48 protein-coding genes and 3 pseudogenes are annotated in these 42,723 nt (G+C 44.0%); 38 read left to right on the top strand and 13 right to left on the bottom strand.

What is annotated here, in order from left to right:
• Positions 1–189 precede the first annotated feature (189 nt).
• Positions 190–996, top strand: a complete 807-nt coding sequence (locus tag HED67_RS07235; protein WP_221717881.1) for a helix-turn-helix domain-containing protein — start codon at positions 190–192, stop codon at positions 994–996.
• 94 nt (positions 997–1,090) lie between these two features.
• Here HED67_RS07235 and HED67_RS07230 read toward each other — a convergent pair whose 3' ends face one another.
• The 9 genes from HED67_RS07230 to HED67_RS07190 all read right to left on the bottom strand — a co-directional run bounded on the left by HED67_RS07230 (position 1,091) and on the right by HED67_RS07190 (position 6,785).
• Positions 1,091–1,591: a hypothetical protein gene (locus HED67_RS07230; RefSeq protein WP_004798083.1), complete on the bottom strand. Its 501-nt coding sequence runs from the start codon at positions 1,589–1,591 to the stop codon at positions 1,091–1,093.
• Positions 1,592–1,721: 130 nt separating this feature from the next.
• Positions 1,722–2,099, bottom strand: a complete 378-nt coding sequence (locus tag HED67_RS07225; protein ID WP_221717880.1) for a TnpV protein — start codon at positions 2,097–2,099, stop codon at positions 1,722–1,724.
• Positions 2,059–2,331: a helix-turn-helix domain-containing protein gene (locus HED67_RS07220; protein ID WP_040341765.1), complete on the bottom strand. Its 273-nt coding sequence runs from the start codon at positions 2,329–2,331 to the stop codon at positions 2,059–2,061. The genes HED67_RS07225 and HED67_RS07220 overlap by 41 nt, the downstream gene beginning before the upstream one ends.
• 154 nt (positions 2,332–2,485) lie before the next feature.
• A complete protein-coding gene (locus HED67_RS07215; protein ID WP_118760961.1) occupies positions 2,486–2,644 on the bottom strand; it encodes a Maff2 family mobile element protein in 159 nt (52 codons plus the stop codon).
• A gap of 36 nt (positions 2,645–2,680) precedes the next feature.
• Positions 2,681–4,438 carry a VirD4-like conjugal transfer protein, CD1115 family gene (locus tag HED67_RS07210; protein ID WP_221717879.1) on the bottom strand — a complete coding sequence of 586 codons (1,758 nt, stop codon included), beginning with the start codon at positions 4,436–4,438 and terminating at the stop codon, positions 2,681–2,683.
• Positions 4,435–4,926: a PcfB family protein gene (locus tag HED67_RS07205; RefSeq protein ID WP_221717878.1), complete on the bottom strand. Its 492-nt coding sequence runs from the start codon at positions 4,924–4,926 to the stop codon at positions 4,435–4,437. The genes HED67_RS07210 and HED67_RS07205 overlap by 4 nt, the downstream gene beginning before the upstream one ends.
• A complete protein-coding gene (locus HED67_RS07200) occupies positions 4,927–5,823 on the bottom strand; it encodes a DUF6017 domain-containing protein (protein WP_221717877.1) in 897 nt (298 codons plus the stop codon). It abuts the gene before it with no gap.
• 170 nt (positions 5,824–5,993) lie between these two features.
• Positions 5,994–6,515: a DUF5720 family protein gene (locus tag HED67_RS17530; RefSeq protein WP_221717876.1), complete on the bottom strand. Its 522-nt coding sequence runs from the start codon at positions 6,513–6,515 to the stop codon at positions 5,994–5,996.
• 72 nt (positions 6,516–6,587) lie between these two features.
• Positions 6,588–6,785: a helix-turn-helix domain-containing protein gene (locus tag HED67_RS07190; protein ID WP_202030884.1), complete on the bottom strand. Its 198-nt coding sequence runs from the start codon at positions 6,783–6,785 to the stop codon at positions 6,588–6,590.
• Between the two features lie 1,002 nt (positions 6,786–7,787).
• Between HED67_RS07190 and HED67_RS07185 the strand changes: the two genes are divergently transcribed.
• The 6 genes and pseudogenes from HED67_RS07185 to HED67_RS07160 form a co-directional block, all read left to right on the top strand.
• Positions 7,788–9,041, top strand: a complete 1,254-nt coding sequence (locus HED67_RS07185; protein WP_221717875.1) for an ATP-binding protein — start codon at positions 7,788–7,790, stop codon at positions 9,039–9,041.
• Between the two features lie 490 nt (positions 9,042–9,531).
• On the top strand, positions 9,532–10,002 hold the full coding sequence (locus HED67_RS07180) for an LURP-one-related/scramblase family protein (RefSeq protein ID WP_221717874.1): 471 nt from the start codon (positions 9,532–9,534) through the stop codon (positions 10,000–10,002).
• A gap of 40 nt (positions 10,003–10,042) precedes the next feature.
• Positions 10,043–10,261, top strand: a complete 219-nt coding sequence (locus HED67_RS07175; protein WP_221717873.1) for an aspartate dehydrogenase — start codon at positions 10,043–10,045, stop codon at positions 10,259–10,261.
• A 78-nt stretch (positions 10,262–10,339) separates the two neighbouring features.
• Complete coding sequence (locus HED67_RS07170; RefSeq protein ID WP_015514814.1) at positions 10,340–11,026, top strand: MBL fold metallo-hydrolase; 687 nt, start codon at positions 10,340–10,342, stop codon at positions 11,024–11,026.
• The gene (locus tag HED67_RS07165) at positions 11,023–11,379 is read left to right on the top strand and encodes a VOC family protein (protein WP_117541663.1); all 357 of its coding nucleotides are present in this window, start codon (positions 11,023–11,025) and stop codon (positions 11,377–11,379) included. Before HED67_RS07170 ends, HED67_RS07165 begins: the two co-directional genes overlap by 4 nt.
• A 17-nt stretch (positions 11,380–11,396) precedes the next feature.
• Positions 11,397–11,762: pseudogene (locus tag HED67_RS07160) on the top strand (DapH/DapD/GlmU-related protein); the annotation flags it as partial.
• Positions 11,763–12,050: 288 nt separating this feature from the next.
• Here HED67_RS07160 and HED67_RS07155 read toward each other — a convergent pair.
• Positions 12,051–12,488, bottom strand: coding sequence for an Rrf2 family transcriptional regulator (locus HED67_RS07155; protein WP_215689963.1), 438 nt, complete (start codon positions 12,486–12,488; stop codon positions 12,051–12,053).
• A 172-nt stretch (positions 12,489–12,660) separates the two neighbouring features.
• Between HED67_RS07155 and HED67_RS17030 the strand changes: the two genes are divergently transcribed.
• The 12 genes and pseudogenes from HED67_RS17030 to HED67_RS07100 all read left to right on the top strand — a co-directional run bounded on the left by HED67_RS17030 (position 12,661) and on the right by HED67_RS07100 (position 21,835).
• Entirely contained in the window at positions 12,661–12,996 is a 336-nt protein-coding gene (locus HED67_RS17030) for a hypothetical protein (protein WP_246612144.1), read from the top strand.
• The gene (locus HED67_RS07145) at positions 12,996–13,838 is read left to right on the top strand and encodes an SIR2 family NAD-dependent protein deacylase (RefSeq protein ID WP_221717871.1); all 843 of its coding nucleotides are present in this window, start codon (positions 12,996–12,998) and stop codon (positions 13,836–13,838) included. The genes HED67_RS17030 and HED67_RS07145 overlap by 1 nt, the downstream gene beginning before the upstream one ends.
• 5 nt (positions 13,839–13,843) lie before the next feature.
• Positions 13,844–14,239, top strand: coding sequence for a C-GCAxxG-C-C family protein (locus HED67_RS07140; protein ID WP_118071950.1), 396 nt, complete (start codon positions 13,844–13,846; stop codon positions 14,237–14,239).
• A 53-nt stretch (positions 14,240–14,292) separates the two neighbouring features.
• The gene (locus HED67_RS07135) at positions 14,293–15,270 is read left to right on the top strand and encodes an SIR2 family NAD-dependent protein deacylase (RefSeq protein ID WP_246612143.1); all 978 of its coding nucleotides are present in this window, start codon (positions 14,293–14,295) and stop codon (positions 15,268–15,270) included.
• A gap of 366 nt (positions 15,271–15,636) precedes the next feature.
• A complete protein-coding gene (locus HED67_RS07130) occupies positions 15,637–16,167 on the top strand; it encodes a 5'-nucleotidase C-terminal domain-containing protein (RefSeq protein ID WP_331467091.1) in 531 nt (176 codons plus the stop codon).
• A gap of 208 nt (positions 16,168–16,375) precedes the next feature.
• Positions 16,376–16,627, top strand: a complete 252-nt coding sequence (locus HED67_RS07125; RefSeq protein WP_330656611.1) for a histidine kinase dimerization/phospho-acceptor domain-containing protein — start codon at positions 16,376–16,378, stop codon at positions 16,625–16,627.
• Positions 16,627–16,698 (top strand): annotated as a pseudogene (locus tag HED67_RS17525) (GNAT family N-acetyltransferase); the annotation flags it as partial. The gene HED67_RS07125 and the pseudogene HED67_RS17525, both read left to right, overlap by 1 nt.
• A 107-nt stretch (positions 16,699–16,805) precedes the next feature.
• Positions 16,806–18,146, top strand: a complete 1,341-nt coding sequence (locus HED67_RS07120) for a TrkH family potassium uptake protein (RefSeq protein ID WP_215633382.1) — start codon at positions 16,806–16,808, stop codon at positions 18,144–18,146.
• Between the two features lie 13 nt (positions 18,147–18,159).
• Positions 18,160–18,807 (top strand): potassium channel family protein, encoded by a 648-nt coding sequence (locus HED67_RS07115; protein ID WP_221717869.1) that lies wholly within the window; start codon positions 18,160–18,162, stop codon positions 18,805–18,807.
• 17 nt (positions 18,808–18,824) lie between these two features.
• On the top strand, positions 18,825–19,106 hold the full coding sequence (locus HED67_RS07110) for a hypothetical protein (RefSeq protein WP_221717868.1): 282 nt from the start codon (positions 18,825–18,827) through the stop codon (positions 19,104–19,106).
• Between the two features lie 52 nt (positions 19,107–19,158).
• Entirely contained in the window at positions 19,159–21,141 is a 1,983-nt protein-coding gene (locus HED67_RS07105) for a DUF4118 domain-containing protein (RefSeq protein WP_260702758.1), read from the top strand.
• Positions 21,134–21,835 (top strand): response regulator, encoded by a 702-nt coding sequence (locus HED67_RS07100; RefSeq protein ID WP_215633380.1) that lies wholly within the window; start codon positions 21,134–21,136, stop codon positions 21,833–21,835. Before HED67_RS07105 ends, HED67_RS07100 begins: the two co-directional genes overlap by 8 nt.
• A 79-nt stretch (positions 21,836–21,914) precedes the next feature.
• On the opposite strand, the gene HED67_RS07095 is transcribed toward HED67_RS07100, so the two are convergent.
• The 3 genes and pseudogenes from HED67_RS07095 to HED67_RS07085 all read right to left on the bottom strand — a co-directional run.
• On the bottom strand, positions 21,915–22,052 hold the full coding sequence (locus HED67_RS07095) for a hypothetical protein (RefSeq protein WP_221717867.1): 138 nt from the start codon (positions 22,050–22,052) through the stop codon (positions 21,915–21,917).
• 27 nt (positions 22,053–22,079) lie between these two features.
• Positions 22,080–23,840, bottom strand: a complete 1,761-nt coding sequence (locus tag HED67_RS07090) for a diguanylate cyclase domain-containing protein (RefSeq protein ID WP_260702759.1) — start codon at positions 23,838–23,840, stop codon at positions 22,080–22,082.
• A gap of 440 nt (positions 23,841–24,280) precedes the next feature.
• Positions 24,281–24,466: pseudogene (locus tag HED67_RS07085) on the bottom strand (helix-turn-helix domain-containing protein); the annotation flags it as partial.
• A gap of 203 nt (positions 24,467–24,669) precedes the next feature.
• Between HED67_RS07085 and HED67_RS07080 the strand changes: the two are divergent.
• The 19 genes from HED67_RS07080 to HED67_RS06990 all read left to right on the top strand — a co-directional run.
• Entirely contained in the window at positions 24,670–24,876 is a 207-nt protein-coding gene (locus tag HED67_RS07080) for a hypothetical protein (RefSeq protein ID WP_015514828.1), read from the top strand.
• 49 nt (positions 24,877–24,925) lie between these two features.
• Entirely contained in the window at positions 24,926–25,348 is a 423-nt protein-coding gene (locus HED67_RS07075; protein WP_221717865.1) for a DUF1284 domain-containing protein, read from the top strand.
• Positions 25,349–25,633: 285 nt separating this feature from the next.
• Positions 25,634–26,410: a nitrogenase iron protein NifH gene (locus tag HED67_RS07070; RefSeq protein ID WP_221717864.1), complete on the top strand. Its 777-nt coding sequence runs from the start codon at positions 25,634–25,636 to the stop codon at positions 26,408–26,410.
• Positions 26,411–26,431: 21 nt separating this feature from the next.
• Positions 26,432–27,736: a nitrogenase component 1 gene (locus HED67_RS07065; protein ID WP_221717863.1), complete on the top strand. Its 1,305-nt coding sequence runs from the start codon at positions 26,432–26,434 to the stop codon at positions 27,734–27,736.
• A complete protein-coding gene (locus tag HED67_RS07060; protein WP_221717862.1) occupies positions 27,733–28,776 on the top strand; it encodes a nitrogenase component 1 in 1,044 nt (347 codons plus the stop codon). The genes HED67_RS07065 and HED67_RS07060 overlap by 4 nt, the downstream gene beginning before the upstream one ends.
• Entirely contained in the window at positions 28,776–31,157 is a 2,382-nt protein-coding gene (gene hypF / locus HED67_RS07055; protein ID WP_221717861.1) for a carbamoyltransferase HypF, read from the top strand. Before HED67_RS07060 ends, hypF begins: the two co-directional genes overlap by 1 nt.
• 475 nt (positions 31,158–31,632) lie before the next feature.
• Entirely contained in the window at positions 31,633–31,842 is a 210-nt protein-coding gene (locus HED67_RS07050) for a HypC/HybG/HupF family hydrogenase formation chaperone (protein WP_117541686.1), read from the top strand.
• Positions 31,842–32,885, top strand: a complete 1,044-nt coding sequence (hypD, locus tag HED67_RS07045; protein WP_221717860.1) for a hydrogenase formation protein HypD — start codon at positions 31,842–31,844, stop codon at positions 32,883–32,885. Before HED67_RS07050 ends, hypD begins: the two co-directional genes overlap by 1 nt.
• 204 nt (positions 32,886–33,089) lie before the next feature.
• The gene (gene hypE / locus HED67_RS07040) at positions 33,090–34,097 is read left to right on the top strand and encodes a hydrogenase expression/formation protein HypE (protein ID WP_015514835.1); all 1,008 of its coding nucleotides are present in this window, start codon (positions 33,090–33,092) and stop codon (positions 34,095–34,097) included.
• 95 nt (positions 34,098–34,192) lie between these two features.
• Positions 34,193–34,453: a TM1266 family iron-only hydrogenase system putative regulator gene (locus tag HED67_RS07035; protein ID WP_178440478.1), complete on the top strand. Its 261-nt coding sequence runs from the start codon at positions 34,193–34,195 to the stop codon at positions 34,451–34,453.
• 54 nt (positions 34,454–34,507) lie between these two features.
• Positions 34,508–35,269, top strand: coding sequence for a nitrogenase iron protein NifH (locus HED67_RS07030; protein ID WP_221717859.1), 762 nt, complete (start codon positions 34,508–34,510; stop codon positions 35,267–35,269).
• A 14-nt stretch (positions 35,270–35,283) separates the two neighbouring features.
• Positions 35,284–36,624 carry a nitrogenase component 1 gene (locus HED67_RS07025; RefSeq protein WP_221717858.1) on the top strand — a complete coding sequence of 447 codons (1,341 nt, stop codon included), beginning with the start codon at positions 35,284–35,286 and terminating at the stop codon, positions 36,622–36,624.
• Positions 36,621–37,934, top strand: coding sequence for a nitrogenase component 1 (locus HED67_RS07020; RefSeq protein WP_221717882.1), 1,314 nt, complete (start codon positions 36,621–36,623; stop codon positions 37,932–37,934). Before HED67_RS07025 ends, HED67_RS07020 begins: the two co-directional genes overlap by 4 nt.
• An 18-nt stretch (positions 37,935–37,952) precedes the next feature.
• Complete coding sequence (hydF, locus tag HED67_RS07015) at positions 37,953–39,167, top strand: [FeFe] hydrogenase H-cluster maturation GTPase HydF (protein WP_221717857.1); 1,215 nt, start codon at positions 37,953–37,955, stop codon at positions 39,165–39,167.
• A gap of 326 nt (positions 39,168–39,493) precedes the next feature.
• Entirely contained in the window at positions 39,494–40,258 is a 765-nt protein-coding gene (locus tag HED67_RS07010; protein WP_221717856.1) for a hypothetical protein, read from the top strand.
• A gap of 109 nt (positions 40,259–40,367) precedes the next feature.
• Positions 40,368–41,531 carry an RHS repeat domain-containing protein gene (locus HED67_RS07005; protein WP_221717855.1) on the top strand — a complete coding sequence of 388 codons (1,164 nt, stop codon included), beginning with the start codon at positions 40,368–40,370 and terminating at the stop codon, positions 41,529–41,531.
• A gap of 24 nt (positions 41,532–41,555) precedes the next feature.
• On the top strand, positions 41,556–42,098 hold the full coding sequence (locus HED67_RS07000) for a hypothetical protein (RefSeq protein WP_221717854.1): 543 nt from the start codon (positions 41,556–41,558) through the stop codon (positions 42,096–42,098).
• Between the two features lie 262 nt (positions 42,099–42,360).
• Positions 42,361–42,498: a hypothetical protein gene (locus HED67_RS06995; protein WP_221717853.1), complete on the top strand. Its 138-nt coding sequence runs from the start codon at positions 42,361–42,363 to the stop codon at positions 42,496–42,498.
• A gap of 10 nt (positions 42,499–42,508) precedes the next feature.
• Positions 42,509–42,723: hypothetical protein (locus HED67_RS06990; RefSeq protein ID WP_221717852.1), on the top strand; the 215-nt coding region annotated here is incomplete at its 3' end.

Here is a 42,723-nt window from a genome sequence, read left to right as displayed (position 1 = left end):
CAGGCTGGTCATTCGATTGGAATAATCCATCGATGAACTACCTGTATCATAGAACATTTTTGTGCCCTGTGCCGTATGTCCACAAAGTAGGAATTAGGGGTAAAAATCAGAAATTTCCACGATTGCGGAAAGTGTGATATAATCCAGATAAGCGGCAGCAATCAAACCACCGGAAAGGAGCGTGCGCCCATGAAAGGAGCAACAAGCATACAGGAACGCCTTTGGGAACTCCGCAAGGACAAAGGCTTAAATCTGGAAGAATTATCAAAGCTGACGGGCATTTCCAAATCAGCTCTTGGAAATTATGAAATAGAGGATTATAAAGAAATCAATCATGGCAACCTCATCACGCTGGCAGACTTCTATGGAGTTTCCGTTGATTATCTGCTGTGCCGGACAGAGAACCGGGAGCAGATCAACACGCCATTAACGGAACTGCATTTGAATGATGAGATGGTGGCACTTCTGAAAAGTGGGCGGATTAACAACCGTCTGCTCTGTGAGCTTGCCACTCATAAGGATTTTATCAAGTTTCTTGCAGACATTGAGATTTATGTGGACGGGATTGCCACCATGCAGATTCAGAACCTCAACGCCCTTGTCGATACCGTCCGGCATGAAATCATTGAACGGTATCGCCCCGGCGAAGATGACCCCCATTTGAAAGTGTTGCAAGCCGCCCATATCAGCGATGATGAATATTTCAGCCACATGGTTTTGGATGACCTCAACCTCATTATCCGGGATATTCGGGAAGCCCATAAAAAGGACAGTGAGAGTGCACCCCAGACCACTGTTGCCAATGAACTGAAAGAAAATCTGGAAGCGGTCGAAAATTTCAAGGGCAGCCGGGATGAAAAGCTGGTTGTCCTTTACTGTAAACAGCTCGGTATCAACTATAAAAATCTGTCAGACGAAGAATTTCGCTGGCTCATTCGTATTCTCAAAAAGTCAAAGAAAATGGGAACGCCTATCAGCCAGAGGAAAAAACGGTAAAGAAAAACCGCTGTTGCATGGTTTGTTGGCTTCCATGTAGCAGCGGTTTTTGCTGGGATTATTCAGTTGAATTTTTAGAACGACAAACTGGAATTTATTTTGGCAAATCATCTTCCGCTTTAAAATTCACATTACTGTCATCGATCGAGATTGTGATCGTGTAGTTATAGATTATACCATCTTCTGTTTCCAGCCTAAATGTTACCGCACCACCTCCGAGATACTGAAAATCAGGTTCGTCAGACATTCTTGCATATGTGCCATACTGTTGAAAGTATCCGTCTGCATCAAAGAACGCAACATTGCTTGTTTGCTCCTTATCGTTCCGGAAGAGTACTGCACCAACACGGTCACTAGCATGATCTGGAATTAAAACACAGTCTATGTATTCCCAATCTGTTTCTTGCACAAGAGAGAACATCGACACAATATCTTGTTCAGACCAGATTTTTCCTCCATTCAGATTACTGATATCTGTATTCTGAACCGGATTGCTGGCAGAATCTGATGTTTCTGGCATGGCGTCTTTGCTGCTGCAGGCGGACATTCCTAATACACAAACCGTCATGAAAATAAAAAGCAATGCTCTCTTCATATGAACACCTCCTCAAATCCCGATTGTTCTAATCTTTTTTACGCCCACCTTCTTGCCCTTCGGACAAGAAGTATCCCTCGCTCAAAGAGCTCGGTCAATTCCGATTTGTCATAATCATTCTATCATACCGTTATGAATAAATCATCTCTTGCAAAATAATTTCTTCTGCCCGGTTGTGAATGTTATTGCAACGCCGCACCCATTCCATTTCTTGGGTTCGTTTCAATTCCTCGGTCACGCCCTCGGCATCTTTCATCTGCTCCATGATGGTGTCTAACCGTTCCTGTGCCTGTTCGTTCAGGTCTGCAAGGTATGTCCACAATTCTCCGGTCAGTATCAATGTGTTCAATCTGGCTGGGTGGACTTCTCTTAAATATTCCCGGTGCATCCGTCCATACTTTCCGACGGGGCGGCGTTCTTCCGACAGTTTCAAGTCCGGGATGTAGTAATCTCCGACAAGGATATAATCAATTCCGTTTTCCGTTATTCTTGGTTTCAATTCGCTCATGTTTCTTACCTCCTGTGGAAGCAGGCTCGTCTGGTACTAACTCAATCACATCGGTAATCTCACAATTCAGCGTTTCACAGATACGGGCTAATGTGTCCATACTGATGTGCTTTCCCTCTTTGCTCATGTTGGCAATCATATTCGTTGTCATACCAGCGGCAAGCCTTAAATCTTCTTTCCTCATATCACGCTCTAACAGTGTGTGCCAGAGTGGTTTATAGCTGATGTGCATATTGTTTTCCTGCCTTTCTATCCATACCACCGGGGCGGCTGCCCCGGCAGGAACTTTTCTCTTATTATAGCACCAATCTTGTGAAATCACAATTTATTCTTGTATCCTGCCGCTGATACCGTCTGGATTGGTTTTCCTTTCTTTTTTGTTCCCTTTAATTAGCCATGAACTGTTTCATACCCTGGCTTTTGGAAGCAGGGTTGTCCTGGCCGTAACCTTCCAGAAGGTTGATAACGCCCCAGATACCAAGACCTGCGCCCAGGGCCACTACGAGAGTCTGCAAAACACCAACTGCACTGTTGAAAAATGCCATAAAATAATCCTCCTAAAAAATGTTTTTGATTTGGGTTTAAGTAGTTGCATCAATCTCGTACACATCGAAGGTATCCGTGGGCTTTACCACGGCACGCTGCTTCTTCATGTACCGTTCCATGTCAAAGACATTTTTAGGGTCGGCGTCGGCCGTGTATCTGTAATTCAGGTGCTGGGTGAGATCGTACTTGTCCGAAAGGAACGGACGCACGCCCCGCAGCATGAAGATACACTTGCCGCCGTCCATCACTGCCAATTCGTCCTGGGTCATCAACTCCTTTCCTAATTTCTGATAACTGAGGCCATGGGAAACCTGACTGCCCCGGTTTTCGGACTGGTTATAGAGATCAATGGTCTCTTTTCCCAGCAACTCCGAAATTTCCTTGAGCGTGGATTTCTCCTTGCCTCCCAAAAACAAGGTGCTGTCACAGTTACCGACGATGGTATCTGCCGCGTCCTTGTAGATGGTTTTTAACTGGCTCTGCGACTGCAAAATAATAGAAGCCGATATCTCACGGCTTCGGATGGTGGCGATCAGCTTATCAAAGTTCGGTATCTGGCCGATGTTGGCAAACTCGTCGAGAATGAGCCGCACATGGACGGGCAGCCGCCCGCCGTAGAAGTCATCCGCCTTGTCGCAGAGCAGATTGAAAAGCTGACTATACATGAGGGCGGCCACGAAATTGAAAGTGCTGTCCGTATCCGACAGGATCACAAACAGCGCTGTCTTTTGGTCGCCCAGGGTATCCAGTTCCAGTTCGTCATATTCCATCAGATCCCGCAGCTCCTTGATATCGAAGGGAGCAAGCCGAGCACCGCAGGAAATGAGAATGGATTTTAAGGTCTTGCCCGCCGCCATCTTGAATTTGTGGTACTGCTTGACGGCGAAGTGGTCCGGCTCCCGTTCCTCCAACTGAGAAAAAAGCAGGTCCACCGGGCTTTGATAGGTTTCGTCGTCCTCTCTGGCTTCACTGGCATTGATAAGGTCCAGAAGTGTGATGAAGTTCTTTTCTTCCTCCGTGGCCTCGTACCAGATGTAGCCGATCAGTGCGGAATAATAGAGGCGTTCCGCTTTGACCCAGAAATCTTCCGAAGATTTTTCGCCTTCTCCCTTCGTGTTCATAATCAGGGCGTTCACCAGCTTTAAGATATCCTTCTCTGACCGAATGTAGGCCAGAGGATTGTATTTCATGGATTTTCGGAAGTTTATCAGGTTGAGGCACTTGATACGGTATTTCTTCCGTTCCAGGAAAGTGCCGATCTCCGGCAGCAAGGTTCCTTTCGGATCAGTGCAGACATAGGACGAATGAGCTTGCAGCAGCGACGGCTTACAGAAGAACCGCGTCTTGCCGCTGCCGGAACCGCCGATCACCAGAATATTTTTATTTCTGGCATACTTCGGCTGCTTGGGGCGGCTCGCCATCGTGATCCGTTCCGTCTGCGTCATGGGGATGTTCTGGAAAAAGTCCTTGTCCATGTAGGGGGCGATATCCGCCGCCGTACCCCAGCGGGCAGAACCATACTCAATTCCGTGGCGGTACTTCTTAGCGTTTTTGCCTTTCAGGTAGACCGCCATGCGAAGGATCACAGCACCGGCTATGCCGATCAGAAGGTCCGTTGGCTGGAAACTGAGCCACGGGGAGGAAAGCGCTGCCGTGAAGCCGTCCCCGATAGAAAGCAGCTTGCCGGAGAGGTCAGCACCGGGCGCAAGCCGGAAAGCCTGTGCCAGCTTATCGAAGGGATACACGAACAGAAGATACGGAAGGTTCAGCAAAAACAGTTTTTTCATATTCATCTCTGCACGCTCCGATCTTTGACCTTTACTTTCTCCCGGTCAATGGTGCGGTGTTCCGTTTTCTCTGCCGCCTGTTCCTTCGCCTGGGTCAGCCGCTCCCGGATGGATGGCTTTTCCTCACGGCTCATTTTCCGGTTGGCAAACTCCTGAAACGCCGCTGTGATGGCATCCGCGTCCCGGCTTTTGAAAAAGACCAGGTAACGGGGCTGCTCTGCGGTGGTGTCTTTCTTCAAGGCAAAATCCACATGGTATTTCTTCGCCACACGGGAGAAAACCTTGATATTCTTGTCACTGATCTCGATATTGGCAAGACCGGCGTTCTGGCTGGCAAGCTGTTTAAGGCTCTGCCTGCCGCGGTAGATTTTGGGCTTCTGGCTTTTCTGGATTTCCTCCAAGAACTTTTTGACGGCCTTTTCAAAGACCTGTTCGCTTAACTTGGCTCCGTCAACAATGAGCGTTACGGCGCCCCGCGTTACTTCCTCCTGCATTTAGCCTCGCCCCCTTTGCCCGTCCCCGTACATATCGTGCTGCACCAGGGAAGAATAGTAGCTGTTGATGGTGGTCGGAGCGTTATACAGCGCCGCCAGAAGGTATTTCTTGATATTGCGGACATAGGTGGTGTTGCCCTTCATGCAGTCCATGACATACTGCACATGGGAACTGTCCAGCTTCATAAACCGGGACTTTACCACCTCCGCCGGATAATCGTCTCCGGCAATGCGGATGACTTTGCGGGCAGAACACACGGTATCCACGATCAGGTCAACGATTTCGTCAAGCTGCTCACGGTCGATGTGGCTGTCCTGCACCAGATAGCTGTACTCGATGTTATCCAAAATCACTTCACGATAACATTCTCTGGCTCCCATCCGATCCGTTCCCATCCTTGCCTCTGCGGGGGTAGGGGGATTTGATTGGATAGGATTTGATATCTCCGTACTTGATAAATCAGTCTTTGTTTGATTAGTATTTAATTGTGCGGGGTTTTCCGTACACGGTTCCGCCGTATCCGGGATACCCATATCCGGGTTTTCCGTATATGGCTTTGCCGTACCCGGTAAAGGCGTACCTGGACTTGACGGCGGTTCGCACTGAGGCATTTCGTAAATGACATACTCGGTATCCGTGATCTTGCCTTTTTCATCCCGAAGCTGGGTGCGCCGGATATACCCGTGGGTTTCCAACTCCTTCAATGCCGCACCGATGCTGTCCACACCTTCCCGGCAGATCGCTGCAAGACCTCTGGTGGTGTAATTCCACTCGTCAGGGAGCGACAACATCATGGACAGCAGCCCCTTGGATTTCAGGGTCAGCGTCCGATCTTTCAAGTGATGGTTCGACATGACCGTATAATCACGGGTCTTTTCAATACGAAAAACAGCCATCTTCGCACCTCCTTCCTGTGAAAATAAAAAGTGTTGATTTTGAGCGGTTTATCTGTCTGTACGCCTTCATAGCCTCCCGCATGGGAAAACATCCACGCCCTGTTCAGAACGCAAGCCACGGAGGAAGAAACAGAAGATTTTCCGCTGATTTTGATACATTTTTCAGGTGGCTACCTCTCACGGTCTTTATGGTCATAGTGGAGTTCGCCGGAAAGCACCTTCGCATGGTTACGGATTTTGATGTGCCCCTTTTCCTGATTTTCCAAAGCCTTGCTGTATCCGGCGTCAGTCAGGAACAGGCGCATTTTCTCACCCTTCCAGCCAACAGGCGAGTCATGGGTAAGAACATCAAAGACGATCATGTGTCTGGTCGCCGGGTCGAAACGCTCCAAAGCCATAATGTCATGGCCGGATAACTTCTGCGCCCCGGATTGCTGTCTGGCCTCTGCCAGCATTTCCCCGATGGTGCGGGTTTTCTCCGGCAGACGGTATTCGGCCTGCACCTTGCGGATCAAATCCATGCACTCCTGATCCGACAGGGGGCGGAGCTTGTCCAGAAGGCCTTCCGCCGTTTCTTTCGTTGCCGGGTTCGGCGCATAGCGCCATGTCATGTAAATCTCATTCAGGGCAGCGTTCTGATTGGTACTTTCAATCTGAAACACCATCCTCATTTCTGCTTCTGTCAGTTTCATTGCCAGCCTCCTTCAAAATGGGTATAAAAAAACGCCATAGGTTTTTTGAGCCTACGGCGTTTCTTGCGATATTCACAATTCCAAACTTTCCAGCCACTCGTCAAAAGATTTCTTGGAAACGCGGATCGCATTGCCTATGCGGACGATCCTGAACTCCTCCTGCTTGACGAGCTGATATGCGGTCGTGCGGCCGATGTTGAGCATGGCCGCAATCTGTTCCACGGTGTATGTGCGCGGTTCCGGCAGTGACTTTTTCTCTTTCTTGTTCATAGTAACCTCCATGTATTTGCCTTGTCATTTTGACTAAGGGAGTGAAGAATGGCAGTAGCAATCGGCTTTGGCGGGGTGTCCTCTTGCTAAGAATTTGCTAATAGGACCACCCAACGGACACATAAAACTGCGTCAGAATAGGTGTTTTGCACCATAAAGTTCGTTTACTACAAGTCATTCTGCGTAAGGGATGATATTGGAAGTTACATCCGAACCGTGTATCACATGGTAAGCCATACTCCTAAGCGAGGGGTCGGAGGTTCAAATCCTCTTGGCGACGGGCTTCAAAGCGTTCGAAAATGTTAGCTGGATTAGCTGACAACGAACGCTTTTGTTATTTTCTAATCACGTTCGTGACACAAAATTCCATTCAAAATGATCAATTTCCAGCTAACGCAATCCGATTTTTGTTAGCTGACAGCTAATCAAAATTACCGTTTGGCAAACATGGGTTTTAAGAAGTACAGCTAACATTTGGGTTCCGCTCTGTTGTCACCCCTTATTCGGGGATGTAAATCAGAGAAAAGGCGGGAAAAGAAACAATCTCTCTCTATAAAAGTTCCAGGCAGGCATTTTTTATTTCCTGAATCCTGGAGGAAAGGAGTCAAGATGGCAGTTTTTATAATCTTGAATATGCGAAACCAATAACTATAAAAGATAATTGCTGGCTGTTGTCTGAGTAATTCGACAGATTCAAGTTTGTTGAACTGAATCCGAAAAGCATTAGGGCGCAGAGGAGATAGAATCCTTTGCGTAAAAGACTAACGAACATATTTACTGAAACATCGGAACCATCTTCTTTTTGTTGTTTACCTATAATAACGATTGGAGTAGTCGATTATAAACACTGCAATCAAAAAAATCTGAAAATATATTTATCAACATTATATAAAAGTGTGTAGATGCACATAAAATGGGAATACATATTGAAATTCAGGTCGTTCTGTGATAGAATCTCATTACTAAAAAGTGTGCAGATGCACGGAAATGGGGAGTGTAACGATGGAGATTAAAAGAGACGCTTACCTACAGCAGCTGACCCTGCGAAAAGATAATGGAATGATAAAGGTGATTACTGGCATTCGTAGATGTGGCAAATCCTTTTTGCTGTTTACCATCTTTAAGAGATACTTACTGGAGAACGGCGTTGATGTTGATCATATTATTGAAATTGCATTGGATGGTATTGAGAACGAGGAATTAAGAGATCCCAAGGTATGCTTCAAGTACATCAAGGATGCCATGAAAGACGACGGGAAGTATTATCTCCTTTTGGATGAAGTGCAGTTCATGCCACGATTTGAGGAAGTGCTGAACAGCCTGCTCCGCATGAGCAATATTGATGTGTATGTCACCGGAAGTAATTCCAAGTTCCTGTCCAGCGACATTGTGACCGAATTCCGTGGCAGAGGTGATGAGATTAGAATCTACCCTCTCTCCTTTGCAGAGTTTTATTCTGTCTATGACGGCGATTATGATGATGCCTGGGATGACTACATGATCTACGGAGGATTGCCGCAGATCGTAAGTTTCCAGAGCGAACGACAGAAAGCGGACTATCTGAAGAACATCTTTACAAATGTCTATCTGAAGGATGTTATTGAAAGAAATAAAATTCAGAACGTGGATGAGATTGGGATTCTGGTTGATGTGCTTGCATCTGCAATCGGCGCACCGACCAACCCTTCAAAGATTGCCAATACCTTTGCCAGTGAGCGCCAGATGACTTATGCTAATAAAACCATCTCCAAGCATATCGACCATTTGACAGATGCCTTTTTGATTTCCAAGGCAAGCCGATACGATATTAAGGGCAGAAAGTATATCGGTGCAAATCTGAAATACTACTTTACTGATCTGGGACTGAGAAATGCACGTCTGAATTTCAGACAGCAGGAGCCTACTCATATCATGGAGAACATTGTTTATAACGAGCTGCTGATCCGTGGCTACAATGTTGATGTGGGTGTCGTGGATATCTTCTATAAGGATAAAGAGGGCAAACGTGTTCGCAAGCAGTTGGAGGTTGACTTTGTGGTGAATCAAGGAAACCAGAGATACTATATCCAGGTTGCATATGACATGACTTCGGAAGAAAAACAGACGCAGGAGTTCAATTCTCTGCGTAATATCCCGGACTCTTTCAAGAAGATCGTCATTGTAAATGGCAGCAAAAAGCCTTGGAGAAATGATGAAGGTTTTGTCATCATGGGAATGAAGTATTTCTTGCTGAATGCGAATAGTCTGGAATTTTAAAACGATTTGAGTTGTTGCTGTGGTGTTGCTCTATTTCAAAAAAGAGTGAAATGATATAAAAAAGGCCACGGCTGATTTCATGTTGGAACAGCCGTGGCTCAGTTTATTTTTTTATCCGTACAAACGAGACTGTTCCGTAGATTATGTAGAACAGACAGAGTACGATTCCGATAGTGAGAACATACGAGAATAAAGATGAACTTAAGAACGAGATAAACAAAAGTTTGCAGGGACGACAAGCGGTTCAGTATGATATTTAATTAAATATTGCAATGAAAAGATCATTTACCGTAAACAAGTAGTAGATGGTCTTTTTTATATCTTTTTGTGAACAAGTAGAGATTTATAGCTGGTAATATGTATTTTATCATAATCCGTGAAATAAAATGGATTAATTCTTCGATTTACATATTTTTTAAGGTGTTCCGGCATGGTATTATGGTACTTATAAAGAACTAATTATATCTGTTGGAGAGAGCGGTGAAAAGTTATGAAGCTATTATTTAAACAAAGGCTGTTTTCATGGTTTGACAGCTATGATATCTATGATGAAGCAGGCAACACTGCTTATGTAGTAAAAGGTCAGTTGTCCTGGGGACATAAACTTGTAATTTATGATGCCTATGGAAATGAAGTAGGAATGGTTGTTCAGAAAGTACTCTCTTTTCTTCCTAAATTCGAAATTTATAAAAACGGCAGTTATATCGGATGCCTGAGCAAAGAATTCTCATTTCTGACGCCACATTATAATATTGATTACAATGGATGGCATATTGATGGAACCATTATGGAATGGGACTATAGCATTCTTGATCGAAGCGGTTATTCAATTGCACGGGTTAGTAAAGAATTGTTTCATATGACTGATACATATGTTATTGATGTGCAGGATCCAGGAAATGCATTGGATGCGCTGATGTTTGTACTGGCAATCGATGCAGAAAAATGTTCCAGAAATTAAATAGTTGATCTTGTTACTGTAATTATTCGGAGGATGAAGCATGGGATTATTCAAAAAGAAAATCGTGAAAAAAACATATGACCGAGAACATATGAAACCAGTTATTCGTGCAAGCATTTGTACCGGAGAAGAAGTAGCAGGGGTCAAAGACATACGGACCGGAAAAATCGAAGAAATCATGCTGATCAGATCACCGGAAGACTTAGAAAGATTCAAAGAGATATATGAGATAACAGAGGAAATTGAAAAAGAATATTAGACATCTTCTGGGTCGTGGATGAACGCCAGGTATTTGTCTGTAAGCTTATAGGGAAAAAGGAGTTATTTTATAAAGGTGATGAAAATTACTTACATTAACCACAGTGGATTTTTAATTGAAACTAAAGATTGCTACTATATTTTTGACTATTATAAGGGTGAATTACCACTTCTTGACAAGAAAAAAGAAGTAATTGTTTTTTGCAGTCATTTTCATAAGGATCATTTTAATCCTGTGATTTTTGAGATCCTTGATGATATGAGCATGACATATCAGGCAATTTTGGCGAAAGATATACGCAAAAGAAAACATCTGTCAGATATGAAGATCACATATGTTTATCATGATCAGACTTATAATCTGGATAATGGCACTCAAGTCGATACATTGCTATCTAACGATAGTGGTGTAGCATTTATTGTCAAAACAAAGGAAGGCACCATTTATCATGCCGGTGACTTAAATGACTGGTATTGGGATGGTGAGCCAAAAGCTGATAACCAGAGACTTACTTCAGCATATCGTGCGGAGATCAGGAAAATCAAGGGCATGCATTTTGACGCTGCATTTGTTCCCTTAGATCCGAGACAGGGAGATCACTATGCCGATGGGATCCTGTATTTCCTTAAAAATGTAGATTGCAATGTCATTTTTTCAATGCATTACTGGAATGATGCCAATGTAATTAAGCGGTTTATTACGGAATATCCGCAATATAAATCACGTATTAAAAACACAGAATGTGCAAAAGGAGAAGAATTATGAATTTTAAGATGATTCACGAAAACTACAATGTATCAGACCTGGACCGATCTATTAAATTTTACAACGAGGCCCTTGATCTGCACGAAGTGAGAAGAAAGACTACCGATGATTTTATCATTGTGTATTTGAGCAATGATGTAAGTGATTTTGAGTTGGAACTTACCTGGCTTAAAGATCATCCACAGCCATATAATCTGGGTGAATGCGAATTCCACCTGGCATTCCAGGCAGAGGATTACGAGACAGCGCATAAGAAGCATGAAGAGATGGGATGCATTTGTTTCGAAAATGAAGCAATGGGAATCTATTTCATTGTAGATCCAGATGGATACTGGCTTGAGATACTGCCGTAAAGCTAGAGTATATTGGGAATTTTAAATGTTTAGATGTATGTGAAATACATATAGGCGATAATGTGATGATTGGTCCAAATGTTACATTGGCAACTCCTATGCATCCATTATTACCTGAAGAACGCAATATCAGGATGAGAGAAGATGGCAGTTTTTATAATCTTGAATATGCGAAACCAATAACTATAAAAGATAATTGCTGGCTGGCATCTAATGTGGTTGTTTGTGGTGGTGTCACCATAGGAGAAGGGTGTGTAATTGGTGCAAGGAGTGTTGTAACAAAAGATATTCCGCCGTATAGTTTGGCAGTTGGAAATCCATGCCGGGTCATTCGAAAAATAACTGAGAAAGATCATATGCCAGATGGAATTGAAAAGAATTGAAAAATTTGCAGAGATGGCAAGAGGTTCATTTTAGTAAAAAAAATAAAATAATCACAATTAATAACGCCGATGCAGGATTTTTATAATCCTATACCGGCGTTTGTTGTTTACGTGAGAATGTACTGCTCATCATCGCTGAGATAAAATTGCACTGGATTGGTGCGGTTTCTGTTTGCCATTGAGTCACGTCCTTCCTAAAAAATGGAAATTTAACCATACAGACGATAGGAAAGTGTGTGGGATTTCGCCTGTGTCATGACACAGGCAGTGCTTGCTATTCTTGATTAGTTAAAGGTTTTTAACTTTCCCGATTTTAAAATAATACCGATCAATAATATCCTGCAATGTAATGGATTTCATTTTTTCATCTATCATATTTTGAATTTCATGATAGAAGTCCCCAATAGCGAATTGAATGTTGATACCGATTCCACAATCCGGATTGGTATCTGTGTCCAGGTGAAGCAGCGGCTTATCGCCCTCTACGGCTCGGTAGATGTCATACATATTGATTTTATCTGCCGATTTTGCAAGAGCGGCATTCGCATGACCTTGTGTGTTGACAACAATGCCTGCATTTTTCAGGGTTGCCATAAGCTGTCTGACATAAGCCGGGTTTGTCTTGATACTTTCTGCAATTTTTGTGCTGGAGAGTTGTTCGTCATCTCCAAGAGCAATAAATATAAGAATATGAATGGTGTCACTAAGCTTTGTGGAATATTTCATTTGTCACCTCGAATTTTCTTCTTGCAATTTTTAAACTTACATGATAATATGTTTTTAACGCTTGATGTAAATTTAATTTTAACAAGTAAAAAAATAAAAGTCAAGCAAAATAAAAAGTGTGGAATCTGATATAAAAAAGCTTCTGCCAAGATGTAATGAGTGCGGGAGAATTATGGTTTCCTGGGTAAGGGATGATACATTTTTGGAGGGGAAAGACTGGAGGGAAGGTGTAAGGCGATATGAGGATTTCCTAAAAAAATATCTCATGAATGGAACAGATAAGAATGTTGTACTGCTGGAGCTGGGGGTTGGTGAGATGACACCCAGTATTATTAAACTTCCTTTTTGGGAAATGACATACAAAAATGAAAAGGTGTTTTATGCCTGTCTGAATCAGAAGAAATCCTCAGCTCCAGAGCATATAAAAGACAAAGGCATTTATATAGCAGGAGATTTGGCAGAAACCCTGCGGGATTTAAAAGAAAACATAGCGGGAAAGGAAATGTGATGAAGATGAATGTATATCAAGAGATAAGTCAAATCATCAAAGAAGCAGATGGTATTTTGATTGGAGCCAGTAATGGTTTGTCTATCGCAGAGGGATATAATATTTTTGCAGATGACGCATGGTTTCAGGAAAATATGGGAGATTTCAGAGAAAAATACGGACTGCGTTGTGTTTTACACGGATTTTCAGTGCCAATGAATGTAGAAGAAAAGTGGGCGTTTGTAAGCAGACTTGTTAAGGCAAAAGCTATGCAGGATGAGCCGAGTGAGATTATGAAAAACATCTATGCACTAGTAAAGGATAAAGAATATTTCGTAGTAACTTCCAATGCGGAGGATCATTTTGTGCCGGCAGGTTTTGAGGTAGACCGTGTTTTTGAAATGGAAGGGAAATTAACCCAGATGCGGTGCAAGAACAGATGTCATGACGAGGTCTATCCTAATCAAAAAGCAGTTCTCGCCATGACAGAAGAGGAGGTAAACGGAAGAGTACCCAAAGAGTTACTGCCGAAATGTCCAAAATGCGGTGGAGATATGGAAGTAAATTGGGGTGAGATGTCCTCGTTTACAGAAACGAAAAATTGGAAGGAAAAGGCTGCCCGCTATCAAGAATTTATTCAGAATTTACATGGAAAGAAGCTGGTAATTCTGGAATTTGGCATTGGTTGGAGAAATCAGATGATTAAAGCTCCTTTGATGCAGCTTGCAGCAGTAGAACCACAGGCAAGATATATCACATTTAACAAGGGCGAAATTTACATTCCGGAGGAAATCAAAGAAAAATCCATCGGTGTGGATGGTAATCTAACGGTAGCGTTAAAGAAAATTAGAAAGGAAATCTAAGGGAAATGACAAGAGAAGAAAAAGCAGTATATTACAAACATAATGGATTTAATTGCTGTCAGTCAGTTATCAAGGCAATGATCGATTTATCAGATTCTGATAAGGAAATACTGACGAATGCTGCATCCGGATTTGCGGTAGGTATGGGAGGTATGGAAGCAACTTGTGGTGCATTGATTGGAGCAACCATGATGGCGGGAATTGTAAAGCCGGGGAAGAAAAGTGCGATAACGGCACGGGAGATATTAAACAAATTTCAGGAATATTCAGGTGCAACCATATGTAAAGACCTAAAGGGAAAGGATACAGGTGTTGTACTCTGTGAATGTGATGATTGCATTCGCAATGCAATACGGGCTTTTGACGAGGTGTTGCCAATGGAATCAGAAAGGGAAGGATAGACTAAGTAAAGTGGTTAAAGATATTACAGTTGTGAGACAGGAGAATGAAAAAAATGAGCTGTTACGAAAATTTGGTAATGAAAACACAAATGAACTATTCAAGACACTATAGTACCTATGCATCCGGCGGTACTGCTGTAGTGTTGAGCAAACAAAAACCACTTCCTTATAAGGAACAGATTCAGGAATTTGTTCGCAGAGTGCAGGAGGCAGAGTGTATCATAGTAGGCGGAGCATCCGGTTTATCAGCGGCTGGAGGTGGTGACTTTTATTATGGTGATACCCCTTCTTTTCGTGAGCATTTTGGAAAATTTGCAGATAAGTACGGATTCAAAGGTGCTTTTAGCGGAATGATGCATCGGTTTTCTACAAGAAATGAACACTGGGGATATGTGGCAACCTTTTTAAATACTACACAAAATGCTCCTATCAGAGAGCCATATCTGGATTTGGATAAAATTTTGCAGGGAAAGGATTTTCATATCTTAACGACTAATCAGGATACACAGTTTGTAAAGATTTATCCGGAAGAAAAGGTCAGTGAGATTCAGGGAGATCATCGTTTCTTCCAGTGTTCCCAGTGCTGTCAGGATGAAACATGGGATGCCGTACAACCTGTGGCAGATATGATTGCGGCTATGGGAGAGGGGACAATGGTGCCGGATGAACTGATTCCTCGCTGCCCTCATTGTGGTGCGGAAATGTTTCCGTGGGTAAGAGGATATGGGAATTTTCTGCAAGGGAAAAAATACGAAGAAGAATATGAGAAAATCTCAAAATACATTCAAAAGAACAAAGATAGAAAAATTCTCTTGATAGAACTTGGAGTAGGGCGCATGACACCGATGTTTATACAGGAACCGTTTTGGGAACTGACAAACAGCTTGAAAGATGCATATTATATCTCCGTAAATTCAGAATATCAGTTTTTGCCGGAATTCATTGAAGATAAGGGGATTGCTATTTTGGGAGATATAGGAACAGTGTTAAAAGATTTGCAGAAAGCAAAAGAGGAAAGTGCATTTGTATAGGATACTTGTTCTTGATATTCCACTTGATGGAGAAACATTAGAATATTGATTGATACAAAACTGCACTCAGGGATATTGTGGGTGCAGTTTTGCATCAAAATTATTGATTACGATACAGTTTCTGATATGCAGTAGGTAATATCTGAAATATATCTCGGAAAGCCGATGTAAATTTACTTTGGCTTTTTTTTGGAGCAGTAGGAATGAAAATATAAAGAGAAAGAAGGGTAAGCTGTCTGTGTATCAGGCAGCTTATATATCAATGTCGATCTATTCACCGCTCTATATAACGAAACACTCAGAGGCTGTTTTACAGTGGGGGAAAATAAAAAATTTTTTTACATTAACGTGAAAAAATAAAATGCTATAATTAAAAGAATTGAGACAAAGTTAACTACAATCAGAGAAGAAAATGATGCACAGTTGGCTCTGACACCATATTATTATTATACTTCTTCTATTTACAAAGGAGAATGCACCAGCAGCCGGGTCGGTCTGATGATAGCGAAGAATTCAGACACCCCATTATATCTTGTAAAGATCAACGGTGAGCAGGTTTATGAACTCGTTAAAAAATATCTTACAGAGACTGATGAGAATTTTTATGTAACCACAAAATACGAGTTGCCGATTGCATCTGGTATGAAAATAATTGTCAAAAACGAAGAAAACGGATTCTCATTAAAGGATATAACAATAAATGATAAAAAAATAGACACAGAAAAAGAATATTCCATTCTTCTTACGGATACGACAAAATCTATTTTGAAAAAAATTAATCCAAAATGTGCTATTGAGCAAATAGGGGATACAACATTATCTAGTGCATGGATTGCGGCCATGTCAAATGGGCAGCAACCGTCAGCACCAGAAGACTATATAGAGGTTGAAAAATAAAGTGCAAATAGAACAAGAGATAATTAAGAGAAAAAAATAATAATGCCATTGTTTGCCATAATTTTCATTCTTTCAAGTTTTGTTTTTGTAAAGCTTCTGTTGAATAGGATGAATACATATATTTGCTGGATTATTCTACAGTATTTCCAGATTCAGTATTGCAAATCAAAAAGTTAAATTTGAAAAAAGAAACAATGAGCTTCAGGCAATGATTATAAGCGAAATGGAAGAAGCTAATAAAAATCTGAAAGAGGCTAAGAATATTGCTATTGAGGCTCTACAGACCGCTGAAAATGCAAATAAGGCAAAAACAGATTTTTTATCCAATATGTCGCATGATATTCGCACACCTATGAACGCAATCATTGGTATTATATCATTAATCAGACATAATGCCGGCGACAAAGAAAAAGTTATAGAGTATGCAGATAAAATAGCTATTTCTTCTCAGCATCTATGAAGAATGCCAGAGCAATTTCTTTTTACCAAAGAGAAGGGTTCATTATTCAATGTGAAGGTTTGGATGAAGCAATCTCCCCATCTTTATTCAATCTTAATGCGTCGTAAATGTCTCTTATACGTTCTTAAAATCTCCGGCTGTATAATTATAAAATTAATGTTGATAAGGAGTTGCCTTTATGCCAGGAGAGAACATTCGCCGAAAGCGCCGTCTTTCGTCTTTTCAAATTATCATATTGGGTTTTGCCGGAGTCATTCTGCTAGGTGCGCTATTGCTGATGCTGCCGATCTCCACAACAGCCGGGGGCGTAACGCCGTTTAACGAAACACTGTTTACCGCGACCTCTGCCGTATGTGTGACGGGGCTTGTGGTGCAGGATACAGGCAGTTATTGGTCAGCCTTTGGGCAAGCGGTCATTCTGACGCTGATTCAGATTGGAGGACTTGGCGTTGTGACCGTCGCAGCGTCGTTAGCGCTTTTGTCCGGGCGAAAAATATCGTTGATGCAGCGCAGCACCATGCAGGACGCAATTTCAGCACCTCAGGTCGGCGGAATCGTTCGTCTGACACGCTTCATCCTGCGAGGGACGTTTCTGATTGAGCTGCTGGGGGCGCTTGCCATGCTGCCGGTGTTCTGCCGGGACTATGGATGGCGGGGCATCTGGATGGCATTGTTTCATTCCATATCTGCTTTTTGCAACGCCGGGTTTGATATTCTTGGGACAGAGGACAATCTCTATCCATCCCTTACCGGCTATGCTGGCAGTCCAGTAATCAATATCACGATTATGCTGCTGATCGTGATTGGCGGCATTGGATTTCTGACGTGGAATGACATCTGCGAAAACAAGTGGCGGTTTCATCGCTACCGGATGCAGAGCAAGGTGATTCTCGTCACGACAGGTCTTTTAATTCTTCTGCCTGCTGTGTTTTTCTTCTTCTCAGACTTTTCTGCGCTTCCCGCCGGAAACCGGTTGCTGGCATCCTTTTTTCAGTCCGTCACGCCGAGAACAGCGGGCTTCAACACGGTAAATCTATCCGCGATGTCCAGCGCATCGCAGGGCGTGATGATCCTTTTGATGCTCATTGGCGGTTCTCCGGGTTCTACGGCGGGCGGTATGAAAACAACAACGCTGGCGGTTCTGCTTGCCAATGCTGTCGCGACTTTCCGTCAGCGCGATAGTGCCCAATTTTTTGGACGCAGAGTCGATTGCAGCGCTGTTAAAACTGCCGCGACCATTCTGATGATGTACCTTGTGCTGTTTTTTGGCGGCGCTGTTTTTATCAGCGCTTATGAAAACTTGTCGCTTTCCACATGCCTGTATGAAACAGCTTCGGCGGTTGGAACGGTGGGATTGACACTTGGCATTACATCGCAGCTGCATATTACGTCGCAAATGGTGCTGATCACGCTCATGTATCTGGGCAGAGTCGGCGGTCTTACACTTATTTATGCGGCATTTTCCGGAAAAAAAGCAACCGGTGCAAAGATGCCGAAGGAAAAAATTATGATTGGATAAGGAGTCTTTTCTCATGAAAAACATTCTATTAATTGGCGCAGGCCGTTTCGGACGGCATATCGCAGTACAGCTTTCTCAGCTGGGTCATCAGGTCATGGCGGTTGATACAAACGAGGAACGAATCAATGATGTGCTGCCTTACGTCACAAACGCGCAAATTGGTGATAGTACAAACGCGGAGTTTCTTCACTCTCTTGGCATTGGAAATTTTGATGTCTGCCTCGTGACCATTGGCGGCAGTTTTCAGAACTCGTTGGAAACGACGTCGCTGTTGAAGGAGCTAGGCGCGAAGTGCGTGGTGTCGCGTGCCGAACGGGATGTGCAGGCAAAGTTTCTGCTTCGCAACGGTGCTGACCATGTAGTCTACCCGGAAAAGCAAGTGGCAAAGTGGGTTGCAATCCGATACAGCTCCAATCATATCTTTGACTACATAGAAATTGACGACCAGCACGCCATTTTTGAAGTAGAAATTCCGGAAGGGTGGATCGGCAAAAGCGTTGGAGAGCTGGATATTCGCAGAAAGTATGGTATTAACATTCTCGGCATTAAGCGTTCGGGAAAAACAGAGGTTTCGATTACACCGGATACGGTGCTGTCTGGGGAAACAACGATTTTAGCGTTGGGCGAATATAAGACGCTGCAAAAGTGCTTCCGAATCTGAACGGACGGTGAGGGTATATGGAAGATGTCGTTTTGATCGTCGGAATATCTCTGATATTCCTGTTTGGCTGGTTTCTGATGAAACGTCTGGATCAATTTCTGGTGGAAAATCAGAAACGAATCGAGGAAGAAACCGTACCGCAGCAGAAGCCATGCGTGCGTCTGAACGGAGATATTTCTCCCGACGAGCTGGATGAAGCGCTTTCCCGGTTCCGCAGCAGTCATACCAATGTAAAAATCGCAATCTATGCCCCAGATGAATTTCCCTTCCCGGACAACGAATCTGACCTGACGCGGTAGAAACCGTCACATTTTGGTGCTATAATATTATTTTAAGAGGGGTGGTGAAAGTGTGCAGAACAAAGGAAGTGAAATGTCAAAAGAGCATATTCTGGTGTGCCTGTCCTCGTCTCCATCCAATGAACGCATTGTACGAATGGCAGAAAAAATGGCGCAGGCATTTTGCGGAAGCCTTACCGCACTCTATGTGCAGACACCCGGAGACGCTGATATGAACGCGGAAGATACCGTTCGATTGCAGGCGAATATGCGTCTGGCGCAGCAACTTGGTGCAGAAATCGTCACAACACACGGAGAAGATGTACCGACGCAGATTGCGGAATATGCGCGGCTCTCCGACGTGACCAAAATCGTAATCGGGCGAAGCGGTGTGAAGCGGCGGCATTTCTGGAGCGAACCGACGCTGACAGAACAGCTCATCGCACTGGCTCCGGAGGTAGACATTCACATTATTCCAGATGCGGAAGTCTACAAAAGCTATCGCAGGAACCGGCTGATCGCTATCCGCCTGGCGCTTCCGACCGCCTGGGAACTGCTTCTGACTGTCGGGATTCTGGCGGCTGCAACGATCATTGGATGGGTCTTTCTGCGGCTCGGCTTTGCAGATGCCAATATCATTATGGTTTACCTACTGGGTGTGCTTCTGACCTCCGCCTTTACCAGAGGGTATATCTGCGGTGTGCTGTCCGCTTTTTTGAGCGTCATCCTGTTCAATTATTTTCTGACGGAACCCAGACTATCCTTGGTTGCCTATGGCAGCAAATATCCCATAACCTTTGCAGTCATGTTTGCAGCGGCGCTTTTGACCGGCACACTTGCCGCAAAGCTTAAAGTCCATGCACAGCTATCCGCACGGGATGCTTATCGCACGAAGCTCCTTTTTGATATGAACAGGCAGCTTCAAAAGGCAGAAACGCCGGAGGAAGTCTATCGGATGACCGCAATGCAGATACAAAAGCTCATGCAGCGGGACGTTCTGATTTGCCCAGCGCAGGGTGGTGCTTTGTTGGATGAAATTATTTACCCGGTTGACGGGCATAGCCCATACAGCATCTCAGATGCGGATGGGGAGCAAAACGTGATTCAATGGGTCTGGCAAAACCGCAAGCGTGCCGGCGCAACGACGCATAACTTTCCAAAGGCAAAACGGCTGTATCTTGCCATTCGTACCGGGCAGCAGGTTTTCGGAGTTGTCGGGATTCTGATGGATAAGCAAACGCAGCCTGACGCATTTACATCCAGCGTTCTGTTCTCCATTCTCGGAGAGTGCGCTCTGGCGCTGGAAAGCTTACACAATGCCGCAGAAAAGGAAAAAGCTGCTGTTCTTGCAAAGAACGAACAGCTTCGTGCCAATCTTCTTCGTTCGATTTCTCATGACCTCAGAACCCCGTTGACCTCCATTTCCGGTAATGCAGATACGCTGCTGCACAGCTATAATGCGCTGGATGAGCAAACACGGAAACAGATTTTTACGGATATCTATGATGATGCGCAATGGCTGACTGGTCTGGTTGAGAATTTACTTTCTATTACGAAAATCTCGGGCGGCAGCGTAAAGCTGCGCCTTTCTGATCAGGTCGTGGATGACATCGTATCGGAAGCATTCCGGCATATCGACCGAAGATCAACAGAATATCACATCGAGGTAGATTGCGGAGACGTACCGTTGCTGGTGCGGGTGGACGCAGGACTCATCGTGCAGGTACTTATCAATCTGGTGAACAACGCAGTCAAATATACTCCGACTGGATCGAACATCCGGATTACGGCAATCCCGCGAGAAAATATGGCTGAGATATGCGTCAGCGATAACGGTCCCGGTATCTCAGATGAACTAAAAGAACGTGTTTTTGAAATGTTCTTTACCGGGAGTAATCCAATTGGCGACAGCCGCCGAAGTCTTGGGCTTGGACTTACTCTCTGTCAAACCATTATTCATGCACATAATGGCGAAATGACGCTGAAAGACAATTCGCCGCATGGATGCATCTTTTCCTTTACGGTACCACTTAGTGAGGTGAACTTAAATGAATAAGCCGCTTGTTCTTGTTGTAGAAGATGATACTCCGGTGCGCAATTTAATCACGACGACGCTGAAAACTCACGAATACAGATATCTCTCAGCTCAAAACGGCGCAAGCGCCGTGATGGAAGCGCTGTCTCATAATCCGGATATTGTGCTGCTCGATCTGGGACTCCCAGATATGGACGGTGTGGAGATCATCCGAAAAATCCGTTCGTGGTCGAATATGCCGATCATTGTGATCAGCGCCAGAACGGAGGATTCTGATAAAATCGGGGCGCTGGATGCCGGGGCAGACGATTACCTGACGAAACCCTTTTCTGTGGATGAGCTACTGGCGCGGTTACGGGTGACGCAGCGAAGATTAGCGTTGATGAAAGCGGATACGGCGCAGGAAACTCCGATTTTTACGAATGGTGCGCTGAAAATCGACTATGCGGCAGGCTGCGCATATATTGATGGTGAAGAACTGCACTTGACGCCCATCGAATACAAGCTGCTGTGCCTGCTCTCAAAAAATGTGGGTAAGGTTCTGACACACACCTACATTACGCAGCAGATTTGGGGCAGCAGTTGGGAAAATGATATTGCTTCTCTTCGAGTATTCATGGCAACCCTGCGCAAAAAGCTGGAAAACGGGAAAGATGGGCAGCAATACATACAAACGCACATCGGCATCGGTTATCGGATGCTTCGGGTTGAGTGAACAATTCCTGAGTTCAAAATTCAGTACTGAATGGAGCAGATTTCTTGATTTGGCACCACCTTTCATTTGTATGGTGTGGTCATTCCATTTTGCCGCAAATGAAAGGTGGTGCCGCCTTTTGGTCGCCCAGGGTATCCAGTTCCAGTTCGTCATACTCTATCAGGTCCCGAAGCTCGTTGATATCAAAGGAAGCGATCCGGGATTTGATAAGTTTCACCGTCTTCTCTGTTTTTTGCGATTTTTATTATCTTGAGAATTTATCACTGTAACGAATATGCATATCTTCCCAATCCATGAACAATACATAAAATACTTTTCCGTATTGTTGGTTCTCTACAATTCTTCCATGATCAAGCACAGAAAGGTAGGCTCCGTCAGCTTTTCGAAGATGGAAGTGAATATAGTCATTTTCATTACCATTGTCAATCTGTTCCCAGATACTTGATTCTATCTGTTGCTGTTCATCTTCCCGAATCAAGTTTCGAAAACTTTTCTTAGTAAGTTTGAATAGTTCATCTATATCTTTATATCCAGACATATGAAGAAATTCATCATTTGCATAAAATAGTTCATCATCTTCTTTGTCAGCTCTGTATATGATAAATGCACCTGGAAGATGTTCCGAGATATCCTTGAATGCGAATCCAAGCTGTTTGCGAACACCTGACTGAAGACCTTCTCTGTAGGCCATACATCCATTTTTTCCATGAAGCTTTATTTCATAAAGAGCTACATCTGCGAAGCGCATGAGCTGTGAACGGTCGGATGCAAATGTTGGATATTCTGCATATCCAAGAGAAATGTAAAATGCATGTTCCTTACCTTGATATGAGAATGTTTTGGAAAGTTTAGTGAATTGCTGTAGCTGTACATCTGCTTCTGCAAAGGTACAATTTGGTAAAAGAATGCAGAATTCATCACCACCGTTTCTTCCCAGTAACGCATCGGATGGGAAAAAAGCCTTCATGCTGTCTGCAAGAATCTTTAATGCCCTGTCTCCGTAACTATGACCATAGATATCATTGATAAACTTGAAATCATCAATATCAAGGAGTGCAGCTACAAAATGAGTTTGAGGATTTTTAGAAATCATTTTTTCTGCTAACTCATCAAATCCATAGCGGTTATAAACACCTGTAAGAGAATCTGTATGTGCCAGTATTTGATATTTGTTCCTATTTTCTTTTGTTACTAGCCATACTCTGGTAAGAATTGACAGAAGAAGGCTTATTGTAAGAAACAGTCCGATGATGATTATCAGTAGTGAGTTATTTCTCCATCCACTTTTAGGAGTTACTTCAAATTTCCAGTTTTCATCTCCTATTGTAAATGTATAAGAAACAGGATGATTTGTTTGACCATCTGATTGATAAACCACTTTATAAGTATCACTCCATGGAGAGTCTGTTTTTAAAATTTTATAGTCGTATCCAAAATTTGAAAGTGCATGAAGTGAGTCTGAAAAAATGTCCGGAACACGCAGGATAACGATAGTAAATCCCCAGAAATACTCTTGCTCGTTTTCATCTTTCAGGTAGACTGGATTGCGTACCGCAATTCCATAGCCACCCTGTTTCAATTCGAAAGGACCTTGCGTAATGATTGTATGGTTGTCTCTGGCGTAACAGGAAATCTTTCCGCGGTCTTTATCATGGATTAAATCAATCTTACCTGCCTCATTTCCATCAGCCGGATAAATATCTGTTACAACACCATTAGGAGCAAGCTGTATGCTTTCAATAGAATCAGACATGAGATTCCCGGCAATCGTTTCAAACTGATGGATCTCGCCGTTTTCGCTTATTAAAATCTGCTTCAAGGTATTCGTGATCTCAATTCCATTTGTAATTTCATTCTTTATGCGTTCGCCATAGGTGGCTGCGTTTAGTTGTGCTGTTATGTGTCTCTGCTCTTTTTCGTGGGTGTCTGTTTTATATACAATTAAACCAACAAGGCATATGCCCAGTAAAAAAATGATAAGAGGCACAAGTGTTTTCTTTTTCACTTGGTCCACCTCGTTTTATCCATGGGAGTTTTTATAATAAAGCATTATATCACAGAAGTTGAAAAGCAGAATAAGTTTTCTGAAAAAAAGACAATATGTTTTTTATGTTAAAGCGATAATGTTTTTATTTTTCCAGAGTCAGATGATGGTGGAAAGCGTAGCACTTCTGATTTCGACATCTTTGGAAATGGCCAAACACTGCTGCTATCTAAAAAGTCATCCAAATCCGGAATCTGATTTTCGGTGAGCAATGTCAGAAATATATCTGCAATTCCATATCCTGAAGGTTTCTGAGGGTTCGGATGATATAGAAAAAAATCCGGGATACTCGGGTGGCATCCGGGGGATTTTGGTGGGACATAATCAACTCTTCTTAATGTTAAGAACAAAATACGGCAAAAAGTGTTTTTAATAAAATTATCATAGCATTCATTCGGTCATTTATAACAGTCAGCCATCTGAACAATGTCATAAGGTGTCGGATCCTGAAGATTGTATTCGATTTTTTCAATTCGTGAAGCAGAAACACCGGTCATCATTTCACTGGCCTTTTCTCTTGTCAGTTCACATTCTTCACGGCAGATCTGGTAGATGTTTTTGTTTGCTCTTGTTGATTGTCTTCCCATTGTAAAATCCCTCTTTATGGTTTATACTCCAAAACGGAGAAATAAACAGTGTTATTTCTATATGTTCAAAGTTTATTTTTATTACTTTCTTTATTATAATAGAAGCATAGCATTACAGCAACGGCTAATTTATCTGTGCCGGTTATTTGAAATAAGTGAAAATTTCAAAATCGTTATTATGAGAGATAGAAGGGGAGAAGAATATGTTAACGTTGTTATTTATTATTTGTTTTTTTGCGGTTTTTGGAAAACTGTTGATGTTTGGTATTAAAGCTGCCTGGGGAATTTCAAAATTCCTGCTGACGATTGTCCTGCTTCCAGTTATTTTGATCGGATTGGTTGTGGGCGGTCTGATCTATCTGGCATTCCCGATTCTGATCGTTGTGGGAATTGTCGGATTGCTGTTGTAACGCAGTAATCATAAAATCATGCAGAGAAAAGCAGAAAGAGAGAAAGAAAATGGCAGAAGAGAAAGACAAGCAGAAGCTGGCTCGGCCGGTTTTATTGAGACCGCATCATGGTATGTGCCTTGCTTATTTTAAAGGTGAAGGTTACAGCGATGGTTTTTCGGCGCATATGAAAGAAGTATTGGATGAATTGCAGAAAGGGATGGATGTACAGCTGCATGTAGGGACAGATGAGATCTGTTCTGCCTGTCCGAATAATCGGGAGGGGCAGTGCACAGATCTGACTTTGGTCGAGAAATATGACAACGCTGTGCTGGAGGCCTGCGGTCTGGCAGATGGTGAGCAGTTAGCCTTCGATGATTTTACTGAAAAAGTGCAGAATCAACTTTTGGTGACAGGGAAGAGGAAAGAAATCTGCGGAGGCTGTAAATGGAATGGTATCTGTGAGAATGAAAAGAGTCGATGGGAGAAATAATGTATACAGCATAATAGACAAAACCAGGGTTACATTATTGATAATTATATGTTATAATGCGTAAAAGACAGACGAAATGACTGCCGGGAGAACGGTACTCTATTCGAATGTCACAGTAGCAAAAGAATGCAAGACAATTGAATAAAAGCATACTCTGATGGCAAGGGATATCCGAGCAGGAATAGTAAACTGGAAATTATCGGGAAGATAGTTTATCTTTTCGTATACATAATCAAAAGCTCCCTTACCGTCAGGTATGGGAGCTTTTGATATATGGAGGTTTATATGCTGAAGGTAGCAGTTTATGGTAAGGGCGGCATTGGCAAGTCAACGATTACTTCCAATCTGGCAGCAGCTTTTGCGGCCATGGGGAAGAAGGTTATTCAGATCGGATGTGATCCGAAGGCAGATTCAACGATCAATCTGCTTGGGGGTGAACCGCTTCGACCGGTGATGAATTTTATGAGAGAAGAAGATGAAGAGCCGGAGCGACTTGAGGATATTTCAAAGGAAGGGTTCGGCGGTGTGCTCTGTATTGAGACAGGCGGCCCGACACCGGGGCTCGGCTGTGCAGGAAGAGGCATTATTGCAACATTTCAGTTGTTGGAAGATTTGAAGTTATTTGAGACGTACAAGCCGGATGTGGTGTTGTACGATGTGCTGGGTGATGTTGTCTGCGGTGGATTTGCTGCACCGATTCGTGAGGGCTATGCGGAGAAGGTACTGATTGTTACATCTGGTGAGAAGATGGCTCTTTATGCAGCGAATAATATTTCAAGCGCTGTGAGAAATTTTGAAGACCGCAGCTATGCCCGTATTTTCGGAATTGTACTGAACCATCGCAATGTGGAGAATGAGACAGAGAAGGTGCAGGCCTTTGCAGAGAAGAGTCATATTCCGATTGTGGGAGAGATTCCGAGAAGTGATGAGATCATCCGCTATGAAGATCAGGGCAAAACCGTCATTGAAGGCGACAGAGATTCCGAGATCAGTCAGCGATTCTTTGATCTGGCCAATTTGCTTCTGGAAGACGAGGAGAAGAAAGCCCGGGGTGGCGAATAAATCCGGAGGAGGAAATTTGTTATGATGCAGGATGCATTTTTTTGTACAGTCGGTGAGCTGGCGGCAATGGGAAGAGAGAATATCCCGCCGCAGTTTATTTCCGGTGCACATTTAATATACAGTTCTCCAGCTACGCTGGCCTTTAACTCACCGGGGGCGGAAGGTTTTGGTGTCAAGCGTGCAGGGCTGGCAATCCCGGATTCTATTATGCTGATCGTGGCACCGGGATGCTGCGGGAGAAATACATCATTGATCAGTTCCATGAGAGAATATGATCAGCGATTCTTTTATCTGATGATGGATGAGACGGATATTGTTACGGGGCGTCATTTGAAGAAGATACCGAAAGCAGTGAAAGAGATCTGTGACAGCCTGGAGAAGAAGCCGTCAGTTGTGATGATCTGCATTACCTGTGTGGATGCGCTTTTGGGAACAGACATGGAGAGAGTCTGTCGAAAAGCCGAGGAGGCGGCAGGTCTTCCTGTGAGACCATGTTATATGTATGCGTTGACCCGTGAAGGCAGAAAACCGCCGATGGTACATGTTCGTCAGTCATTGTATTCTCTGCTTGAACCGCGTAAGAAAAGGGGAAATGTAGTGAATCTGCTGGGCTTTTTTTCACCCATTGTGGATGATTGTGAGCTATATGATCTGTTGCATCAGGCAGGCGTGAAGACCATTCATGAGATTTCTGCATGCAGGGATTATGAGGAATATCAGACCATGTCGGAAGCTAATTTCAATCTGGTGCTGCATCCGGAGGCGAGATTTGCGGCGGAAGATTTTCATGACAGGTTGAAGATTCCTTTTATCGAATTGACCCGATTGTATCAGATTGACAAGATCGGCAGCCAGTACAGAGCTTTCGGCAAGGTGCTGGGTGTGACTTTTGATGATCAGGCAGCGGCAGAAAGCGCACAGAAGGCAGTGGATGCCTTTAAGGCGCAGTATCCGGAGACTGCATTCGCGGTTGGGGAATGTATGAACGGCGATGCTTTCGAACTTTCCCTGGCATTAGTACGATACGGATTTAAGGTGCCTGAGATTTACGGCACCATCACCGCTGAGAACTTTATTTATATCAAGCAGCTGGCGGCTTTAAGCCCTGAGACGAGAGTGTATTCCAACATGGAACCGACCATGCTGTATTATGATGGTGAAAATTCAGGTGTGAATATGGCCATTGGCAAGGATGCGGCCTATTATCATCAGAATTGCCCGAATGTCATGTGGAATCAGGACAGGCAACCTTATGGCTATGCAGGGGTTCGCAGATTGTTTGAGGCTTTGACAGAAGCAGAGAATAGATGGGAGGAACAGCCATGAAGGGATTAAGAAAATATCTAACACCTTTTGCACCGGATCAGTCGGGGGCTGTCTCCGTTTTGTATGAACTGGGTGGTATTCTCGTGATCTGTGATGCGGGAGGCTGTGTCGGCAATGTCTGTGGATTTGATGAACCAAGATGGTTCTCAAGGAAAAGTGCTATTTTCAGTGCCGGGCTGAGAGATATGGATGCCATTCTCGGAAGGGATGACCGGTTGGTAGCAAAGCTCACATCGGCAGTTGAGAAACTGGATGTATCTTTTGCAGCGATCATCGGTACGCCGGTGCCGGCGGTGATCGGCACGGATTACAAGGCACTGGGCCGTATGACGGAGAAGAAGACAGGACTTCCGGTGCTGACCATTGATACGAATGGCATGGATTTATATGATAGAGGTCAGGAAAAGGCCTGGCTGGCACTTTTTAAGAAGTTTGCGGTGGATGAGATGCCTGTGGAAAAGGGCAGAGTCGGCATTATCGGTGCAACACCGCAGGATCTGAGTGATTTATCCGCAGGTGATAGATTACGGCAGATATTTGCAGCCGATGGTAAAAAGGCTGTTTGCTATGGCATGGGTGATGGCCTAGATGCGGTGAAGCAGGCAGCTTCCGCGGAATATAACCTGGTTGTTTCACCATCTGCCCTAGAAACGGCCAAATATCTTCAAAAACAGTTCGGAACACCGTATGTTGTCGGTTATCCTTTGGTGAAGACCATGCTGCCGGAAGCTGATTATACAGGCAAAAAGGTATTAATTGTGCATCAGCAGGTGATGGCGAATGCACTTCGTGAGGAATTAAAGATGCGTGGGGCATCAGAAGTGAAGGTCTGCAGCTGGTTTGATATGAAACCGGAACTTCGCGAAGAAGATGATGTTTATCTGAAGGAAGAAGATGATTTCACAGAACTGGCAGCGGACAGCAAGTGGGATGTGGTCATTGCGGATGACTGTATGAAATCGATGCTTCCGAAGTTTGATGGACAGTTCATCGGTATCCGGCATTTTGCTGTTTCAGGCAAATTAGGAGGCGCATGCTGATGAATCAGACAGAGACAAGAAAGATTCGTGTTTACGGCATTGTGCAGGGCGTTGGGTTTCGTCCGACAGTGAGTCGGCATGCGGTTAAAAATGACATTCACGGAAGCGTCTGCAACAAAGGGCCTTATGTGGAGATTTTTGCACAGGGGACGAAAGCACAGGTAGATGGCTTCCTTGAGGATTTGGAGAAACGACCGCCGAAGCGTGCGGCTATTTTGAAGATAAATGTTGAACATCTTGATAATAACCCTGAATTCGATGGGTTTGAGATTATAGAAAGTGAAAAGACAAAGGGAGAAATCTTTGTTTCACCGGATATTGCCATTTGTGATGAATGCAAAGAGGAGTTGTATGATCCGAACAACAGACGCTATCTGCATCCTTTTATCAATTGTACCTGCTGCGGGCCGAGGCTGACGATCCTGGATGCGCTGCCTTATGACAGAGAACGGACCAGCATGAAGGAATTTCCGATGTGTCCGGAATGTGCGGAGGAATACAACAATCCGGAGTCGAGACGATTCGATGCCCAGCCGGTGTGCTGCAATGACTGCGGGCCGGAGGTTTATCTGATCGGCCGTGACGAAAGAGGCCGTGAAGCGATCACCTATACGAGAAAAGTGATCGCCTCGGGCGGAATTGCGGCGATTAAGGGAATAGGTGGTTTTCATCTCTGCTGTGATGCCACCAATGAGACAGCGGTTGCGAGACTTCGTGAATTGAAGCGCCGGCCGATGAAACCATTTGCCATTATGGTGCGAAATATGTCGGCAGTTCGGAAGGAATGTCAGGTGACTGAGGTACAGGAGGAAGTCCTGGACGGCCATCAGAAGCCGATTTTGCTGTTGGAGCGGTTGGACAAAGCTGACAGTCAGATCTGTCCGTCTGTGGCGCCGGGCAATCCGAAAATCGGTGTGATGCTGCCGTATGCGCCGGTACAGCTGTTGATTTTTGATTATGATGATGGCATTCAGATGCCGGATTATCTGGTGATGACCAGCGGCAACACATCAGGAGCGCCGATTTGCAGAGATGACAATGATGCAATCGCTGAATTATCTCATCTGTGTGATTGCATGTTGTCTCACAATCGCAAGATCAGGATCCGTGCTGATGATTCGGTAATGGATTATTACAAGGATGAACCTTATATGATCCGGCGCTCCAGAGGTTATGCACCTCTGCCGGTGATGGTGTCGGCACCTTGGAAAGGGCAGGTTCTGGCCGTGGGCGGAGAACTGAAGAACAGCTTCTGCATCGGCGTGGACGGAAGATTCTATCTGTCGCCGTATGTGGGAGATTTGGAAGATCTGCGAACGGTGAATGCATTGAGAGAGACCATTGGACGTCTGGAGACGCTGCTTGAAGTGGAACCGCCGGTGGTGGTCAGTGATATGCATCCAAGATATAATTCAACCATGATCGCGGAAGAATCGGGATTGCCGGTGATCAAAGTGCAGCATCATTATGCGCATATTTTATCCTGCATGGCCGAGAATGACTGTCAGGAACCGGTTATCGGAGTTTCCTTTGACGGAACCGGTTATGGCATGGACGGCACCATCTGGGGCGGCGAAATCCTTCTGGCAGATTATAAGGCATTTCAGCGGTTTGGATGTATTACACCATTCCTTCAGATCGGCGGTGATGCATCCTCCAGGGAAGGATGGCGAATTGCCGTTTCAATGCTGTACGGACAGATGAAAGACCGTGCAGCAGCCATGACAATGATTGAGAAACTGAATCTGTGCAGTGCGCAGGATGCCAAAGTTCAGATGGCCATGGCTGACAGGAAGATCAATGCGGTGATGTCCACCAGTGTCGGAAGATTATTCGACGGTGTCAGTGCCATTTTGGGAATCCGGAAAGCTTCGACATTTGAAGGCGAGGCATCCATGGCATTGGAATTTGCAGCGGAAGCGTATGAGAAAAAACATCAAAACGCGGTTGATCTTCAGCATGCGATGGATGAGATGCGGAAGCAATTTCCGTTAGCCGCATGCATAGATAATAAGGAATCGGAATCCATAGAAATAAATAAGCCGGAACAGGTGAAGGCAGTCCTGAACACAGGTGCTTTGGTGAAAACCATTGCGGAAGCCAGACTTGCAGGCGCAGATACAGAAAAACTGGCCTATTTCTTCCATTGGATACTTGCAGAAGAAATAATAGCGGCCTGTCTAAAAGCCAGAAAAGAAAGCGGACGGGGTACAGCAGCATTAAGCGGCGGTGTCTTCCAAAATCAGCTGTTATTGAAAATGGTGGATGAAGGACTTCAGAAAGAGGGCTTTAAAGTATTGAGACATCGCCTGGTACCGCCAAACGACGGCGGCATTGCACTTGGTCAGGCAGTCTACGCTATGGGGTCTTTGAAAAGCTGATTGAATGAGAATTATAGATGAAAACAACGGACACCCGTCCGAAACGTTTTCATTTACAAAATCATCAATACAGCTTGAACAGAAGAAAATAGACGGCTGTTATCATAGATTTGTGATAAACGCAGAAAAATATTAAGCAGCATAGCTATGACAAAGCCCGGGCCAAGGACAATGCCGAATAGGAAAGAGAAAGTTTTCGGGTCATAAATTAAGAAACTAATAGAATAGATAGATTGAGATTCCTGTGAACCGGGTATTTGCGAAGCGATTTTCTTGGAGAAACATATAAAATTAACAGATTCACGGCAGGTGCTTCTGGCACGACCGGTACTTAGACGGTGTTTTTTACCGTCTTATGTACCGTTGTCAGTGACAGGCAGCGAGAGCGTGCCTGCAGTGATCTGATAATTTTATATGTTGTCTAAAAATATATTTGCAAATACCGGTCGATAGTGAAGCGAAAGGAGTTTTGAGTATGTGTGTAGGTTTATCAGCGAAAGTTGTTAAAATTAATGATGGTGTTGCAATTATTGATGCGGGCGGTGCTAAACGTGAGATTTCTTCCCAGCTGATTGAAGATCTGGAGCCGGGAGATTATGTCATGGTTCATGCCGGTGTGGCCATTGCCAAGATTACGGATGAGGATGACAGTGAAACAGATCAGGTGCTGGAGGATTTATTCTGATGAGTGAAGAGAAGAAGAAAACGGCGAGAGAGATAATAGAAGGCTATGACGGACCGCCTGTGAGGATTATGGAGGTGTGCGGTACCCATACTCATGAGATTTTCAGACTGGGTATCCGAAAGCTCCTGCCGAAACAGGTAGAATTGATTTCAGGACCGGGATGTCCGGTTTGTGTCACACAGGTGGGCTTCATTGATGAGGCCGTTTATCTGGCCTTGGAATGCGGTGTGACAATCTGTACATTTGGTGACCTGGTCCGTGTGCCTGGAACGGAGATGAGTCTTGCCGGTGCGAGAGAAAAGGGTGCAAAAGTACGAATTGTGTATTCCCCGGTGGATGCAGAGCAGTACGCTAAGGATCATCCGGAAGAGCAGGTTGTTTTTCTGGCTGTTGGTTTTGAGACAACGACACCGGCCAGCTGTCTGGCTGTAAGAAAGGCATCGGAGGATGGATTGACGAACTTCGCGCTGTTGGTGGCCAATAAGACGATGCCGGGTGCTTATGCAGCACTGAAAGGCAGTGCGGATGTTTTCCTTTATCCGGGACATGTCAATGCCATTACAGGTACGGAATTGTGTGAATCACTGGTGGATGAAGGCGTCAGCGGTGTTGTGGCAGGTTTTACAGCCAAAGAATTACTGACAGCATTGGCGGTGGCCCTGGTTAAATTCCAGGAGGGCAAACCGTTTTTTGTCAATGCTTATCCGAGAGTGGTGACACGGGAAGGCAGCCGAGAGGCACAGAAGCTGGTGGCAGATATGATGGAGAATTGTGATACAGAATGGCGCGGACTGGGCATTATTCCGAATTCAGGCCTGTGTCTGAAAAAAGAATGGGAAGCCTACGATGCGAGAAAGAAGTTCCATGTGCCTGAGATGAAAGGACGAAGCAATCCGGCCTGTCGATGCGGGGATGTTCTTCAGGGTAAATGCAAGCCGTCGGACTGCAAGGTATTTGGCAAAGGCTGTACGCCTCAGCATCCGATTGGTGCCTGTATGGTATCCAATGAAGGGGCCTGTTCCGCTTACTATCAGTACAGCTAAAATAAAAAATATTATAACTGTTCAGAGCCAACTTCCAAAATGCTACGCATTTCGTCGGTGTGGCGTATCCGCCAAATAAAATTTCAAAAACAGTCTTAAAAATGCAAGCATTTTATACCTGTTTTTTGAAATTTTGCTTGGCTCTGAACAGTTACAAAATTCTATGACATACATATGAGAATCATGCAAAAGGAGACATTTCTGATGAATAATAAAACAGTTACAATGGCTCACGGTGCCGGCGGCAAGCAGACATCTGAACTGATTGATGAAGTATTTAAAGCACATTTTTCAAATCCGGATCTGACAGCGGATGACGCTGCTGTTCTTCCGGCTCCAAAAGGAAAGATTGCCATGTCAACAGATGGTTTTATTGTATCGCCGGCCTTTTTCCCTGGCGGCAATATCGGCAAATTATCCATCTGTGGTACGGTGAATGATCTGGCATGTATGGGTGCAAAACCGTTATATCTTTCCTGTGCCTTTGTTATTGAAGAAGGTTTTCCGATGGAGAAACTGGAAGAGATCGCAGGTGCGATGGAGAAAACAGCCAAAGAGGCCGGTGTCCGCATTGTATCCGGTGATACGAAGGTTGCCGGAAAAGGTCAGGTGGACGGTGTCTTTATTACGACAACAGGTGTTGGAGAAATTCTTGATGGTGTCAGCACATCCGGCGACTATGCCAAACCGGGAGATGCTATTATTGTAACAGGTGATATCGGCCGACATGGATGTACGATACTGCTGGCAAGAGAAGATTTCGGCATCGATGCAGATGTAACCAGTGACTGTGCACCATTGTGGCCTACAGTCGAATCTGTATTAAATGCCACAAAAGATGTCCATGTGATCCGTGATGCCACAAGAGGCGGCGTTGGTACAGTTCTTTATGAAATCGCAGGACAGAGCAAGGTTGGCATTCGTTTGAATGCAGCGGATGTGCCGGTGGCACCGGAAGTCAAGGGTGTCTGCGGCATGCTTGGTCTTGAACCGCTTTATCTGGCATGTGAAGGCCGTCTGGTGATCATGGCGCCTAAGTCAGAAGCAGAAAAGATTGTCGAAGTACTGAGACAGTGTCCATATTCAAAGGATGCGGCCATTATTGGTGAAGTTACGGAGGAACAGCCGGGACATGTAGTGATGACAACAGAGATTGGTACACAGGCGCTGCTGCCTCAGCCGGGCGGTGAGCTGCTTCCGAGAATCTGCTAACAGTCACTGATCGGCGAGTGATTGAAAATTCGGACGGAGGGTCAGATTTTTGATCTGGTCATAGCCGACTAAATGGAGTCAATATGGAGAAAAAAATGGAAACGAGAGTGGCAGTCATTGCGATTATTATAGAAGATGGCAGTGCGGCACAGGAAGTGAATGAACTTTTACACGGTGCAGCCAAATATATTATCGGACGCATGGGAATCCCTTATCGTGACAAAGGGATCAGTATTATCAGCATTGCAATCGATGCGCCGCAGGATATCATCAGTACGTTGTCCGGCAAAATCGGCCGGCTGAAAGGCGTATCCGTCAAAACGGCGTATTCCAATGTTGTTTCAAAAGAGAATTAGAACCGTAGTTTATACAAAAGTTTTAAACAGCGCAATGAAAGCGGAGAAGATAGAATGATTAAGATTGCTGTATATGGAAAAGGCGGTATCGGCAAATCAACCACTGTTTCGAATGTGGCTGCCGCATTAGCGGAAAAAGGGCTGAAAGTTATGCAGATCGGCTGTGACCCGAAGGCGGATTCAACCATGCAGCTGAGACATGGTGAAGCCGTACCGACTGTACTGGAGCTGGTGAATCAGCGCAAAAATGATTTTGAATTAGAAGATATGGTTCGCATCGGATTCGGCGGCGTCGTCTGTGTGGAAGCAGGTGGCCCGACACCGGGGATGGGCTGTGCCGGACGCGGTATTATCACGGCACTGGAGAAGCTGAAGGAAAAGGGAGCCTATGAGGTTTATCAGCCGGATGTTGTGCTTTATGATGTTCTTGGGGATGTTGTCTGCGGCGGCTTTACCATGCCGATGCGAAAAGGCTATGCGGATAAAGTATTTATCGTTACTTCAGGGGAAAATATGTCTATCCATGCTGCGGCCAATATTGCCATGGCCATCGACAACTTCAAAAACAGAGGCTATGCATCTCTGGGAGGCTTGATCCTTAATCGCAGAAACGTTAAGCGTGAAGACGAAAAAGTGGCGGAACTGGCACATGATTTTAAGACATCTGTAGTGGGTACTTTATCCCGCAGTGAACAGGTACTTCTGGCGGAGGAGCAGCAGCAGATCCTTCTGGAGGCTTTTCCTGACAGTGAAATGGCAGATGAGTACAGGAAACTGGCGGAGCAGATACTGGCTGTGTGTGAAGAGAGAGAATAGAAGGAGGCCGTTTTATGTTGAAAAGACTGGGTGAAACAGTTGATCCAAAGGGAGCGGCGACTGCCATCAAAGATGCGGAATTTCCGGCGCCATTTGCATCGGAACTGGAATTTAATTCGCCGGTACATGGAACATGGAATATCGTTCACACCGGCATGCAGGTGCCGGGGGCCCATCAGATCTACGTCTGTGCCGATAACTGTATGCGTGGTGTTGTTTTAACAGCGGCAGAGATGAATGAGGCGGAACGTTTTTCCTTTGTTATCCTCAAGGAAGAGCATTTGCTGAACGGCAATCTGGAAGATATTACCATCGAAGGTGTGGCGGATGTGATCGAGAGATTGGAACAAAAGCCGAAAGCGGTTTTTCTGTTTACAGTTTGTCTGCATCATTTCCTGGGCAGCGATCTTGAGAGAATCTACGATGAACTGGGAAAACGATTTCCTGAAATCTGTTTTGTCAGATGTTTTATGGATCCGATCATGCGAAAGAGTGGTCTGACACCGGATCAAAAGCTGCGTTTGTCCATGTATGATCCTTTGAAGAAAGGAACAGTAACAGAAGAAGGGCAGCGAAGAATATCTATCCTAGGCAGCGATTTTGCACTGGACGAGACATCAGATCTCAAGAGATTGCTCAGATGTAATGATTATCGGATTAAAGAGTCCCCGGTTTGTGAGTCCTGGGAAGATTATCTTTCTCTGTCAGACTGCCGGATGATGCTGAACTGTTATCCGTCAGGAAAAGCCGGTACGGAATGGGCGGCAGAGAGACTGGGGCGGCCATTTATGTATATGCCTTCCTGTTTTGATTATGATGAGATCATCGGGCAGCTGGAAGCATTATCAGAGTCAATGGAGCTTCTGGGTGTTCTGGATTATGAAGGTGAAAAAGAGAGCTGTGAAGCAGCACTTCATGAGGCACTTCTGGAAGTTGGAGACTGGCCGATCGCCATAGACGGGACGTTTCATCCGAGACCTATGGGATTGGCAAGACTTTTGATTTCCCATGGCTTTTATGTAGAACGGATTTATCTGGATGCCATCAGCCCTGAGGAGGAAAATGATTTCAAATGGCTTCAGCAGCATGCGCCTGAGTTGATGTTGCTTGCAACTGTGCAGGTGAAAATGCGTGTCCTTCCGAGAAAAACGGAGCGGGAGATGCTGGCATTGGGGCAGAAAGCGGCCTGGTTTACAGGCAGCAGACATTTTGTCAACATGGTACAGGGTGCGGGCTTGTATGGCTTTGACGGAATCCGGCGTCTGGCACATCTGATGGTTGAGGCAGCCCGTGAAGAAAAAGAGACACCGGATCTTGTGATCCGCAAAGGATGGGGGTGCGAAAGTTGCATATGAGACAGGCATATCGAATAATACCGATTTATACAGCCGATGTATCCGGCGTCTGTTCAGCCCTTTATGAATTGGGCGGTATGACAGTGATGCACGATCCTTCGGGATGCAATTCGACGTATAATACCCATGATGAGATCAGATGGTATGATGAGGACAGTCTGATCTTTATCTCAGGTTTGACAGAAATCGATGCGATCATGGGAAATGATGAGAAGTTTATCCATGATATCGAAGAAGCGGCATCCGAATTGAAACCACGCTTTATTGCCCTGGCCAGTTCGCCGATCCCCTATATGAACGGCACGGATTTTCCGGCCATTGCAGAGGTAACAGAGCAGGATACGGGTATTCCGACCTTTGCAGTGCCTACAAACGGCATGCATGATTATGTGCATGGGGCAGGTATGGCTTTGGAAGCCATTGCAGAACATTTTGTAAATGAAGATAGGTGTGAGGGGTTCTATCCGGCTGATTGCAGGAATGACAAGGCTGAAGCAGGAATTGAAAATGAAAGGGATCATCGCCGGGTGAATCTGCTGGGGGTTACGCCGCTGGATTTCGGGCCTCTTGATCATGCAGAAACGATGAAGCATAGTCTGGAGCAATACGGCTGGCAGATCAACAGCATGTGGGCCATGGGAGATTCTTTGGACCAGCTGTCGAAATCTGCAGATGCAGCAGTGAATGTGGTTGTTTCATCTGTGGGGCTTCGGGCAGCCAAAGTATTGCAGAGAAAATTCGGTACACCTTATGTGGTTGGAGCACCGGTTGGCCGTTTCACGGAGAAATTGTCAGAAGCAATGGAAGCGGCCGTCAGCAGTGCAAAGGGCTTTGCAGCGTCAGAGATAGAAAAAAATGCGCAGACGAGACATTTGTCCGAAACAGAAGCAGCACAGGAGCCTGCGGACAATGTTGTTTATGCAGCCTGCAGAAAGGTGTCAGAGAATCTTCAAGATGCCAATAAGGCTGAGGAGAATACAAGACACCAGGCGGAGATTACGTTGATCGGTGAACCGGTGACAATGGGATCTCTGGCGGCAGCCATTGAACTTCAGTATGGCAGATCCGTTCGTGTATTGTGTCCGCTGGAAGAAACAGAAGGATTGCTGGCTCCAGGAGATGAAGCTGTCTGCGGTGAAGAGATGATGGAAGAAAAGCTGAAGGATGCAGGAATCATTGCGGCGGACCCGCTGTATCGGCCGATCTGCCCAAAGGATGCGCAGTTCTATGAATTGCCGCATATTGCTTTTTCGGGAAGAATCTATTTGAAGAAAATAAAGCAGATGCCGGGATTTGCCGACCTCATTTGAGTTTAAGGAGGACAAGAGATGGGACTGAATGAAACACCGTCAGGTGAACGTGTACATATAGGCTTTTTTGGACGAAGAAATGCGGGGAAATCCAGCCTGGTCAATACTGTGACAGGACAGGAACTGGCTGTTGTATCCGATACAAGGGGAACCACAACAGACCCTGTCAGCAAGGCAATGGAATTGCTTCCAATCGGACCGGTTGTCATCATAGATACTCCGGGTTTTGATGATGAAGGCGCACTTGGCGAATTGAGGATCCGAAAGACCAGGCAGATTTTGAATAAATCCGATGTGGCTGTGCTGGTGGCGGATTGTACAGAGGGGCTGAAAGACTGCGACAGAGAATTGATCGAGATTTTTCGACAGAAGGAGATTCCATGGCTGCTTGTCTGGAATAAATGCGATTTGAGGCCGGAACACCCGGAAGCCAAAGAAAATGAAATTTATGTCAGTGCCACAGAGAAGATAGAGATTGAAGCATTAAAAGAGAAGATTGCAGCCATCGGCAAGACAGAAGAAAACAAACTGATGCTGGTGGGTGATCTGATGCATCCGGGAGATATGGCTGTTCTTGTTATTCCAATAGACAAGGCGGCACCGAAGGGACGTCTGATCCTGCCTCAGCAGCAGGTTATCAGGGATATTCTGGAGGCGGAAGGCGCAGCTGTCTGTGTCAAGGAATATGAATTGAGGGAGACTTTGGAGAAATTCAAAGAACCGCCGGCCATTGTTATCACGGATAGTCAGGTTTTTGCAAAGGTATCTGCGGATGTACCGGAAACCATTCCGCTGACATCTTTTTCTATTTTGATGGCCAGACATAAGGGGCTTCTGGATACAGCTGTCCGAGGGATTGCCGCAGTGGAGAATCTGAAGGACGGAGATACGGTACTGATCGCAGAGGGCTGCACCCATCATCGTCAGTGTGATGATATCGGCAGTGTCAAGATTCCGAGATGGTTGAAGAATTATACAGGCAAAAAGCTGAATATTGAGCTGTGTTCCGGCAGAGAATTTCCGGAAGATCTGTCGAAATATGCACTGATTATTCATTGCGGAGGCTGTATGCTGAATGAGCGCGAGGTCCGCTATCGGATGAAATGTGCTGTTGATCAGGATGTGCCGATCACTAACTACGGCATCGCCATTGCCTATATGCAGGGCATCCTGAAAAGGTCTGTCAGTATGTTTCCATATCTGGCCGAGGAATTGCAGGAAAGTGAAAAATAAAATAGTATACTTGTATAAGAACTTTGATTTATGATTATGAAAAAAATGGAAAAAAATATACGGAACGAGTAGATATATATGATAGAAGATATGCGTAAGTCTTTAATGATCGTAAAAGTTGTAGGAGAGAGGTTAAAGAATAAGGAATACTGTCTAGATGAAGGGACTAGCCCTAAGATTTGCTGAGGAGAATAAATTAAACGAAAAAGTGGCATATTCTGTCAAAAAGCCTCCTGTGTTAAAATGAGAATAGTATCACAAACTAGTTTCAAAGCATAGGAGGCGGAGCTAATGGAACAATAAAAATTTATCCATACGTGATGGAAATGCCAGTACAAACATGTGGAAATGATAGTTGGGGAATATGTGTAGACCACGTATATTTAAGTGTGGCAATACCACTACTAAAGCTGAGTATATTAAAATTTATGATGTATTTAAAAGAAAAAATTGATATGATTATAAAACCAAACAAAACGGAAGTAAAAGGAATAATAATTGTAGGGATAATAACAGTTACCGCATTGTGGTTAATGATGATTCCAGGAGATAAAGTGGAGTCATCATATAAAATATTATTGGCTATTATAGACATTGCATTAGGCTTTGCTTTTTTGGTAAAAGCAATACATAGTGGTGGAACGGTTTCACTTAATGAGGAAGGATGTTGTATTTCCTGGTGTAAAAATATAATTAAAAGAGAATATACATGGGAGCAGCTGCAAACGAAACGTATTGTGTATATGAAAAAAGAGTATGAGCTATATGACAGAAAGTCAAGAAAAGGTGTGGTTTTTTCTCCGTCTATTATTAAGAAAAATTCGAGTTGGAATAATCCGTTTACAGAACATATCGGTTATTCTGGGGGGATTGGGCAAGGAGATCTCCTTATAGAAGAATTAATTCATTTTTTTAGACCATTAAATATAATATATATTTTTTTTGATGAGGAAGACAAAGAAAATGATGAAAAAGACATTTATTATTTAACGGTAAACGAAAAAAATTTTATGGAGAAGATGGCGGAATGGCATGTTGAATTGGAGGATAACAAACCAGAGGAGATTCCGCCTTGGAAGGAGAAAATCTAAAATGTTTTTATGCCCCGTTTCTTAGCGGGGTACATATTTACGGAGTTAAAAATAAACCTAAAATAAATTCAAGGCTGAAATCGAGAAGCCATTTGATAAACTGGGTCGTTTGTCATCTATTAAGAGAAATGGCAGCAAGTGCACAACAGCCTATACTTATGATGCATCCGGCATCCGAACATCTAAGATAGTGAACGACGTGAAAACGGAATACCTGACAGCAGGCGGCAGTATCCTGGCAAAGAAGAAGAACGGCGTATGGCAGCATTACCTGTATGACGGCAGCGGCCAGCTGATGGCCATCCGATATAAGGGCGCGGATTACTATTATATCCGGGATGGTCTGATGTGCATCACAGGACTGGTTGACGCCAATGGCGGGGCTGTAGTAAACTACAGGTATGACAGCTGGGGTAAACTGATCAGCATCACAGGCAGCATGGCAGATACACTTGGTAAGGATAATCCTTACAGATATAAGGGCTACTACTATGATGATGAGACAGGGATGTATTATCTGAAGAGTCGTTATTATCAGCCGGAGATTTGCAGGTTTATCAGTGCAGATGATGAAGATGTGTTGATAGATACTCATGCGAATCTGTCTAATAAAAATTTGTATTTATATTGTGATAATAATCCGATTATAAAGGTTGATGAAGAAGGTCAAATTGCTACATGGCTAGTCAGTGCAGCGCTTGGGGCAGCTGTTAATGTGGCAGCCTCCTTTATCATTGCACGGGCAATGGGACAAGAATTTGGTGTCAAGGATGTCGCAGTTGCAGCTGTGCTTGGTGCAGTAGGTGGTATATGTGGTGGTTATAGGGATTGGCGAAAATACATTGGAGCAGCCGCAAATGGTATTTATGTAGGGGCAGTAGCTTATCGGAGTGGTGCGAATTTGGGCGCATCATTAGTAAGCGGTGGTATAGCAGCACTTTTTTCAGCGTCAGGGATTGGAGATTTAGCTTCACTTCCTTTAGTTGATGAAGGGAAGATAGTGGCAGGGAATGTTCTTGCTACTGGTAGTATTGATTTAGTAGTTAATACAGGATACACAGGTATGTCTTCTGCGATAAGTACAGCTGCATCATCTAGCCATAAAAGTACTATTTTTTCAAGGAATAGAAATAGTAAAAAGAATAATTATATGAGAAATATGAGGCCAAGAAAAGTATTTGACAAGTGGATACGAAAAGGAGGACATATTTATCATGTTTGGAAATATTTATATCATGGAAAATTATATACTAGATGGGAAAAGTTACGATAAAATATAAAGATTGAGGTACATGTTGTGGATGAGAAAAAAGACAGCTTGGTTGTAAAACCATATAAAGATGATGTAGTTTCAAGTATAGCAATAGGGATTTTGTGTATACTAATGGGAATTATATTTCCTGATGACGGTATGTACATGTTTTGGTTTTCAATTGCACTTGTGATATTTCGTGCGTGCTCGGTGGCTAATGAAATATTGATATTGAGTAAGGATGGAGTGATTGTAAAAAGGGGGAAGAGAATAAAAAATTATGACTGGAATGATTTTAATACTAAACGTGTTAATCATTATAATGGATATCGCAATTATAAAAAGGCAGTTATTTTATCGAGATTTAAGTATATACAGGGACAAGGTATATCGCCGGGGATTTATCAATTTATTAATCCGTATTTGCTACTTGCGATACCCGTTGGAAAAAAGTCCATTAAACCTGAAGCGGATGGAAGTTTTGTTGGCCGGGTAGACGAAGCTGTCTTGGCAGAAAAATTAAGAGAATGGAATGTAGAAACATCAGGAGATGAATTGAAAACACCACCTTGGAGAGAGAATTTTTAATATAAATTAAAAGCAGGGATGACAAAAGAGACAATAGACTCTGTGACCAATGAAAGGTAAACGGTAGAACCTAAGTACCTTGAAAAATAGTATGGCTGCAGAAGCAGCCTGATATTTTTCAAGGTACTTAGGTTCTACCGTTTACAACATAGTCACAACAAATATTTAGGATATAAAATCATATCATATACGGCTTATACAGTTACTAAAAAGGTTTCTGAAAAAATCGAAAGGTGGGAAGCAAAACATAAGAGATTCAGGGGTGGCAAATTTATCTGATAAGGAAGTATCTAGAAGAGCAAGGGATAAGTCATTATCTCCGAAAGAAAGGCAACGTTATAAAAAGGGAGAAAAGGCTAGGGAGTTGCGCAATAAACAAAAAAGAAAAAGCCATTATTAATAAGGTGAAAATGAGATTTAAAAATATTAGAGAAAAGATAACGTTTATTGATAGTTTGGAAAATATGGATAATGAATCGGTAAAAAAAAATATAAGTATTCTTTCGATGCTTGCAAGTGACAAAAATATAGATGTCAGGTTAACATTAGCAAGACAATTGGTACTTTTTGATAGCGATGAAATAGAAGAAATTTTATATGGAATGCTGTTTGATCAAAATAGACT

This window comes from Pseudocoprococcus catus, from assembly GCF_019734885.1.
Taxonomy (GTDB): domain Bacteria; phylum Bacillota; class Clostridia; order Lachnospirales; family Lachnospiraceae; genus Coprococcus_A; species Coprococcus_A catus.
The sequence above is the reverse complement of the archived record's forward strand: the minus strand, read 5'-3'. Positions and strand labels throughout refer to the sequence as shown.

Coding starts and splice junctions, on each gene's coding strand:
- HED67_RS07235 (WP_221717881.1), top strand. CDS start 190: ATGAAAGGAGCAACAAGCATACAGGAACGCCTTTGGGAACTCCGCAAG.
- HED67_RS07230 (WP_004798083.1), bottom strand. CDS start 1,591: ATGAAGAGAGCATTGCTTTTTATTTTCATGACGGTTTGTGTATTAGGA.
- HED67_RS07225 (WP_221717880.1), bottom strand. CDS start 2,099: ATGAGCGAATTGAAACCAAGAATAACGGAAAACGGAATTGATTATATC.
- HED67_RS07220 (WP_040341765.1), bottom strand. CDS start 2,331: ATGCACATCAGCTATAAACCACTCTGGCACACACTGTTAGAGCGTGAT.
- HED67_RS07215 (WP_118760961.1), bottom strand. CDS start 2,644: ATGGCATTTTTCAACAGTGCAGTTGGTGTTTTGCAGACTCTCGTAGTG.
- HED67_RS07210 (WP_221717879.1), bottom strand. CDS start 4,438: ATGAATATGAAAAAACTGTTTTTGCTGAACCTTCCGTATCTTCTGTTC.
- HED67_RS07205 (WP_221717878.1), bottom strand. CDS start 4,926: ATGCAGGAGGAAGTAACGCGGGGCGCCGTAACGCTCATTGTTGACGGA.
- HED67_RS07200 (WP_221717877.1), bottom strand. CDS start 5,823: ATGGCTGTTTTTCGTATTGAAAAGACCCGTGATTATACGGTCATGTCG.
- HED67_RS17530 (WP_221717876.1), bottom strand. CDS start 6,515: ATGAAACTGACAGAAGCAGAAATGAGGATGGTGTTTCAGATTGAAAGT.
- HED67_RS07190 (WP_202030884.1), bottom strand. CDS start 6,785: ATGAACAAGAAAGAGAAAAAGTCACTGCCGGAACCGCGCACATACACC.
- HED67_RS07185 (WP_221717875.1), top strand. CDS start 7,788: ATGGAGATTAAAAGAGACGCTTACCTACAGCAGCTGACCCTGCGAAAA.
- HED67_RS07180 (WP_221717874.1), top strand. CDS start 9,532: ATGAAGCTATTATTTAAACAAAGGCTGTTTTCATGGTTTGACAGCTAT.
- HED67_RS07175 (WP_221717873.1), top strand. CDS start 10,043: ATGGGATTATTCAAAAAGAAAATCGTGAAAAAAACATATGACCGAGAA.
- HED67_RS07170 (WP_015514814.1), top strand. CDS start 10,340: ATGAAAATTACTTACATTAACCACAGTGGATTTTTAATTGAAACTAAA.
- HED67_RS07165 (WP_117541663.1), top strand. CDS start 11,023: ATGAATTTTAAGATGATTCACGAAAACTACAATGTATCAGACCTGGAC.
- HED67_RS07155 (WP_215689963.1), bottom strand. CDS start 12,488: ATGAAATATTCCACAAAGCTTAGTGACACCATTCATATTCTTATATTT.
- HED67_RS17030 (WP_246612144.1), top strand. CDS start 12,661: ATGGTTTCCTGGGTAAGGGATGATACATTTTTGGAGGGGAAAGACTGG.
- HED67_RS07145 (WP_221717871.1), top strand. CDS start 12,996: ATGAAGATGAATGTATATCAAGAGATAAGTCAAATCATCAAAGAAGCA.
- HED67_RS07140 (WP_118071950.1), top strand. CDS start 13,844: ATGACAAGAGAAGAAAAAGCAGTATATTACAAACATAATGGATTTAAT.
- HED67_RS07135 (WP_246612143.1), top strand. CDS start 14,293: ATGAGCTGTTACGAAAATTTGGTAATGAAAACACAAATGAACTATTCA.
- HED67_RS07125 (WP_330656611.1), top strand. CDS start 16,376: ATGATTATAAGCGAAATGGAAGAAGCTAATAAAAATCTGAAAGAGGCT.
- HED67_RS07120 (WP_215633382.1), top strand. CDS start 16,806: ATGCCAGGAGAGAACATTCGCCGAAAGCGCCGTCTTTCGTCTTTTCAA.
- HED67_RS07115 (WP_221717869.1), top strand. CDS start 18,160: ATGAAAAACATTCTATTAATTGGCGCAGGCCGTTTCGGACGGCATATC.
- HED67_RS07110 (WP_221717868.1), top strand. CDS start 18,825: ATGGAAGATGTCGTTTTGATCGTCGGAATATCTCTGATATTCCTGTTT.
- HED67_RS07100 (WP_215633380.1), top strand. CDS start 21,134: ATGAATAAGCCGCTTGTTCTTGTTGTAGAAGATGATACTCCGGTGCGC.
- HED67_RS07080 (WP_015514828.1), top strand. CDS start 24,670: ATGTTAACGTTGTTATTTATTATTTGTTTTTTTGCGGTTTTTGGAAAA.
- HED67_RS07075 (WP_221717865.1), top strand. CDS start 24,926: ATGGCAGAAGAGAAAGACAAGCAGAAGCTGGCTCGGCCGGTTTTATTG.
- HED67_RS07070 (WP_221717864.1), top strand. CDS start 25,634: ATGCTGAAGGTAGCAGTTTATGGTAAGGGCGGCATTGGCAAGTCAACG.
- HED67_RS07065 (WP_221717863.1), top strand. CDS start 26,432: ATGATGCAGGATGCATTTTTTTGTACAGTCGGTGAGCTGGCGGCAATG.
- HED67_RS07060 (WP_221717862.1), top strand. CDS start 27,733: ATGAAGGGATTAAGAAAATATCTAACACCTTTTGCACCGGATCAGTCG.
- hypF (WP_221717861.1), top strand. CDS start 28,776: ATGAATCAGACAGAGACAAGAAAGATTCGTGTTTACGGCATTGTGCAG.
- HED67_RS07050 (WP_117541686.1), top strand. CDS start 31,633: ATGTGTGTAGGTTTATCAGCGAAAGTTGTTAAAATTAATGATGGTGTT.
- hypD (WP_221717860.1), top strand. CDS start 31,842: ATGAGTGAAGAGAAGAAGAAAACGGCGAGAGAGATAATAGAAGGCTAT.
- hypE (WP_015514835.1), top strand. CDS start 33,090: ATGAATAATAAAACAGTTACAATGGCTCACGGTGCCGGCGGCAAGCAG.
- HED67_RS07035 (WP_178440478.1), top strand. CDS start 34,193: ATGGAAACGAGAGTGGCAGTCATTGCGATTATTATAGAAGATGGCAGT.
- HED67_RS07030 (WP_221717859.1), top strand. CDS start 34,508: ATGATTAAGATTGCTGTATATGGAAAAGGCGGTATCGGCAAATCAACC.
- HED67_RS07025 (WP_221717858.1), top strand. CDS start 35,284: ATGTTGAAAAGACTGGGTGAAACAGTTGATCCAAAGGGAGCGGCGACT.
- HED67_RS07020 (WP_221717882.1), top strand. CDS start 36,621: ATGAGACAGGCATATCGAATAATACCGATTTATACAGCCGATGTATCC.
- hydF (WP_221717857.1), top strand. CDS start 37,953: ATGGGACTGAATGAAACACCGTCAGGTGAACGTGTACATATAGGCTTT.
- HED67_RS07010 (WP_221717856.1), top strand. CDS start 39,494: ATGCCAGTACAAACATGTGGAAATGATAGTTGGGGAATATGTGTAGAC.